Below are 54688 nucleotides of genomic sequence, written 5' to 3'. Positions count from 1 at the left end.
CCAGTCCGGCGAGTCCCTGGCCGCCATCGTCGGCCTGGTCGACCGGACCACGGATCAGGTCCGGGCCATCGCCACGGCGGCCGAACAGCAGTCCTGCACCACCGAGGAGATCAACCGCAGCATCGCCGCCATCAACCACCTGGCCACGGAATCGGCCGAGGTCCAGCAGTATTCGGCCGGGGTCGTCGCCGGGCTCGCCGGCCAGACCCAGCGCCTGCGCAGCCTCGTCGACGGCATGCAGGCCGCAACCGTCGACGGCCTGCCGCCACCCCCGGCCCCGGGCAGCCCCCGGCAGCTTCCCGCCCGCCTGGCGACATGACGGCCCGGCCGCGTCGCCACGCCCCTTGCCGGCGGCCGCACCGGCAAGGGGCGTGCGGCCCGCGGGAAGGCGGCCCCGGTACCCGGGGGGGCGAGCTGCCGGTCGGGGACACGATCGGTGCAGACGGCTCCGGCGTCTGCGGCGTCTGCGGCGTCTCCGGCACCGGGGGGGGCCGGGCGCCGTCACTGGGCTGCGCCAGGGCCGGACTTGCAAAACATGCACATTGGTGATGCGCAATATGCGATGGACAACAAACAGGAGATGCATGATGGATTATTCAAATACTTGAGTAGGAAGGAGAACGAGAGGCATGACCAAGCACATCAGTATGATAGGTTTCGTGGGCGGCATCGTCATAGCACTCTTGGTCGGCGTATTGCCCTTCAGCGGCATTTCACCGGCCGGGCAGCGCTGCCTGGCTGTCAGTTTGCTGGCTGTCATTTGGTGGGCGACCAAAGTCATGCATCCCGGGTATACTTCGGTCATCCTTTTGACCCTGTATGTCCTGCTGGGGGTCGCTCCGGCCAATGTCGTGTTCGGCCTGTGGACGACGCCGATCATCTATATGATCATCGGCGCCTACCTGATTGCGGCGGCCGTCAACGAATCGGGGCTTGGCAAGCGCATCGCCTATTCCTACATCCTGCGCTACGTCAACACCTACCGCAGCATCATCGTCGGCATGTATGTCCTTGGGCTGCTGCTGAGTTTCATCATCCCGCATCCCTGGCCGCGCAGCTTCCTGATCATGTCCGTTGTGGCCATCATCGTCAAAAGCGCCAAGATTCCCCTGAAGGACGCCGTCAACATCGGCCTGGCCGTGTTCGCCGGTTCCGTGCCGACCTCCATGGTGCTGCTGACGGGCGATGCCACGGTCAACCCGGTGGCCGTGGAAATGTCCGGCCAGGCCGTCAGTTGGCTCGGCTGGCTGTGGATGATGGGCCTGCCCGGCCTCGCCGCCACGCTCCTGACGCTTGGCCTGCAACTGCTGCTCTACAAGCCCTCCGCCGAAGTGCATGTGAACAAGGAGGAAATCCGCAAGCTCCTGCGCGACCTCGGCCCCCTGTCCGGCGCGGAGTGGCGCTGCATCCTCTGGATCGGCCTGGCCATCGTGCTGTGGGCCACGGACAGCCTGCACAAGATCCATTGCGGCTGGATCGCCCTGGTCGTGGCCATGGGCCTGGCCCTGCCCAAGGTGGGCGGGGTGCTCAAGCCCAGTTCCTGGCGGGAAGTCCCCATCGAAACGGCCTTTTTTCTGACCGCTGCCCTGGCCATCGGCCGGGTCGGCGCCGTTTCCGGCATGAACGCCTGGGTGGCCAGCGTCCTGTTGCCGTCCAACGCCCCGTCCAACGCCTTCCTGTTCGCCCTGTTCGTCACCCTCATCGCCCTGGCCATCCACATGTGCCTGGGCAGCGTCATGGCCGTCATGGGCATCGCCATCCCCACGCTGATCCAGTTCGGGGAATCGGCCGGCATGACCCCTCTTGTGCCCTCGCTGCTCGTCTACATCGCCATCTTCATCCACTACATCCTGCCCTTTCACCACATGAACATCCTGGTTGGCCTCGGGGAAAAGCAAGGAATGTACACGGACAAGGACGTCATCCGCTTCGGCATACCCTTGACGGCTATCGTTTTCATCCTGCCACTGGCCGTGGTCGTGCCCTGGTGGAAGATCATCGGCCTGCTGTAGGAACGCTTTTCAAACAAATCCGGCCGATACGGGCCGTTGACATACATAACTCTCCAGGAGGAATCACGATGTCCGATACTTCCGTCAAGGCAACCGTTACCGACCTGCGTTCCGCCCTGAACCTGCTTGAAGGCGTCGAGGGGCAGCTGCTGACCACCAACGTCGCGGTGGACCCCATCGCCGAACTGTCCGGTGTCTACCGCTACATCGGCGCCGGCGGCACGGTCATGCGCCCCACCAAGACCGGTCCGGCCATGCTTTTCACCAACATCAAAGGCTACGACGACGCCCGCGTGGTCATCGGCATGCTGGCCAGCCGCCAGCGCGTGGCCATGCTGCTCGGCACCACGCCGGAGAAGATCGGTTCCCACATGTGCCAGGCCCTCAACAATCCCGTGGCCCCGGTCATGGTGGAGCGCGGGGAGGCCGCCTGCCAGGAGGTGGTCCACTACGCCACGGACCCGGGCTTCGATCTGCGCACCCTCATCCCCGCCCCCACCAACACGCCCGAGGACGCCGGCCCCTACATCACCATGGGCCTGTGCTACGGCGCGGACCCGGAAACCGGCATCGAGGACGTGACCATCCACCGCCTGTGCGTCCAGGGCGCGGACGAGATCTCCATGTACTTCGTGCCGGGCCGCCACCTCGACGCCTTCCGCATGAAGGCGGAAAAGGCCGGCAAGCCCCAGCCCATCTCCATCAGCATCGGCCTCGACCCGGCCGTGTACATCGCCTCGTGCTTCGAGGCGCCGTCCACGCCGCTGGGCTTCAACGAACTGGGCATCGCCGGGGCCCTGCGCGAGCAGCCCGTGGAACTGGTCCGCTGCCTGACCGTCAACGCCAAGGCCGTCGCCAACGCGGAAATCGTCATCGAGGGCGAGCTGTTGCCCGAGGTCCGGGTGGCCGAGGACCAGTTCTCCAAGACCGGCAAGGCCATGCCCGAGTTTCCCGGCTACAACGGACCGGCCAAGCCGGCCCTGCCCGTGATCAAGGTCAAGGCCGTCACCCACCGCTTCCATCCCATCATGCAGACCTGCATCGGCCCAAGCGAGGAGCATGTCAGCATGGCCGGCATCCCCACCGAGGCCAGCATCATCGGCATGGTCGGCCGGGCCTTGCCGGGGCTGCTCCAGAACGTCTACGCCCACCCCTCGGGCGGCGGCAAATACGTGGCCGTGCTGCAGGTCAAAAAGTCCGCCCCCCCGGACGAGGGGCGCCAGCGCCAGGCCGCCTTGCTCGCCTTCTCGGCCTTTTCGGAACTCAAGCACGTCATCCTCGTGGACGAGGACGTGGACCCCTTCGACACCAACGACGTGCTGTGGGCCATGACCACGCGCTTCCAGGCCGACGTGGACGTGGTGCCCATCCCGGGCGTGCGTTGCCACCCCCTGGACCCGTCCCAGTCCCCGGAGATGAGCCCGTCCATCCGCGACAACGGCATCGCCTGCAAGGCCATCTTCGATTGCACCGTGCCGTTCGCCCTCAAGGGCAAATTCAAGCGCGCCCCGTTCAAGGAGGTGGATTACACGCGCTTTTTGCAGGGTTAGCCCGGCGTTTCCTGGGGAAGGGGGCCGTGTCGTTGCTCAAAAGCCCTTGATTCCAAACGGTTGCCCCTGGGGAAAGAGGCGCCTTGCGGCAAGGGCCTGATACGAACCCCGTTTTGCCGGATCCCACGGCGCCTGATTGAAAGGCGCGGCAGCCCTGAACACCGTCCCCGAAATCCGCGCAGGCGGGTTTCGGGGACGCGACAGGGCTTTGCCGCACCGTTGACGCGACAGGGCTTTGCCGCACCGTTGCGGCGACAGTCGGCCGGCCATGCACCGTGGCGGCCTGCCCAGGACCCGGCCTTGCCACCGGGTCTTTCCTGTTGCCGTATCCTGGGCCGGAGAGAGCGGTCAGAAAGGAAAAATCGGCAATCCTGAAGCGGAATAGGGTATAAGTTTCTTGAAAATGAGGGGATGATCTGATAGAAAGGAAAGAACTGTTGGGGAAATATACGCATGTAGTGGATTTTATCTTTCGTTTTTGAAAAGTAAGCAAGAGTCGCTACTCGGCGCGGAGGCTGAAATATGATCGACCTTGTCGCTCTTGCGCAGATCAATCTGAACCTCCTGCTTTCCCTCAAGGCGCTGCTCGACGAGTGCAATGTCAGCAAGGCGGCGGAGCGCCTGAACCTCACCCAATCGACCATGAGCCGCAACCTCACCCAGCTGCGGGATTACTTCCAGGACCCGCTGCTCGTGCGGTCCGGCAAGCACAACATCCTGTCGGCCAAGGCCCACGAACTGCTGCCCAAGCTCGACGAGTTCCTCGCGGCCATCCAGTGCATGCTCGACTCCAACTTCGTGCCGTCCAGGCAGCCGAAGGAATTCATCATCGCGGCACCGGACTATGTTTCCCTGCACATTCTCAACGACTCGCTGATGTTTATCAACACGCAATTCAGCAAGATCAACTTCACCATCGTCAACTGGGACCGTTTCGCCAAGAAAATGCTGATTGCCGGCGAAATCCACCTCGCCATCAGCATTGACGACACCTTTCCCTCCAACATGTTTCGCCGGGTGGTCGACGAGGATTACCTGGTGTGCGTGGCCGGGCCCAAGCATCCGCGCTACGGCCAAGACGCCTTGCGCCTGGAGGATTTCGTCGCCCACCCGCATGTCAGCGTGGTCACGGGCGGGGGCTGGGAGAAGGTCGTGGACCGGCCCCTGCACGGCCTGGGGCTGCGCCGCAACGTCAAGTTGCGGGTGCCCTCCTATCGCCTGGCCTTCAGCGTGGTCGAAAGCACCGACTTCCTGGCGGTCGTGCCCATGCACGTGGCCCGCAACAGCGCCGATGCCCGCAACCTCAAATCCTTTCCGCTGCCCTTCGCGGCCCAGACGGTCAAGATGTCCCTGTGGTGGCACGAGAGCCATCACAACGACGGCGCCCACAAATGGCTGCGCGAGGTCCTGTTTCCGAAGCTGCTCAGCCACCCCCACCACCACGGCCTGTCGGCCGAACGCCACCTGGCCACGCCCCCGCCGGCCGCGCCCGCGCCGGAGCAGCGCTTCCAACCGGAGCCGGATGGGCCTTGCCACGGCACCTGGCTGGCGGAGGTTGCTGCCGAGGGACCCGTCCCTTGATCCGAGCGAGAGAGGGTGCCGGAAACAAATGGCCAGGGGAAAAAGCCTCCGGCGGCCAACGGGCTCCCGCCCTATGCAATCCCATAAGGATGGCAGCTTGTTGTCCTTGCGGCCAACGGCCCTCCCTCGGGTGATGCGGATTTTAGCAAAACCCTTCCTTAGGTGCCCGAAGGCCCCAGGGTGGCGGCCTGGGCCGTGCGCTGCCCGGGAAAAGGGCCTTTGGGGGGCCGAAAAGACTTCCTCCTCGGCCCCCGGCACGCGGCGGGCCATGAGGCCCGGCACCAGGTGGGGCACCAGGCGAAGCGACGGAGCGCGCCATGGCGACGCGCTCCGTCCGGCGGCGGGAGGTCCGTGACGGACCCGGGTTACGCGGCTACTTGCGAAGGGGCGGGATGGGGCAAGGGGTCAGCAGCTTGTCCAGGTCCACGCCGACCATCTGGAAGAAGGGCTCGCGCGTGGCCGGATCGAGCAATCTGGCCGGCTCGGTGCTGCGCCAACCGAAGTTGCAACGGTCGCACGTGTATATCTCCCAGGCGCCGCTTCCGTCGGGCGCCTTGGCCACCACGGTCGCTTCCCCTTCCAGGCAGCGGATGCATTTCATGTCGTCTCTCCTTTTTTCCGCCTAGCGGGCGGCGGCCTTCTGGTGCAGCTCGGACAGGATCTTCATGAAGGGGGCGGCCTCGGGGATGAGTTCCACCATCTTCACGTCGCGCATCTTGGGTTCGGGGGCGACCGGCGTGGTGCAGTCGATGATGACCTTGCAGCCCATTCCGGGAGGTTCCGAACCCGGGTCGAGGGGCATGCCCGGCGTGGCCGGAATGACGATGACGTCCTGGGGGCCGCGGATGCGGGTGGACATGGCCCACATGACCTGGACCAGGTCGAAGGGGTCGACGTCGGCGTCCACCAGGATGATGTTCTTGACGTAGGAGATGCCGTGGGGCGTGGAAGCGGCGCGGAAGGCCACCGATTTGGCGTAGCCGCCGAACCGGCTCTCCAGGGAGATGATGGCGGTGAGGCCGTGCTGGTACAGGGCGTTGACGGCCTTGACCTCGGGCATGGTCTCGCGCAGTTGCTTGTAGATGGGGATGCAGGTGTTGAGCCCAAGCAGGGTGTCGATCTCGGTCCAGGGGCGGCCGAGGTAGAGGTTCTCGAAGATCGGGTCGCGGCGGTGGGTGACGCGCTTGATCTTGATGATGACCTGCTTGCGGGCGCCGGAATAGCTGCCCGGGAACTCGCCGAAGGGGCCCTCGCACACGCGCACGCGCGGGATGATCTCGCCTTCGAGAACGTATTCGGCCCCGGCCGGCACGTCGAGCAGGCCGTTGGTGGTCTTGGTCAGCTCCATGGGGATGCCGTTGATGGCCGCGGTGTACTTGTATTCCGACAGGTCGTAGGCGATGGGCGTGCTGGCCATGAACGACAGCATGGGGTCCACGCCGAGGCAGATGGCCACGGGCAGGGCTTCGCCGCGGGCTTCGGCCTTGCGCATCTGGATGGCGATGTCGTGGAAGGGCAGGCCCTGCATGGCGATGGTGTCGGCGTTCTGGACCTGCAGGCGGTAGATGCCCACGTTTTGCTTGTCGAAGTTGTCGGGGTCGTCGGGGTCCTTGGAGACCACCGAGGCCTTGGACAGGTAGAAGCCGCCGTCGTTTTCGTTGACCTTGTAGAGGGGCAGGAGCTCAAGCAGGTTGAACTCGTCGAGGATGACCTCCTGGCAGGGGGCGCCCTCGACCCATTTGACCTCGCCGGGGTAGCTGTCCCAGCGGCTGGCCAGTTCGTGGAACTGGTCCTTGAGGCTGGTGGTCTTGGGCATGCCGAGCAGGCGGCAGTGTGAGGGTCGCGGTGTCGCGCAGGCGGCGCGACGCGTGGCACAGGCGGTGGGGCCGCCTGGGGCCGCGGCCTGCCCGACGGCTGGTGGGCGGCAAGGGACGAAAAAAGCAAGGCTGGGCTATCGCTAGCCCAGCCTTGTTCTTGATTTTCAGGATCCGCGCCCAAGCGACGGCCCTGGTCTGTGCCGGTGGTGGAGGCGATGGGACTTGAACCCACTACCTATGCGTTGCGAAGATTACGGCATTTTGCATAATATTCTGAATTTATTTCAAAACTACTGCTTTTAGCACCACAAGAAACGTGTATTTTACCGGGTTCTCAGGGGGTCCTGTGGTGCGGATTTGTGGTGCAGAACACATACCTCCCGTCCCTCCCAATCCGTAACCGTCCGGCCGCCATCAACTGGTAAACGCTCCTGGGTTTAGTTCCCTCGGGCACGTCCAACTGCAGCCGGACCAGGGCCAGGTAATGCCGCTCGATGACGCGGCGGATGCGCCACCGATCTTCCTCCCTCACGAACTGGCCGAACCGGAGCCGGATGCGACCATCGGCGTCCAGATAGGCCATGGCGTCCTTGGAGCGTAGCCAAGCCAAAGGGTCAAAGAGGGAGGGCATGCGGCCAGGATAGCCGAAGCCCAGAAAATGAAAAGGCCCGGCTGTCCGGGCCTTCGGAGCGCTCACGGCCTACGCCGGCCGCCCGTAAAACCTAACTTCGGCCACGGCGATCGTGTTGCTGCCGTTGCCTTCCATGTTGACCCGGAAATACCGATACGGGACAGTCGCCAAGATCACGGCCGGCGTGGCAGAGCCGGCCCCCGTGATGATTGTCACGGCGCTGGCAAGGGCTACCCACGTCGTACCGTCCAGGCTTGCCTCGACGTTAAACGTCGTGCCTCCACCAGCGCCAAGGATATTTGTGTCCATTGGCCCGTTCACAACGCAAAAATCCAGGTAGTAGGCCTGCAGGTAAACGGCCCCGACTGTATTGTTGTAACCGCTGGACGAGATCGTCTTAGCTGCGCTGGCGGATTGTGTCTGCGCCGTGGTTCCGTCGAACGCCGCCGCCAGGCCGCCGTTGTTGGTCAGGTCGCCAAGGACCGTGCCGCCGGCCAGCAAGGCCGGCGCGGCCGTTGATGGCGCGCGCCGGATATCCGCCCGTTGCGTCCTCACTGGTCAACCCCCTGAAGCACGTCGCCGCCGATGGTTACAGACCCTCCGCTTGCCACCCACACGTAGATGCCGAGCGGCGTTGCGGCCCCGATGAGTATGCCGCGATGCAGCGGGACAGCGCCATTTGCCACGGTATTAGCCGGAAGGTTGGCTTTGGTGATGATATCGGATGCAGACTTTCCTCCCCATCCAACATAGACAGTCGTCGTCTCCCCAAGATTAACAACGTCGAGGTAAATGTCCTCCTTGACACCGACAGTCGCCGATACGACGTGAACGTTTGGTGAACTCGGTGCAGCCGTCGCGGTTACGGAGATGCGCCGGCCGTTGGTGGACAGGGACAGCGGGACTTTGGTAACGACCTGGGACATTGTATCTCTCCTGGTTTAACCGTAAAATTCAAATGTCCAAGCACTCAACGGAGTGACCCATTGCACAGCGTAGTCGGCGCTAGACGTTTTTGCCAGATATTGACCGGCCGAGCCGCCTGTAGGGACAACCTCGCGAGGGGCATTGTCCGGGTCCTGCCCAAGCTGCACCAGCGTCATCGTGTTGAGCAGAGCCGCACCGTAGGTTGTGACCGTCGTTATGCCGCCGGAATAGACGGACGACACCACGTAGATGTCGTTGTAGACCGTGCCTCCCTGCGTGACACGCAGTTGCCGACGCGGTTTGTAGACGGCTGTTTGGTCGCCAGGGATAGAAAACGACGTCGCGCTGATAAAAAGCAGCCCTGCTGATGTCGATGGGTATGTGGCCATGCAATTACACCTCGTGGAGACAGATATTGAGCTGCACGGCCTGCACGTCGGCCACGGTTCCGGCCGCCTTGACCTGGGCCACGAACGCCTGGCGCTGCCCGGCCACATGGGCCGTGACGCGCAGCCAGTCGTCGTTGTTTTTGACCACCGCCGCCGCGAATCCCCCCAGCTCCTCGCCCGTGACGGCCGTGATGGTGCGAATGGTCGGGACCGGGTCCACCCAGCCGGTCGTGTCCGCCGGCACGTCGGCCAGCGTCGGATCGGCCAGCAGCGCCCGTGCCTCGGCCAGTTGCGCCGGCCAGGTGTCGCGCTCGTAGACGCCGAACCGGGCGGCCAGCGGGGCCAGGATCGCATCGCAGGCCGCCGCCGCCTCGGCCACGCGCGCCGTTACGGCGTCCGCCAGCGACACCGACCAGGCTTGGCCAGGCTCCACCTCGGTGCTGTCCGGTACGGTCAGGACAAGGCAACCGGCATAATCGGGAACGTTGGATATATATTGGGCGTCGCCGTGCGTTGCTTTCACCAATCCATTCGAGGCAATGACTATTTTCATGGTATGACCTATGTGTTTGTGTTGCAAGCGTTACCGTTGCCGACCGTATTGAGCGCGGGCGAATAGCTCGTGGTCACCTCGCGAAAAATCGGACTCGACGCAAAACTCGTTCCGCCTCTATTTTGCGACATCCCAGTGTTGCATTTTGAAAAGACGCAGGTCGGATTGCAGTTTGCAACAGCGTTGTAACATACGACTCCGTACTCAGTGTTGTAAAAATACACGGAGGTCAGATCGAATACGCTTCCAGCCCCGAGAAATGCCCCACGACCCCAGCCTTCGAGAATAATGGCGCTGCCTATTGTCGCGGACCGTGACTTTGGAGCGTATAGGCCGCGATAGGCTGATGTACCAACAATCCGAAATCCACGAAGCCCATAAAGCGTCTGCGCGGACTCAAAAGTAAACCCGTGGCTGCCCGTGAAATTGAGCACGCAACGGTTGCACGGCTTGATGACCAGGCTGCCGCCGCCGACCGTCGCCGAAGCGACCGCGTCGCCGGAACAGCCCACCGTCGTGTAGCCTCCGGAATACGTGACGGACGTGGCTTTATACCCGCCATTGGTGTTTGCCGTGGAGCTCCCCGTCACGCCGAAGACATCGCCGACTAGCAGCGAAGCAGTATAATCCCCCGCCATGGTGATGGTCTTGGACGTGGTGTCGATGGCCGAAATTAATGCCGTCGTTTCCGATGAAACGTTGCCGATGATTTGTATTTTGTTTAGGTTATTATGCCCAAGAAGCACAGAACCGCAGATGTTGTATGTCCCATCGGCGCACTGGATAGAGACCAGCACGCCGTCCGCAATTAACTTCTTTCTGATCGAATATAGAGCCTGTGCTATTGAAGCGTATGGAGATTCGGACGACCCGTCGCCGGTCGTGTCGCTGCCGGTCGTAGCGACATAGATGGTGGTATTTGCAACCACCACAGAACATATATCCCCTGCAATGATGTTGTTGGTCAGCGTTGTGAATTTGGCGTACCCGGAATAAACGACGCCCTCGTATTCATACCTCCAAAAAGTGTCTCCGGCTGTTGACCTGATAGGCAACGTGACGTTGCTGAATGTATTGTCAAGGAGCCTGTTCCCGGACGTATCGTCCGCATCCTCAAAGATTCCGCGTGGAATATTGCTAAAATGGTTTGACATTACGACAGTACCAGATGACGGAGTGTCCGTACTGCCTACAACTAAATGCGACAACATTACCCCGGTATGCACTTCTCCAGGTTCGTAATCCTGCATCCCGATCCAGTTGCCGGTTATTAGGTGGTTCCCGCCGCCCTCGACAAAAACAGCATAAGGAGCAGACCCCTCTGTACCGGTAAGCGGCGACCTTCCCCAATCCTGAATTCTGTTTCCAGACACAAGCGTCGCCTGCGATGCTTGCAACCCAATCGCATAGTCCTGAAGGTAGGCAAATGTATTTCCAACAACAGAACATCGCTGGCCAGGAATCGGGTCAGTTTCACCAGTATTATAGAGAGCAACGCCTCGACCACATTTATAAAATGTGTTTCCAATGACAAGCATCCGTTGAAACTGACGCTTTGCAGAGACTCCTGTTGCGCAATATGCGAAATGGCAGCCCGTAACGACCAGCTCCCCTCCATCACCATCCGATGCCGAGGCAGAATCTCCCGTGGCGTAGATTCCAAGGTCGGGATGGCCAGCAAAAAAACAGTCCCGAACTGTAACGCGGCGGCAATCGACGATATTAAGGCCGGTGTCTCCGTGTGCGATAGTCCAGTTCGAGGGACCAATAAACCGCGTCTCTCTGATGAGACAGTCGTGTAATTTCTGAATTATAAACCCTGTCCCTGACAGGGCCGACGCAATAAATACTGTATTGGACGTGTCGAATATCCCGCCTTGCCAAAGCGTACTATATATATCGTGCGTGTTTGCCAGAAGATGGATTATTCCAGTTGACAGGCTGGAGGAGCCTATAAATTTAGCCATTCTGTCGCAGCGAACATCAATGTGGCCAACCACATTGATCTGCAATGCGCTTGAGAGGTAATAGTCCCCAGCCGGGGCTACTCCTTTGGCACCAGTCAGCATACAGTAGGTCAGCCATGCGGCCACTGCGGATCGATCGTCTGTAACGCCGTCCCCCGCAGCGCCGAAATCAAGAAGGGACGCGTATTCCTCCGCGCGACCAGACAGCGACCTTGCGATAGCTCCATCCCAATCCGGTGCGAATTGGGTAACGTAGGAGGCCGTAGCAGCCGCTGCGGCGGCCTCTGTCGCTTTAGTCGTGGCCGTCGTTGCCGATGTAGATGCCTGCGAGGCTTTCGTCGTAGCCGTCGTGGCCGAGGTAGAGGCCTGCGACGTCAAGGTGGCCACTTGTGACGCCGCAGCAGCGGCAGCCGTCGCCGCGCTTTGCGCAGCCTCCAAATAGGTCAAAAAGTCTGCGACATAGACGGTCAGCGTCTCCTGGACTGTCACAGATCGCAGTTTATTTGTCAGCGATCCGGACCACAGCGTCACCTGAACCGTTGTCGTCCCTGACCCAACGGTGCTACTGACGACCGTGCCGTACTTGATGCCATCCGCGCCGCAGTCGCAGGCAACATGCCGGTTGGCCGCGAAGTCGTAGGTGGCGACATCGACCGAAAAATGCGTGGCATCGATGTAGGTGATGGACCCCGCCGTGTTGGCCCAGGACGGTCCCCAGGCTTCTTGTTGCGAGGCGGCGGCTAGGGCGAGGGCGGCGTCGGATGCGGATAAGAGGCCGACAGTCACCATGTCGGCGCACATATTGATCCAGTTGACCGCGACGCCGTTTCCGTCCATGCCTCCGGGGTTGCTGGTGGCGTCGTAAGGCTGACCATTGTAGCCGCAGACACCAGAGCCTGTCCCGTTATATCCCAAGCCTAAACGCAACCTGGCAGTCGTTGCAAGAGTAACGGCCATTATACGGTCTCCTCAATCTTGAACGCCATGGACGTGAGTCCGAACGTCCACCATTCGAGCGGGCTCAGTTCGGACAAGCGGCCTACGAAAGAACGTTGCTGCATGAGTTGTGCGTCGGAAGGGTCAAAGACGTACAAGACGTCTTTGGTGATGCCCGCGAGTTGCGTCAAAAGAAGCGCCTTATTTACACCCTCTACGGGCTTCATGTATTTTAGCTGAAAAACAGCGATCCTATTTTTCGTTCGTTCTTCTGACCACTTGGTCCCATCAAGAGCAGTATCGACAACGGAAGGATCAACCCAGGATAGGGATGCCCCGTAGATCATGTTATGCTTGGGGCTCCAGTCCTCGGCCATATAAAGGCGTCCAGCCTCCAGGTAGCCTTTCCCGTTTTCGCTGTCTGAAAGGTAAATACTGGCATACCGAATGCTTGTTGCGTTGGCGGAAAATCCATTGGAATTGAGCATGAACAGGTAGATTTTCCTGACCTGTCCTATCTGCTCGTCAGAAATTTGGCCGTACAGAAAATTGTCATCTGCCCATCGAAGTTGAACCGTATCGAACCAGCGGGGCCAAACAGCCTGCCAGCCGAAGTCCTGCCGGGCCGTCGTGCGAGTGGAGTCGGTCCAGAGGACAACGCGCGCCTGCGCACGTCGCGTCAGGTTGTGGGCGCACAGGGCCAGGGCCGACAAATAACGGTGCCGGCCAAAATCGACATGGATGACGGCGCTGCACTGGTCGCCATCCGGGAGCCCGACGGTGGGCGAAAAAAGGGCGGTCCCCGCAGTGCGGGCGACCTGGCCAAGAAACCGCGTCTGCAGGTTCGTGACAGGGAGCGCTTCGGTCCAGCCCTCGCCGGTCAGCGTGGCTGTGTCCGCGTGGTTGGGGTAGCAAACCAAGCAATGGGCCATTACCCCAACACCTCCAGCGTTGCCGTGCCGATCTCATGGGTCTCGGTGATGCCGACCAAAACAAAGTTTTTGCCGACGTCGAGGCCAAACCGCGCGCACTGGATGACGACAACATCGCCGATCACGAGGGAGGCGGCCAACGACGCCGAGACCTTGAACGAAAAGCGGTCAAGGCGGTCCTTGTAGTAGGCGAGCAGTCGCTTCGCCTCGGCAAGCGCGTCGGTCTGGTTGGTGATGTAGCTGGTGGCCTGGATTTCGCAGGCCAGCGGGTGATTCGCCAAGGTGGTCAGGTCCTCGGCCCGGACCTCTCGGAACTCCTTCCCGAGCCAGTCCACCCGCGTCGGGTTCTCGGTCCAGAGGGCCGTGGCCACGGCGCTTTTCTGCTGCACCGTCCAGTTCCGAACAGCCTGCAGCGCCACACAGTAAATCCATGGCGAGGTCCACGGCGAACGTGATGAACTGCCGGCGCATGTTGGCCAGCATGTTCTTCCAGGCGTCCTCGCCCTTGCCGGTCACGGCGCCGTCAATGAGGTCCACGAGGCCGGCTTTCGTGGTGTCCATCCAGCCCTGGCCGAGTTGCTTCAGGTCGTTGTAGTAGTCCTGCCACTCCTGGAGCTCCCGGCTGTGCGCGCCCTGGTACAGGCCAAGTTCGATGTTGACCTGGCCGCGCAGAAAATCAGTGAAGCTGCCGGCGTAGGCCTGCCGGGTTTGGAGCTCGTCTCGTGCGATGTCCTCGGCTTTCTGCGCCGCGTAGACGCGAAGGGCCACCTCGTCCGCGCCGGCCTTGCGGAAGTCCTCGACCTCGCGCGAGAGCATGGCCCGGCGGGCGTCAAAGGCGCTGCCGTCGATGGTGGTGAGGCCCTTGTAGGATTCCTGCCACGCCTCCCGGGCCTTGAGGGTGTAGGCCTGATCGACAAGGTCTTGGCTGATGCCCATGGCCTTGGCCTGGTCGCTGGCGTCCTTGTACTGCCCTTTGAGCTTGAGCATGGCCCCCTGGTAGGAGGCCTCGGGGGAGCCGGACAGACGGCCGAGGTCGGACATGAGGTCACCGACCGTGGAGAGGGTGTTACGGAAGTCCTCAAGCTCGCGCTTCGCTTCACGGATGGTCGCGTCCGTCAAGGAGTCCATGGACTGACGCAGCGCGCCGACCTCGGCGCGACCATCGGAGGTGCTGATGTTTATGCGGTAGCCGGCCTCGGGCATGATTCATCCTGGGTTTCCGGGATGCTGCCCGGCCCGCTGGACATGCGCCGCCCCCGCGATGGGAATTTTTCGGGGGCGGGGTCGGCCGGGGTGGGAGGTGGCCCGCGCATGGGCCATAAAGCGGGCGAGAAAAGAGAGAGGAGATGGTTGCCGTTTCGTCGTGTCTGCTGGTATCGGTTCTCTAAAACAGGGGGTCCGTTATGAGGCGCGTTTTATTTCTGACTTTGGCGGTGGTGTTGTGGGCTATCCCGTCCTCGGGGTTTTGCGGCGACCCCGTTGCCATGAACGTGCTTGGCGCGATCAATTACAGCATAAATAGCATAAACAATGCGAGAATTATTGACCAGAATCAGCAGGCCATAAACAACCAGAGGGAATATCTTCAACAGCAAGCAGAGGCTTTGAGACAGCAAAATGAGTTGGCTAGACAAGTACTTGAACTTAGAAGACAAGAAATTGAATTACAGAGGCAGACTCAAAACCCTAAAAGCAACGAACTGATTCAGGCAGAAGCCGCCGTTAGATATATTGACAATACATGCGATCCAGGAGGCGTCACCGTCCTTGAGAATAGTCTTAAGAATCTTCAGCCAGAATCTACTCCCAATGGCGGCATAGCTTATTCTGTTAACGAGACATGGCTGGTCGACAATAGAGACAATAAAGCTTTGACGTTATCAATGATGAGAGTTTATGAAAAATGTACATCTAAAAAACCTAGATTGATCTGGGTTAAATTTGGGCGCGAAACTGTGGCATATGCCGACCCTACTAAAGGCATAGCTACTATATTAAAATAATTACAGCGGAGGTGTTTATTATGAAACGTACCTTTGTTTGCTTGGCATTGTCTATCTGTGTTTTGTCCTACTCCACAAGCGCCCACGCTCTCTGGGTCACCGTATCCAACGGCAACAGCTATTTCGGCAGCACGCCAACCGCCTCGACGCTTTCGGCCCTGGCCGCCACGACGCCGAGCTTGCCGAGCGCCAGCGCGGATGCCACGGCAAGTTCGCATGATCTTTCGTCGTTCTGGGACATGTTCATGGCAATGTTCTGATTCGGCTAGGGAGGGGGGGATTGCTTATGTCCCCGGCCTTGGAGGGCAGGGTTTGGAGATAAATGGAGGCAAGAATGGACCAAGCAAAAATCTTCGAGTTGACCAATCGCGTCCGTCAAGTCCAAGGACAACAACTAAACGAGGCGATGACAAAGACGTCCCTTGTCATGCCGTTCATCCAAGCCTTGGGCTATGACGTGTTCGATCCGAACGAAGTTATCGCTGAGTTCACGGCAGACGTCGGCACGAAGAAGGGCGAGAAAGTCGATTTTGCCATCATGCGCGACGGACTCCCGGCAATCATGATAGAATGTAAGCCAATGGGCATGCCTTTGGACGGCGGGAAGTGCAATCAGCTTCACCGATACTTCCCCACGCACACTTCGACGCGGATAGGCATCCTGACGGATGGAATCACCTACCTATTCTTTTCCGACCTGGAACAGCAAAATATCATGGACTCTAGGCCGTTCATGAAGGTCGATTTCGGAAATTTCAATGACAGGCTCCTCCCTGAAATCCAGAAGTTGTCGAAGGACATGTGGGACCTTGAGGCGGCGCTGTCCTCGGCAAGCAGTCTGAAGTATGTGAGCGAGGCAAAGAAGCTGTTTGCCCAGGAATCGGCAAGCCCCTCGGAAGACTTCGTCAAGTATTTTGCTTCTCGCATCTATGATGGCCATGTTACGGCCAAGGTGCGCGAGCAATTTGCTTCGATTGTGAAGCGAGCCATCCAGGAACACATAAACGACCTCATCAATTCACGCCTTGAATCGGCCAAGGTGGATGAAACGACTACCAAGGCAGATCCTGCCCCGGAAGAAACCCAAGGCCCTGTCGAAAAGGGAATTGAGACAACAGACGAAGAGCTGCTTTCGTTTTTGGTGATCCAGACGATACTGAGGCAGACAATTGCCCCTTCACGGATTTCCTTTCGTGATGCAAAGACATATTGCGCTATCTTGGTTGACGATAACAACCGGAAGACGTTTTGCCGCCTTTATTATAACGGTAAGAAGAAATTCTTGACCATTCTTGGCCCGGACAAGAAAGAAGAAAAGTTCCCAATTGAAACTGAAGACGATATTTTTAGTCTGGCAGAAAAGTTTGTGGAGGCCGTAGCTCAATACGTTGCGGCACAATAGGCAAGAATCTCACGAGACAGCAGAGGCCCCGAGAATTCGGGGCCTCTCTTTTTTCTTGACACGCATAAAAATTGGCGCGGGCCTGGTTGACATGATGACGTTTTGTGCATACGTTACCGCCATGGAATTTGAGTGGGACGAAGCCAAACGGCAGGCGAACATAGCCAAGCATGGCATTGACTTTTATGATGCCAAGGCCGCGCTTGAAGGCGATCCGATGATGCTCGAAGACGACCGCATGGATTATGGAGAGCGCCGTTGTATTGCCGCTGGAGAAGTAAAAGGACACATGCTGATCGTCGTTTTTACGATCCGCGATGGTGTTTTCCGCATCATATCCGCCAGAAAGGCCAACTCCCGCGAACGGAGGAAGTATGCCGACTAAGTACAAGGAAAATGGCAAGGCCATCGTGCGCTATACGGAAGAAGAGCTTCGCGAGATGGAGTCGCAGACCGATTGGAAGCGCGTTGACGCCATGACCGACGAGGAACTGACCGCCAACGCACTGTCTGATCCTGACAACCCGCCGCTGCCGGACGACTTTTTCGAGAAGGCCAAGCGCGTGCGCCTGGAAGACCTACTGCCCGAGGCGAAGGAGCGAGTTTGCATCCGTCTGGATCGGGACGTGCTGGCGTGGTTTCGCGGCCAGAAAAAGAAGGGCTACCAGACGGCCATCAATGCCGTGCTCCGGGCGTTTGTGGAGAGCCAGGAAGGCGGGAAGAGGGCGTAACGGGGGGAGGCGCCCCAGAGGCAGTGCCGGCGTAGGGCAGGGACAAGAGGATAGGGCCGCTCGGGAGGGCGGCCTTTTTTGTGTTGAGGCTGAAACTTTTTTGCGCGGGTAGAAATTTTTTATTGCAAAAAGTTTCTACCCGCGCTAGTTTTTTCTTGCGGGCGGGGAAACGGCCCGTCCCGCAAACCCTGACCGGGGCGAGAATACGCCCCGAAAGGAGAACGAAAGTGAGCCGTCAGACCATTACCGTCACCGATGTCTCGGGCAACAATCCCGTCACCGTCCCTGTCCGTCCTCATATCGACCGGGAAGGGGCCTGTTTAGACCTCATTATAGTGACTGCTGTGCATGTCGGCTGTCCCGTCACGGTGCGTCTGTCCCTGCGGACTGACGGGACAATACATTTCTGGAAGACTGATTTTGATGGGCCAGACAATACTTATGCCCATATTGATCCGCAACAGTACAATCAATACTCTGGCAAGCCCCATGCTCCAACCGAGGCGCAACGCCTCACGGTTGCCCGGTGGTGGGCCGGCGTGGAAAAGCCGCTCGGCTTGCACGGAGGAGTGGGAGGGACTCTGATGCAATGGGCGTTTGACGGTATGAGCGTGATAGAGATGGAGGATAGATATCTCGACGGATTGCGGGTCGCACTGGCGTAATTCCGACGGATTTTGGCCGGGGTGCGATGCCACGGCCCTTACGACTCCAACTCGCCCCGTCAGCCGGGGCGGAAACCGGGGCGCGATGACGCCCCGAGGAGCGAAACCATGAATAGCCGTAAATTTCGAAACGCGATGGCCGTGTACCAAGGCTTTGCCGGACACGAAACTGTGCGGGCCGTGTTGGCGCAAATACCGGGAGAACTGGCCAGCCGCCTGACCGGCGAGGAACTGGGCATGGTGATGACGGCCGTAACCAGAGCACATCACGCCGGCCGCGCCTCGACAGGTGCGGAGGTCTACGACGCCTCCCCCGTGGATGGCGCGGCGTGGATCGACGCCCTCGGCGGGTCGGTCAACTGGCGGAAGGATGGAGGATGCCTGTCCTGCCGGGCCAGCTAAAAAGAGGAGGGGCAGGCCTTACGGCCTTGCCCCTCTTTGACGCTTTGACAGCAGTTGTTTCAACCCACGCTTGCGGCGACGGAAAATAGATAATCCGAAGACGATGCATGCGCAAGGGAAAATATGCGAGAACGATTTGATGTTTCCGCCGCCCAGGAGGCCAACCGCCTCGGCGTCAACCGGACGACCATGGTCGAGGCGATCCAGGCGGGCCGCTGCGGCGGAGAAAATCGCGACGGGTATTGGTACACGTCCACGGCGGCGGCCGCAAAATGGTACAAGGAACATTACCGTCATTCCGGCGAGCTCTACAGCCAAAGCGCGGGCAAGTCATGGTCAACGGATTTGCCGCGCATGCGGGAGATGTTCTCGGCCGGGAAATCCGTTGAGGACGTGGCCGCTGCGCTCAAGCGGAGCCCCAACGCGGTCAAGGTGAAAGCCTCAAAAGAGGGGATACGGCCAAGGAGCGCCGCAAAAATGGCGCACGCCCTGGAGCATCCGTCTCCACCGGCGGCCCCTCCTGCTACCTCATCGCCCGATCTTGTCGCTCAGGCCCGCGTTGCCATCGCCGAGGATGACCGCCAAAAGCCGCCGGATTGGTATAAGCAACGCCGCCAGGACGACCGCGAGGGCCGGCTGCGCATCCACGTGGCCCCGGAGGTCAAGCGACGATTGGCCGCCGGCCTAGCGCGCATCAACGCGGCGCGGCCGGAAGGCGAGCGTGTGACCATGGCGCAGTTTTTGAGCTGGGCCGGGCTGGCGGCGATCGAGGACGAGGCGGTTTTAGAGAGGGGTAGGGCGCTGGCGTCCAAGCTCTAAAAAATCAGGGGGCCGACTCCCGCCGGCCCCCCGTTCAATCTTCCTCTCCCCACGGGTTCCCGCCCCCGCCCCCCTCTGGCTTCTCCCTGTTCCGTTCCCACCGCTCCCGGATCAGCGGGTAGAGCTCAACCTCGAGCCGCAGCACCCGCTCCAACGTCTCCACGGGCTTGCACGCCGCATCCTGCCGGCGTGAAGACCTGGACTTTGACCACGCCGACGCGCCGGCTGATGCCGCCGGGGCCGATCTCACGCGAGAACTTCTTGCCGGGCAGGATCGAGCAGCGGACCCATTTGTCCGGGAGCGTCTTTGGCGTCGCCAAGTTGTCGTAGAAGGCCGGCGTGGCGACCCAGTTGGCCTTGAAATGAGTCTGCACGGCATGAACGATGGCGTCGGGGGTCATGACCGCCACCTCCAGCAGGAGACGGCGATATAAACGATCAAGGCAAATTCGAGTCCGAGATCAATGCAGTCCGCCACGGGAGGGAGAACGCCAAAAATGTCCCAAAGCAGGACTTTGAGGGTGACTCCAAACCCCCATCCGGCCGCAAGCAAGACCACTACAAGGGGAGCGATGTAGGAAAAGACCTTCATGAGGCATACCCCCGTTCCCGGGCGGCCCTGGAGAACAAATCCGCGAACGCGGCCATGGAGTTGGCGATGAACCCGGTCGGGGCCTGCTGCGAATGTCCGTCCTCGAGCGGCATAAGGTACGAAATGTTGTTGTAAATGCAGATGACGTCCGAGTCCGGCAGGGCGACCACGATCTGCTGTGCCTTGGACATGAGATCCACGCCCGTGTAGTCGCCGGGAGGCTCCTGCCAATCCGACCAGTGCGTGTCGATGGTCCAGGAGGCGGCAGCGCGGACGGTGTCCTTCGGGGTGCCCTCGATGAGCATGCACAGGAGGTCGAAGGCGGCCTTGAGGACGATGCGGCGGGCAAGCCTGACAAGGCGGCCGCGTATTGCGGCCAGAGCAAGCGGGAGTGGGAAACCCTCCTTGCGATGTTCGACGTGCCTTTGTCCGGACCCCTCGCCAATGTCTATGCCAAGTCCACACTGGACGACCTTATGGCCTGCCCGCAGAAGTACCTGCGGGCCAAGAAACAGCCTGCCAAGAACCGCGAGAAGGCCGATAAAAGGCCCGTCAAAGAGCGCGTAAAGGCCATCCTGGAAAGCCGAGCCGCCTGATTTGACCGTTGCCCCTTCGGCCCTCCCTGCCGTATGCATCGGCGCATGGCATACCAGCGCGGCGGAAAGGGGAAATGGATCGTCTCCTACCGCGTTCCCGGAAAGACACAGCCCGAGAAGGAATACTTCGACTCGAAAAACGAGGCCGAAGCGCGCGAACTCATCGTCAAGTCGATCAAAAAGATCAACCCCACCGCACTCGCCCCTGAGCCAGTTTCAGGACTGACGTTTCGAAAACTCGTCGATCAATACCAGACGCGCCGTGCCTTGGCGGCAACGACGCTGGCGGCCGACATTTATACGCTGGAGGCCTACGTCTTTCCCGTCATCGGGGATAAGGTGGTTGAAAAAATCACCGAGGAAGACCTGGGAAAGATCGTGGAGCAGGCCAGGAAGAACGGCTCTCCCGGGTCCGCCGTCAGGATATGGGAGCGCGTGCGCGCCATCCTGCGGTGGGGCAAGAAATACAAGCTCATCAGCAAGAATCCCGGGGCAGATTTTTTCATCGAAAAGGAGAAACAGGTATCGAAGGCTATGCCCCCTTCCCGCGAAGAGGTCGAGGCCATCCTCGACGTCAGCCCGCCGCACCTTGTCCGAGCCATCCAACTTTCCTTTTACCTTGGGGTGCGACCTGGCCAGTCGGAGCTCTTCGCCCTCCGATGGGACGATTTCAACTTGGACGACGGGTGGGTCAGGGTCAAGTCGGCCGACAAGGGCGGCCTCCCCTGGCGGGACGTTCCCCTGGCCATGGACATTTTGCCTTCGCTCCGCAAGTGGCAGGAGGACGACGAGGCGGCCGGGATCGCGTGGCCAATCCACTGGCGCGGCAAGCCGGTCGCCAGCGTCAAGGGCGCCTGGGAAAATGCGAAGGCGGCGGCCGGCATCAGGCGCCGGCTTCGACTTTACGACATTCGGCATCATTTCGCGACAGCCCTCCTCGAGCAGGGGGTTGACCCGGGGATTGTGGCCGGAATGATGGGACACACGACGGTGCGAATGGTCCAGGAGGTCTATCAGCGGGTCAGGAGGGCCGGGAAGCGGAGTGCCATCGACAAATTGCCGACTTTGAAGAAGCGTAGCCTCATCAAAAACAGCGCAAGGCTGCATGTCCTTATCGTGGAGAAGTATCTTGGCCGCGCCCTTGAGCCAGACGAGGACGTCTACCATCTGGATGGTGACAAGAAGAACTTCAAGATTTGGAACCTGGAACTGATCCGAAAGGAAGACCGGAAGCGCCTCGACCTTCTCCGTTCGTCGTTCAACGGCGCGTCCAGAAGGAAATATCAGGACGATAACACGGCATGGTGCTATAAATGCCAGTCTTTCAAGCCAAAAAGTGATTTCCCGAAGAGCTCCAGGAACTGGACCGGGGTGGGCCGGGAATGCAAGGCCTGCAAGCGGGAAGCGAGGTCGTCGAAGCCTCGGAAATAGGGCCTTGTGGTGCAAATTTGTGGTGCAAAGAAAATGGGCCTTGCGGCGTGTTGCCACAAGGCCCTGATTTTCTTGGTGGAGGCGATGGGACTTGAACCCACTACCTATGCGTTGCGAACGCATCGCTCTCCCAGATGAGCTACGCCCCCAGCGGGAAAAAGGTCTATAGGCGCAATCGGACGCCCGGTCAAGGACGATGGAACCGATTCCGGGAAAAAGCCGGCTTGCCAGCAAACAGGGGCGCCCATCGGCCACGCCGCCAGGGGTAGGCCCGTTTCCGGGAAAAAGCCGGATTGCCATCGAAACACGGTTGACCGGGCCCGGCGTGTCTGCCACAGTCTGTATGGAAATCCCCCCGAAACCATTATGCCTTTTTTGACGCTCGGCCAAAGGAGCCCGTGTCCATGAAAATTCACCGCGCCCTGCGGATGGAACGCTGCATCGGCTGCCATTCCTGTTCCTTGGCCTGCGCCAGGCTGGTCTACAAAAGCTTTTCCTGGAATACCGCAGGTATCCGAATTCGTTCCACCGGCGGCGTGTCCAGCGGCTACCAGGCCGTCCTGTGCCTGGCCTGCGACCCCGCCCCGTGCGCCGCTGCCTGCCCCACCGGGGCCATGGCCCAGCGCAAGGCCGGCGGCGGGGTGACGCTCAAAAAATCCCTGTGCGTGCGCTGCGGCCAGTGCGCCGCCGCCTGCCCCGTCGAAGCCATCAACCTGGACGCGGCCGGAAGTCCCGCCGTGTGCCTGCACTGCGGCCAGTGCATCCCCTTTTGCCCCCACGACTGCCTGGAACTGGTGGAGGCCGCCGACCCGGCCGCGCCCTGCCTGGAGAGCTGCCATGTCGCCGGAAAATAACGACAACAACCTCTTTCGCGTCCTGGTGTACGACCTGACGGCCGCCCGGGCCGACATCCGGCTGGTCCCCGGCCGCCTGGACGTCATCGGCGGCTCGGGCCTGGCCGCGCTGCTTTACGAGAAGTACGGCCTGCCCGAGGCCCACCCCTTCGACCCGGGCCAGCCGCTCATTTTCGCCATCGGCCCGGCCACGGGCTATTTCCCGCTGATGAGCAAGACCGTGTGCGGCTTCAAATCCCCCTACAACGCCAACTACGCCGAGTCCCACGCCGGCGGCCGCTCGGCGCTGTCGTTGCGTTTCGCCGGCTACGACGCCTTGGTCCTGACGGGCAAGGCGGCCCGGCTGTCCACGCTGGTGGTCGGCTCCCGGCGCATCGAGCTCCTCGACGTCCACTACCTGCGCGGGGCCGACGTCTTCACCACGGGCAAGCTGTTGCGCAAGATCGCCGCCGGGTCCTCGGGCCACCGCAGCATCCTGCGCATCGGACCGGCCGGGGAAAACGGCAGCGGCTACGCCTGCATCAACGTCGACACCTACCGCCACTTCGGCCGCCTGGGCGCCGGGGCGGTCCTTGGCGCCAAGAACTGCAAGGCCGTGGTGCTCATGGGCGACGGCGACCTGGCCCTGCCCGAGGACAAGGGCTACGCCAAACTGTTCAAGGACATCCACGAAAAGGTCACGTCGTCCGGGATGATGGAGAAATACCACGACCTCGGCACGCCGGCCAACGTGCTGCCCCTAAACGCCCTCAAGTCGCTGCCCTGGCGCAACCTGACGGCCACCAGCGACCCCGAGGCCGACAAGGTCTCCGGCGAGGCCTTTGCCGAAAAGCTGCTCATGCACAACGCCGCCTGCGCCGGCTGCCCGGTGGGCTGTATCCACGTGGGCATGGTGCGCGAGATGTTCAGCGCTTCCCACCGCTTCGCCATCCACCAGGTGGCCTACGACCACGAGCCCAATTTCGCCGCCGGCCCCATGCTCGGCGTGACCGACCCGTCCGAGGTCCTGGCCATCAACGACATGGCCGACCGGCAGGGCCTGGACATCATCTCTGCCGGCGTGGCCCTGGCCTGGGCCGTGGAGGCCACGCAAAAGGGGCTTGTTTCCGAAAAGGAAACCGAGGTGAAGCTCGCTTTCGGCGACGCAACCGCCTTCAAACGGGCCATGTGGCTGCTTGGCCACCAAGCCAACGACTTCTACGCCGCCCTGGGCCAGGGGGCCATGGCCGCCGCCAAGGTCTACGGCGGCGAGGATTTCGCCTGCGTGCTCGGCCAGGAGATGGCCGGCTACGCCACGGGCGAAACCTATTTCGCCTCCCAGACCGTGGCCTTCCGCCATTCCCACCTGGATACCGGGGCCTATTCCTACGACCAGAAGCACAAGGAGCAGGACGTCGCGGCCGTGGTCAAGTTCCTGGTCGACGACGAACGCGAACGCGTCCTGTTGACCTCGCTTGTCGCCTGCCTGTTCGCCCGGGAGGTCTACAAGCCCGAGGTCGTGGCCGCCGCCCTGACCTGCCTGGGCCACGGGGAACTGGCCCAGAACATCGATGTGGCCGCCGAAAACGCCCGCCGGGCCCGTTGGCGCCAAAAGATGTGCACGGGCTACGATCCGGCGGCCACGCGTATCCCCAAGCGCTTTGCCGAAGTCACGACCTGGAAGGGTCCCGTGGACGCGGTGTACATGGAGGCGCTGCGGGCCGCATACGCCGACGCCGTCACGCTGCTTGGCCAACCCGTGCCAACGGCGTGACAGTACGGCCGCGAGGGGTGGCGATACGGTTGCCGGGCGTGCATTTCGCGGCTTGCCGTGCTAGTTGTGGTTTCCATCCCGCAAAGGGCCCGCCCGGGCCGTTGCCATTCGCAAAGGAGGTCGCAGCATGGCCGAAAAGACGTCCGACGCCCCCCGGAAAACGCTGGCGGAAATCCTCAAGGACGCCGGCGCCACCCCGGCCGGCCTGACCGCCGCCGAGGCGGCCAAGCGGCTGGCGGCAAACGGCCCCAACGCCCTGCCGGAAAAAAAGGTCAATCCGCTCCTTAAGCTCCTCGGCTATTTCTGGGGGCCCATCCCCTGGATGATCGAGGCGGCGGCGGTGCTGTCGGCCGTGGTCGGCCACTGGGCCGATCTGACCATCATCCTCGTGTTGCTCGTCTTCAACGCGGCCATCGGCTTTTTCGAGGAGCACAAGGCGGAAAACGCCCTGGCGGCGCTCAAAAACCAGCTGGCGCTGCGGGCCCGGGCCCTGCGCGACGGGGCCTGGGGCGAAATCGACGCGGCCGGCCTCGTTGTCGGCGATGTCATCCGCCTGCGTCTGGGCGACGTCATCCCGGCCGATGCCGTCTGCCTGGAGGGCGACTACCTGAGCGTCGACCAGGCGGCGCTGACCGGCGAATCCCTGCCCGTGGCCAAAAAGGTCGGCGACACGGTCTATTCCGGGGCCGTGGCCAAGCAGGGCGAGATGGTGGCCGTGGTCACGGCCACGGGCGTCAATACGTTTTTCGGCAAGACCGCCCGCCTGGTGTCCACAGCCGGCGCGGCCTCCCATTTCCAGAAAGCCGTCATGACCATCGGCAACTACCTGATCTACCTGACGCTGGCCATGGTGGCCGTGCTCATCCTGGTCGGCCTCGACCGGGGCGAGAAGCTCCTGGAGCTGGCCCAGTTCGCACTGATTTTGACCGTGGCCGCCATCCCCGTGGCCATGCCGGCGGTTTTGTCCGTGACCATGGCCGTGGGCGCCCTGGCCCTGTCGCGCTTGAAAGCCATCGTCTCGCGCCTGGAGGCCATCGAGGAGATGGCCGGCATGGACATCCTGTGCTCGGACAAGACCGGCACGCTCACCCAGAACAAGCTGACGCTTGGGGAGCCCATCGTCTTCGCCGCCGCCGACGGGGCGGAGTTGATCCGCCTGGGCGCCCTGGCCTCCAAGGCCGAGGATCGCGACGCCATCGACCTGGCCATCCTGGCCAGCCTGCCGGATCAAAAAGCTCTGGAGCCGTACAAGCAGACGTCGTTTACTCCCTTCGACCCGGTGGGCAAGCGCACCGAGGCGGCCATAACCGACGCCTCGGGCGCCTCGTTCCTTGTGACCAAGGGCGCGCCCCAGGTCGTCATGGGGCTGTGCGCGCTTCCCCCCGAGGACGCGGCCAGGGCCGACGCCGCCGTGGAGGGGCTGGCGGCCAAGGGCTCGCGCACCCTCGGCGTGGCCCGCAAGGACGGGCAGGGGAGCTGGGCCTTTTGCGGCATCCTGCCCCTGTCCGACCCGCCCCGGGAGGACTCGGCCGCGACCATCGCCAAGGCCGGCGAGCACGGCATCGCCGTCAAGATGGTCACCGGCGACAACACGGCCATTGCCCGGGAGATCTCCCGCGAACTGGGCCTTGGCGATGCCATCGTCCCGGCCGGGACTTTTTTCGCCGAGGGTGCCGACGTGTCGCGCCTGGGCGCCGACGTGGAGCAGCGCATCGAGGACGCCGACGGCTTCGCCCAGGTCTTTCCCGAGCACAAGTACGGCATCGTCAAGGCCCTCCAGAACCGGGGGCACCTGGTCGGCATGACCGGCGACGGCGTCAACGACGCCCCGGCGCTCAAACAGGCCGATGTCGGCATCGCCGTGTCCGGGGCCACCGACGCCGCCCGGGCCGCCGCCGACCTCGTCCTGACCGCGCCCGGGCTTTCCGTCATCGTCGAGGCGGTGGAATACGCCCGTCGCATCTTCGAGCGCATGAATTCCTACGCCATCTACCGCATCACCGAGACCATCCGCATCATGCTCTTCGTGGTCCTGGCCATCCTGGTCTACAACTTCTATCCCATCACGGCCGTCATGATCATTTTGCTCGCGCTTTTAAACGACGTGCCCATCATGACCATCGCCTACGACAACACCTACCTCGACCCCAATCCCGTGCGCTGGGACATGCGGCGGGTGCTCACGCTCTCCACCGTCCTTGGCGTCATCGGCGTCATCGAGACCTTCGGCCTGCTCATTCTGGCCAAGACCTACTTGAAGCTCGACCTGGCGCAAATCCAGTCCTTCATCTTCCTCAAGCTGGCCGTGGCCGGGCACCTGACCCTGTTCGTGGCCCGCACGCGCAAGCCCTTCTGGGCCGCGCCCCATCCCGCCCCGGCCATGATCTGGTCGGCGCTGGCCACCAAGGCCCTGGCCACGGCCTGCGTGGGCCTGGGCTGGTTCGTGGCCGCCGTTCCCTGGGAGTATGTGGGGCTCATCTGGGGCTACTGCCTCGTCTGGCTTTTCCTTGAGGATTGGGCAAAACTGGTGGTATATCGCCACTTGGCCTTGGACGCCCCGACGCACCGGCGGTTTTTCGGCCGCGTCAACCGGCCCTTGCACCCGGCCGGCGCTTCGCGGCCGGCCACTCCCTGACCGTAACCGAACAGTGAAGGAGAACGCGACATGCCGCTTTTCACGGAACTGCCCGCCCACGCCGCCCTGGCCGCGCATTACGAGACGGCCAAGGACCTGCGCCTGCGCGACCTGTTCGCCGCCGACCCCGGCCGTTTCGGCGCCTTCTCCCTGCGCCTGGGGGACATCCTGTTCGATTATTCAAAAAACCGGGTGACGGCCGAGACCATGGGCCTGCTGTTCGCCCTGGCCCGGGAGGCCGGGGTCGCGGCCCGGCGCGACGCCATGTTCGCCGGAGAGAAAATCAATCGCACCGAGGACCGGGCCGTGCTCCACGTGGCGCTACGCAACCGGTCCAACCGGCCCATTGTCGTCGACGGCGCCGATGTCATGCCCGAGGTCAACCGGGTGCTGGCCCAGATGCGCGATTTTTGCGCCCTCGTCCATTCCGGCGCCTGGACGGGCTATACCGGCAAGCGGATCACCGACGTGGTCAATATCGGCATCGGCGGCTCGGACCTCGGGCCGCAGATGGCCAGCCTGGCCCTGGCCCACTACGCCGTGCCCGGCATCACGCCCCATTTCGTCTCCAACGTGGACGGCACGCACCTGGCCGAGACCGTGAGGCGCGTCTCGCCGGAGACCACGCTTTTCATCATCGCCTCGAAAACCTTCACCACCCTCGAAACCATGGCCAACGCCCACGCGGCCCGGGACTGGTTCCTGGCGACGGCCAGGGACGAGGCGGCCGTGGCCAGGCATTTCGTGGCGCTTTCCACCAACGCCGCGGCCGTCGCCGCCTTCGGCATCGACACGGACAACATGTTCGCCTTCTGGGACTGGGTGGGCGGGCGCTATTCCCTGTGGTCGGCCATCGGCCTGTCCATCGCCCTGGCCGTGGGCTTCGACCACTTCGAGGACATGCTCGAGGGCGCCTTTGTCGCGGACGAGCATTTCCGCACGGCGCCGCTGGAAAAAAACATCCCCGTGGTCATGGGCCTGCTCGGCATCTGGTACAACAACTACTTCGGCGCCCAGACCCAGGCCATCCTGCCCTATGACCAGTACCTGACGCGTTTCGCCGCCTATTTCCAGCAGGGCGACATGGAAAGCAACGGCAAGTCGGTGACGAACGATGGCCGTTTCGTGGACTATTCCACCGGCCCCATCCTCTGGGGCGAACCCGGCACCAACGGCCAGCACGCCTTCTACCAGCTCATCCACCAGGGAAGAAAGCTCATCCCCTGCGACTTCCTGGCCGCCGCCACGACCCACAATCCCCTGGGCCGGCACCAGGACATGCTCCTGTCCAACTTCTTCGCCCAGACCGAGGCCCTCATGCGGGGCAGGACCGTGGAGGAGGCCCGCGAGGAGCTCTCCGACAAGGGCTATGCGCCCGAGCGCCTGGAACTGCTGTCCCGGGCCAAGTCCTTCCCCGGCAACCGGCCCACCAACTCGTTTCTGTACAAGTCCCTCGACCCGAAAACCCTGGGCACGCTCATCGCGCTCTACGAGCACAAGATCTTCACCCAGGGCACGATCTGGGACATCAATTCCTACGACCAGATGGGGGTGGAGCTCGGCAAGGTTCTGGCCGGCACCATCCTCCAGGAACTGGAAGACGCAAAGCCCGTGGCCGGGCACGACTGCTCGACCAACGGGCTTGTTAATTATTATAAGGCATTGCGGGGCTAGGCGCGACCTTCCCCGCGTCCGCGCCGGGTTCGGGCATACCCGGCGCGGACGGCGGCCGCTACTTGGCCAGCCGCAGCAGCCTGTCGGCCACGATGGCCAGGGCCATGTCGCGCTTGAGTTCCAGGGAAACGGTCAGTTCACCGCCCTCGTCCATGGGCTCGCTGGCCCGGGCCGCCGCCAGTTCCGCTTCGAAGGCCTCCCGCAATTGGCGAAACGACGCCTCCACCTCGGGATAGCGGTTGTCCGCCCGCCAGGGCAGACGCAGGGTCTGGCCCGTGCCGCGCATGGCGTGGCTGGGCGTGGCCAGGCTGTAACAGCCGGCCGGCGCGGCCCCGGCCCGCTCGTGCTCCCCGGGATGACAATGCGCCTGCCAGGCGGCCGGCGGCTCGGGAATCGTCGATTCCACACGCACGTAGGGCAGGGCCAGGCCCTTTTCATGCCCCTCCAGGATGACCGAATAGGAAAGCTGCGGCCGCAGGTTGCCGCGTTGTTTCTCGATGTGCCAGGTGATGCGCATGGCCTTCTCCTTACAGGGGGGGCAGTTCCAGGACCTCGCCGAAGGGCGGGCGGGTTCGGGGCGAGGCCGGCGCGGCCCACAGGACCGGGTAGGCCGGCTCGTCGGGAAAACGGTCGCATTGCATGTCCGTGAGATAGATCAGGCAGGCCGGGCGCAGGCCCTCGGCCTCGACGCGCCAAAACACCGGCCGGTAGTCCGTGCCGCCGCCGCCCGTGGGGAAAAGCCTGAGCGGGGGGTCGTTTCGGGTGAGGATGACGGGCTGCGACGCGGCGGCGTCGCAGAAATAGACGACCAGCCGGGCGTCGCAGACATCGAGGATGGCCGACAGTTCGGCGCAAAAGGCCGCAAGCAGCGCCCTTCCCACCGAGCCCGAGGTGTCGATGGCCAGCACCACGTCGCCGAGCGTCTGGCTGCGCGGCGAGGGCAGGTAGAGCCCGGCATGGATGTGGCGGCGGTTGGGCGGCGACCAGGTGTAGTCGCCAACCGCCCGCGACAGGATGAAACGGCGCAGCAGCGTGGCCCAGGGGAGTTTCGGCCGGGCCAGCTCGCCAAGTTGCCGGGCCAGGTTCCCCGGCAGGTTGCCCATGTCGGCCGCCGAACGCAGGGACTGGCTCACGTCCTGGCGCACCTTGGCCGCCAGATCGCGGCCCTTGGCCTGGCTCGGGTCGCCGGAAAGGTCGGGATGGTCGCGCACCTCGCCGGCCAGCCCGCCGGGGGCGCCGTCGCGGGCCTTGTCCGGGGCGTCCTTGTCCCCGCGGGCCGACTGGCGGGTCATTTTCGCCGCTTTCGCATCCAGGGCGGCCGTGGCGGCCGAGGCCTCGGGCGTCTTGCCGGCAAAGGGGGCGTTGCCCTCGCCGCCGCCCAGGGCCTCGGGCGAGGCCGCCTCCCGGCGCTTGGCCGGTTTGCCGCCGCCGCCGCCGGGGCGCTCCTCGCGGTCGGCGGCAAGGGCCGCATAGATGCATTCCGCCGTCTGTCCCGTCCTGGCAGCGTCAAAGGGATAGCCCCGGGGCAGGGTGAAGCCGGCCTCCACGAGCAGGCCGTTTATGGCCAGGTCGCAGGCCTTGTTCCAGAGCGCCTTGTCGCGGCCGCGCCGGCGCAGGTGGTGCTCGAAGGAAACGTGCAGGATCACGTGGGCGAGCATGGCCGCGATGTCTTCCTCGTCGCGGTCGGCCAGGGCATTGGGGTTGTAGCCGAGGGTCAGGCCGTCGGTCCACAGGTCGCGGCAGCCCGTGTCCTCGCGCAGGGAAAGCCGCAGGGCCATGGCCCCGAAAAAGGGATGGGCCAGCACCAGCTCCATCCTGGCCCGGCCGAGCGTTCGGGCGACGGGATCGGGGCCGTTCACGCGAAAACCTCGGCGTTGGCCCGCGCCCAGGCGGCGAAGGCGTCGGTGGCCACGATCCCCTGGTCGTGGCGGGCGGCCTCGCGCATGAGCAGCACCCCGAATTCCGCCGGCAGCCGCGCGGCGTAGCGCGAGATGGCCGGCATGGTTTCGGCGCTGGCCAGGCGTCCCAACGCCTCGCAGATGGCCTGCGTCACGGCCGGATCGGCCGGCGCCGGCGCGGCGTCGGGGTCGGCCAGCACGGCGGCGGTGTCGGGAAGCTCGCGCCACAGGCGCAAAAACGCGGCGAATTCCACGGCCGCGCCCTCGCCCACGGCCCCGGCGAGCAGTTCGCGCTCCACCCGGCCCTCTGGCCGGGCCGAAAGCACGTTGGAGACGAATTCCCAGGTGCGCGGCGAGGGGAAGGCCCGATCGGCCCGGGCCGGGTCGAAATCGTGGAGCAGGGCCGGGCGCAGCCGCAAAAAGGCGACGACTTCCGGCCGGATGCCGGAAACCTCGGCCCAGGCGGCCCAGTCCTCGAGGCCGGGCTCGAAGTCCAGGTGCACGAAGCGGTTGGCCAGGGCCGAGGGCATGCGGTGGGTGACGGCCCGGTCCTGGTCGCGGTTGCCGGCGGCCAGCACGCGCCAGCCCTCGGGCAGGCGGTATTCGCCAAGGGCCCGGTCGAGGATGAGCTGGTAGCAGGCGGCCTGCACCAGCGGCGGGGCGGCGTTTAATTCGTCGAGGAAGAGCACCCCCCGGCCGCCGGTCGGCAAAAAGGCCGGGGCGCGCCAGTGGGTGCGGCCATCCTGGCCGATGTGCGGCAGGCCGCGCAGGTCCACGGGATCGAGCAGCACGGCCCGGATATCGATCAGGGGCAGGTCCAGGGCGGCGGCGGTCTGGGCCACCACTTGGCTTTTGCCCACGCCCGGCGGCCCCCAGAGGAAGACGGGCTGGCGGGCGGCAAGCAGGGTTTCCAGGGCGCGGGCGACATGGGATGGAATCACAAAAAAGCCTCCGAAGGGGTTTTGCCCGGACCGTCCGCCAGGCGGAGCAGGGACGCGCCGCCGGCCCGGCGCGGACTTCCGGACCGTGCGGTGCGCGGGCGAAGCCCCTGTGGCGAGCGATCCGGGACGAAGCCTTGGTATTGATAATGAGAATGAATGTCAATAAAAGGGGTTTATGACGGGCACACGTGGCGATCGTCAAGATGGGCTGGAGTGGCGTGCAGTGCATGGGCCATCCAAAATACCGGGTCAAGCCATTTGCGGGGGAAAAGCCATGACGACAGCTAGGCCGTGTAGACATTTGATCTGTCCCATGCTATTCCTCTCTACAGGAGGGATACAATGGAGCTACGACACACCATTACTGATGAGCAATGGGACAAGATAAAGGACGCTCTTCCCGGAAAAGCCGGTGATAGAGGAAGAACGGCGGAAGACAATCGGCTTTTCCTTAACGCGGTGATGTGGATGGCCAAGACCGGAGCACCATGGCGCGACTTGCCTACTTGTTATGGCAAGTGGTCAACAGTACACAAACGATTTATTCGATGGTCAAAAAATGGCGTCTGGCAAATGATCTTCAACACCTTAGCAGCTGATGCGGATACGGAATGGCTTATGATTGACAGCACCATTGTTCGGGCACATCAACATGCCGCTGGCGCAAAGGGGGCAGCAGTTTCAGGAATTCGGTAGATCAAAAGGTGGGTTCTCCACGAAAGTCCATGCTACAACTGATTCATTAGGTTGTCCAACAAAATTTATCCTTACAGGTGGCAATGAATCGGATTATAATCAAGCTTTGCCTTTAATAGAAGATCAACAAGCTGATTTTGTGCTTGCAGACAAGGGATATGACTCGCAGGCTATCGTTGATGCCATCAGATCGAAAGGGGCCGAGCCTGTTATCCCGCCCCGTTCTCTTCGGAAGATGCCTCGCGATTATGACCGCCATATCTACAAGGAAAGAAATGCGATCGAACGCATGTTCAATAAGATCAAACAGTTTAGGAGAATTGCCACACGATATGACAAGCTGGCCATCGCATACTTGTCGTTTCTCCATGTGGCGGCGATAGCTGTCTGGCTACGGTAAATGTCTACACAACCTAGAAAACTGATTGACGTGGGATGTATTATTTTCGAGAAACGTCAGAAGAGATTCGAAAGGACTATAAGAAAATGGAGTGGCTGGAAGGGGTTTTCGAATTCGGCCGAGTGTATGGGTTGGCGAGTGTCTGACATGATGGACGCGTTGCCAGGAGGTATGTATGCACGTATTATACAATGTATTTCGATTGTCGTTGTTGTTTTGTGGTATGATGTTCCCAGTATATGCTTGGGGAAACGAGCTTTTTAATTCTCTTCAAAAGTATATAGATAAGGGGGCATGCCCATTTGAGTGCTGCACATACAGGCAATGGAAAGTGACGCGCCAGACTGTACTCTACGATAATCCTGATAGTTCAAAGCCAATAGGTCTGCTAAAGGCTGGAGAGTCAGTGAGGGGAATTACTGGAGAAGTCTGGTCGATTCCTGTTGAAATGACGGCTTTGCATGACATACCGCAGAGTAATGTGAAAAGTGGCGATGTGTTTTATGTCTTGAACTATGCCGGTGAGGGGAACTGGAAGGTCTGGCATAAGGGAAGATTTTCATCTGTGCATCAAGAAGATGTCAAGTTAAGGAAGCCGAAGTGCGAATGGTGGGTAAAGATTGTAGATTCCAACGGGAATATGGGCTGGGCCTTGTCTGATGGTAATTTTTCTGGTCAAGATGCCTGCGGGTAGTATTGGAGTATGTGTCCGCAATTCGTTGGAGGTAAAGTGCGATAATTGAATGGTCAGAAGCAGGCCGATTGCTGGGGTATTGTGATGAAATATATTTGCCTGTGGTGCGGATTGAGTTTGTCGATGCTTTTTCTTGGCAATACTGCATGTGCTCAGCAGGCCGATTTTAAAAACTATACATATGTACTGTCTGAGGAGGCGAAAGATCATCTTGGCGTAGGTCATGACATAAAAGTTCAGGTCACGTCCGTCAACGTGGTGTAAATTCTGGTGTGCTTGAGGTGGCCCTCGGTCAGGCTGCTCTTGGTGGAATTTGGGCTGGCTGCGCCTCGTTTGGTTGGGTGTTGAGTTCGGCCATGGCCTCGACCTGCATGTAGCGGCTTTGCAGCTGCCACTCGTCGTTTTGCTCCAGTAAGATGGCCCCGATGAGCCGGATGATGGACTGTTCGTTGGGGAAGATGCCGACTACGTCCGCCCGCCGCTTCACTTCTTTATTGAGCCTTTCCAGCGGATTGGTGCTGTGCAGCTTGACCCGATGCTGCGCCGGGAAGGTCATGTAGGCCAGCACGTCGTGCTCGGTTTCGTCCATGAAGCTGGCGAGCCGTGGCCATTTTCCACGAAGCTGATCGGCGACATGCCGCCAGGTCTGGCTGGCGTTGGCCGCATCCGGCTGTAAAAAGGCCTGGCGCAGGGCGGCCGAGACCATGGCGTGCTGGGACTTGGGAACCCGGGCCAAGGCGTTTCGCATCCAGTGGACCCGGCAGCGTTGCCACGTGGCCCCGAACGTCTTGGCCATGGCGGCCTTGAGGCCTTCATGGGCGTCGGAGACGACAAGCCTCACGCCGCCAAGTCCCCGACGAAGAAGGCTTTTGAGGAAAAAAGACCAGAACGGCTCGGCCTCGCTGGGGCCGATGTGCAGTCCCACGATTTCTCTGCGGCCTTCGGTGTTCGCCGCCACGGCGATTATGGCGGCGACGCTGACCACCCGGCCGCCTTCGCGCTGCTTGAGGTAGGTTGCGTCCAGCCACAAATAGGGCCATTCGCCGGTCAGCGGCCGAGAAAGAAAGGCATGGACCCGTTCATCAATGTCCTTGCACAGCTTGGACACCTGGGACTTGGAGATGCCGGAAAGGCCCATGGCCTGGACCAGATCATCCACGCGCCGCGTGGAGATGCCGCCGATCCAGGCTTCCTGGATGACGGCCACCAAGGCGCGTTCGCTGGTCTTGCGTGGCTCCAGGAAGGGCGGAAAGTAGCTGCCCTGGCGCAGCTTGGGGATGCGCAGTTGCAAGGAGCCGATGCGGGTATCAAGGCTGCGGTCACGGTAGCCGTTGCGGTAGCTGACTCGCTCGGGGCTTCGCTCGTGGCGGCTGGCCCCGATGAGGCCGTCCACATCGGCTTCCATGAGAAGCTGCAGGACGGCTTCCGCCAGGGAGCGGAGAAAATCGCCGCCGTCGGCCTTTTGCATCAGCTCGATTAATGCCATGCTGTCCTCGGCCATCGTGGTCTCCTTTGGTTGCAGGTGCGGCGTCGTAACTTCACCTTACAGCCAATTGACCCGATGGCCACCTCGCCCATTCCGTCCGGGCCGGAGGCTCTCCCCCGGCCTGGACGACTTCAGAATTTACACCACCTCCGTGGACGCTACCAAAGTTCAAAATGGTATGTTTTCAAATGCCAATGGCAATTTCAGTATCGATAGAGTGGTTTATGGCGATGGTATTGCTGTGGTTGTCGTTGAGTATGGAATTCACGGGATAAATCATCCTCTTCGTGATGTTTATGTTTTTAAGCTGGTAGGTGGCGCGCAACTGTTGAAGCTGTTGGCTTTGAAGGATATGGCCAATGATTGTGGCCGCTGGTTCGATCCGGAAACTGTCCTGGATGTCGTGGTTGATAATGTTTCCGTGGCAGGCAGTCAGGTAATAGTCCCAATTTATACGGACGGCCCTCGATGCTGTCCGGAAAATATAGCTTTCCTCGTGTATGATACCAACGTCGCCCCCTTGCGATTGGTGGATAAGCCCCACAAGGAACGCTTCATTCCTGTTGATAAAAGAGATAACAAAGATAGTAACGCTTCTTCTCTATTCAGCATCGCTTCTGGTCAGGATCAGGCGCCACCGCCGTCCCTTGCTGGAAAGTGGAAGTGGTTTACTGGTGATATACATACATTTAGGGCTGACGGTTCCATTGATACCTCCTCGCGGTTTCTTCCAAACTCATCCTGGAGTTGCGAAGATGCCCAGGCGCGAAGATATGTTATCATATGGATGGGGGGAAAGTTTGTTGACCATGTGACCATCTCGCCGGATGGCTTGAGTTTGTCGGGAAAAAATCAGTATGGGCATCACGTAACCGGGCGCAGGCTTTGATCGTTTCGTATCGCGCACCACGGATGCGGATGGCGGCGGCACACGCATGCAGGGGCATGGCGCCGTTTGCGGGGGCCACCACCTCGGAGGTGCCCGGGCTGGGGTAGCCACCAGGCTCCAGGGCCGATCCGGTGGCTTGCCAGGCTTTTGTCGGCCGGGCGGCCGGTGTCAGGCTTGCCCGGGATCGGGGGCCAGGCAGGCTTCGCCGCACACGGCCAGATAATCGTCCACGGCCTCCTCGAAGGCCCGTTGCAGGGCCTCGGGCGTGGCGGCGTGAAAGGTCACGATGTCGTGGATGCCGGCGATGCGGCCATGGAGGCCGCCGTCCTCGGGCCGGCACTCCAGGCAATAGCCCTTGTAGGTGGCGTAGCAGGCGTCGGTGGCCATATTTCCCCCAAGGCTCAGGCGGCCGCGCCGGCCCGGAACAGGAATTCCCGGACATCGGCGGCGCAGGGTTTTCCCAGCACGTTTTCCGGGTGGGGCCGGTGGAAAAAGCCCTTCACCCCGCCAAGCAGGAACCGGACCCGCGAACCGGTGGTTTTCTGGTGGTGGTGGATTTCCCGCCCCCCGAGCGCCCGGATGAGCGCCGTCACCTCGTCCCAGGCGATGTCCGCCCGGGGCGGGCTGGCGAAAAGGGCCTGCCAGGTGCGCAGCCTGGCGCTGTTGAGTTTGACCGGCGGCTTCGGCGGGACTGGTGCGGCGGCAGTCGGGGCCATGGCAAGGGGAACCTTGGTCGGTTGGGGGTCAGGACGCGGGCGCGTCAGGGTCCGTCACGGGCCGCCGCAGGCCGGTGACCACGGCCACGGCCTTGATGCCTTTTTTTTCGCCCGTAAAGCCCAGGCCCTCCTCGGTGGTGGCCTTGACGTTGACCTGGGACCGGTCGAGGCCCAGAAGCGCCGCCACGTTGAGGCGGATGGCCTGGGCATGGGGGTGGATGCGCGGGATTTGCGCGATGATGGTCAGGTCCACGTGGCTGATGGTCAGCCCCTTGGATCGGGCCAGGATGAGCGCCTCGCTGACGAAGACACCCGAGGCCATGTTGTCGAAATCCGGATTGGAGTCCGGATAGAGCGTACCGATGTCGCCGGCGGCCACGCAGCCCAGGATGGCGTCGGTGAGCGCATGGAGCAGCACGTCGCCGTCGGAGTGGGCCAGCACCTCGGGGGCGCCGAGGATGGGGTAGCCGCCGAGCTTCATGGGCCGGGCCGGCTGTTTGCCGGGCTTAAGCGGGTCGGCGTAGCGGTGGACGTCGTAGCCGTAGCCGACGACGGGATGGGCGGGGGCGGCGCGTTCGGCGAGCAAGGCCAGGTCCTCGGGGTTGGTGATTTTGCGGTTTTCCGGCGAGCCGGCCACGATGGCCACGGGCAGCCCCAGGTGTTCGACCAGGCTCGCGTCGTCGGTGACGTCGCAGCCCTCGCCGGCCGCGGCGAAGGCCCGGCGCAACAGGCCGAGGTCGAACCCCTGGGGGGTCTGCACGGCAGCCAGGCTCTTGCGGTCGAGGGTGCGCACGACCAGGCCGTCGCGGGCCTCCTTGACGGTGTCGGTCACGGGCAGGGCCGGGATGACGGCGCCGGCCCCGGCGGCCAGGGCGTCCAGCACCCGGGCGATGAGCCCCGCGTCCACGAAGGGCCGGGCGGCGTCGTGGACGAGCACGGTGCGGCAGCCCGCCGGCAGGGCGGCCAGTCCATTGGCCACGGAATCCTGGCGCCGCACGCCCCCGGCCGTGACGGCCACGGCCACGCCCGGATCCTTTTTGGCCAGAAGCGCCGTGAGCTCGGCGCGGGCCTCGTCCAGGTCGTCAGGCGGAAAAACGACCACGATGCCGGCCATCTCCGGGCATTGGGCGAAGGTGGCGAGCGATCGCCAGTACAGCGGCTTGCCGGCCAGGCGCAGGAACTGTTTCTTGACGCCGCCCGAGGCCTGGGCCAGGCGGGTGCCCGACCCGGCGGCGAGCAGCACGGTCCACACCGACACGGGATTCCTTTGGTTGGCGGTGGAAAAAAAGGGGAGCCGGCCGATAAGCCGGGTTCTGTTCCCCGGAGGATCCGGGGCGGCTGTCATTCCTCTAGGGCCGTGGTTACCCACGGCCTCAAGCAACCTACCCGAGGGCACGGCCGGGCCAGCCTTGACGCCCTCCTATTTGGTTTTGCTCCGAACGGGGCTTGCCGAGCTTACCGCGTCACCGCGGCAACTGGTGGGCTCTTACCCCACCGTTTCACCCTTACCCGCGCGGGTCGCGCGGGCGGTTTGCTTTCTGTGGCGCTCTCCCGGGATCGCTCCCGCTGGGGGTTACCCAGCGTCCCGCCCTGTGGAGCCCGGACTTTCCTCCCCGGGCCAAACGGCCCGCGACGACAGCCTGTCCGACTCCCCGATTCCTCATAAAACGCCTTGGCGCGTTCGTCAAAGGGGCAGGCCGCGTGTGCTTGTGCCCTGGCCGGGCCGGTGCTAGTGAGAAGGCTGGACAACCGCGGGGATCGTGAGTGAGGAGGAGCGGATGCGTCTGATCATACTGCTGTCCGTGCTGCTGGGAGCGGTTGGGGTCGGGCCGGCCCTGGCCACGGACTGGAGGTTTCTGGCCGCCCATGACGACCAGTCCGTGACGCTTTTCTACGACCGCCAATCGGTGCGGGTGACCGGGGATTTCGTCCAGATCCGCGTGAAGCGGGTCTTTTCCGAACAGGAAGGCCGGGAGTTGGCCGAGGACCATGGCGTGCCCGAACCGGTGGCCTATTCCGTGGAACGGGTGACCCTGGATTGCGCCGGCAAGCGCATCGCCCGCCGGGCGGCGGCCTGGGTCGGCGTCAGCGGCAAGACCCTCGACCGCGACGCCCCGGCCTCGGGCCTGCCCTGGCGGCCCATGCGGCCGGGCGGGCTTGGCCGGGCTCTGTGCGAGGAACTCGATTAATAGCCGCAACGGCGGGAAGGCGTATGATGGTGCGAGGCGTCATGGCGGCGGCCTGGGCCGTGGTGTTGCTGACGGCGATTGTGGCCCTGGCCGGCCAGGATCGGGACGCGCCCTATGCGGCGCTTTTGGCGGCCCATGTCCATGACGGCGTCGTGGACTACGCCGGGCTCAAGGGCCGGGAAAAGGAGCTCGACGCCTACCTGGAGGCCCTGACTCGCGTGGACCCGGCAAGCCTCAACCGCGAGGAGCGCTTCGCCTATTACATCAACGTCTACAACGCCTGGACCCTCAAGCTCATCCTCGAACACTATCCCGGCATCGGCTCCATCAAGGAGGCGGGGAGCCTTTTGCGCTCCCCCTGGAAACGCACCTTCGTGCGGCTCAAAAGCGGCACGGTCAGCCTCGACGACGTGGAGCACGGCCTCCTGCGGCCCCAGTTTCGCGACCCCCGGGTCCATTTCGCCGTCAACTGCGCCTCCGTGAGCTGCCCGCCCCTGGCCAGCGCGCCCTACGAGGGGGCCGGCCTGGACGCCGCCCTGGACGCGGCGGCGCGCCGGTTCATCAACAATCCGGCCAATACGTTTGTAAAAGACGGCACGCTCCACGTCAGCCGCATCTTCGACTGGTACGGCGACGACTTCGGCGGCCGGCAAGGCGTGTGGGCCTTCGTTCGCCGCTATGCCGACCCGGAGTTGGCCGGGAAGATGGACGCGGCCAAGGAACAGGACCTGGCCTACCTGCCTTACGACTGGTCGCTCAACGGGCGCTGATCATGCCTGAACCCGGCCGCCTTGCGCCCCCGCCTTCCGTGCTGCAAGGGCTTCGCCTCCCGGGGGGCTTGGCGTGTTGGCCAGGCTGATGGTGCCCAGGGCGCCGGCCTGGCTCCGAGGGCTTCACCCCCTGTGGGCGCTTATGGCCTGCCTGCTCGCCCTGGCCACCTGCGGTCCGCTGACGGTCGGGCGCGCCGGCTACGCCGCCTGCTTCCTGGCCGCCTTTGGCGCCCTGGCCTGGTTGGCCAGGAGTTTTCCGGCCTGGTCGCGGGCCAGGGCCGTGGCCGTCCTTTTGGGCCTGGGGCTCGGCCTGCGGCTGGTCTTCCTGTGGGCCTGGCCGGCGGACAGCGACGTCAACCGCTACGTCGTCGAAGGCGCGCTGCAACTGGCCGGCGGCAACCCCTATGCCCTGGCGCCGGGCGACGCGCGCCTTTTGGCCCTGCTGCCCGAGACCCTGCGGCAGGTCCTGGCCGGGGTCAACCACAAGGAACTGGCCGCCGCCTACCCGCCCCTGGCCGAGCTCTACTGCCGGCTGGTGGCCGCTCTTTCGCCCACGCCCCTGGCCTTCAAGGCTGCCGCCGGCCTGCTCGACCTGCTTGGCTGCGCCGTCCTGGCCGGTTGGCTGTGGCGCCGGGCCGCGCGGGTGTCCCTCTTGGCCCTGGCGGCCCTCAACCCCCTGTCCCTGGCCATGGGCGCCGGCGAAGGGCACCTGGACGCGGCCATGCTGCCGCTTTTCGCCCTGGCCCTGGCGGCCTTCGGGGCACGGCGGGACGGCTGGGGCTTTTTGTGCCTGGGCGCGGCCGGGTTGGTCAAATATCCGGCCCTGGTACTGGCCGCCTTTTTTCTGCGGGGCGACAATGCCCGCAAGGCCTGGCCGGTCCTGGTGCCGTTCGTGGCTTTCGGGTTTTTCGGCCAGGGGGAGGGGAGCTTTTTCGCCTCGCTTTTCGCCTTCGCCGGCCACAATGCCCACGGCGGGCCGGTGACGGCGCTGTTGTGGCCGGTTTGCGGCCGGTTTGCGCCGCTTTGCTCCCTGGCCCTGGGCGGCGCGGCCTTGGCCGTCCTCTGGCTGGCCATCCAGGACAGTCGGCGCGGGCCCATGGCGGCCTTTGTCACGGTGCTGGCCTGTCTGCCGACCGTCTATCCCTGGTATTTCCTGCCCCTTGTGTCGTTGTGGCTGGCCCGGCCGACCTGGGCCGCCGGGTGGCTGCTTGCGGCCCAGGGCCTGTGCACCGCACCGGCCTGGCTGCGGCCCGTGGGCCTTGGCGGCGAAGCGGCGGCCATGGCAACCGTGTGGCTGCCTTTTCTCGGGCTGACTGTGTGGGGCTGGTTTCGGCCGGGGCTGTTGGTCCCTGTCCGGGGGATACCGCCTGTTGCCGGCCTGTCGGTGGTGGTGCCGACGCGCGACGAGGCCGCCCGGCTGGGAACCTGCCTGGCCGCCCTCGAACCGGCCCGCCGGGCCGGCCAGGTGGGCGAGGTGATCGTGGCTGACGGGGGCTCGCAGGACGCCACGGCCCTGGTGGCCCTGGCCCACGGGGCCCGGTTGCTTGCGGCCGGCGGCGGCCGGGGCGGGCAGATCGCTGCCGGTGTGGCCGCCTGCCGGGGCGAGGCCGTGCTCGTGCTCCACGCCGACTGCGTCTGCCGGGCCGAGGTGCCGGGCCGGGTGCTGGCGGCCCTCGATGCCGGGCCGGAGTTGGCCGGCGGGGCGGTGGGCATGCGTTTCGCCGCCGGCGGGGCGGGGCTGCGCCTTGTCGCCGGCCTCAACGCCCTGCGCGCCCGGGCAACGGGCATCAGTTTCGGCGACCAGGGCCAGTTTTTCCGCCGCCAGGCCCTGGAAGCCGTTGGCGGGATGCCGGAAATGGCCCTTATGGAAGACGTGGAACTGGCCTTGCGGCTGCGGCAGGCCGGCGAGACGGCGCTTTGCGGCGGCGGGCTGACCGTTTCACCGCGCCGCTGGGAGGGCCGGGGCTTTGCGGCCCAGGTCGGCGGCGTGTTGCGGCTCTTTTGCGCCTACCTGGCCGGCCGCCGCCTGGGCCTGGCCGATGCCACCGGCCGGCGCTACTTCCTGCGGTATTACGGGCGCGCCCCTCACCAGACCGAGACGTAACCCGTCGGGGCCAGATCCCAGGTGCGGCCGTAGACATGGACGGTTTTGGTCGGCGCGCCCTTGGCGTCGATCAGGCTGCCGCCGGCATGGAGCCAGCCGAGGATGCCGCCGGCCAGGTTGGCCACGGGCAGCCCGGCCCTGGCCTCCTTCTGGGCCCACAGGCCGCTGCGGTAGCCGACCGTGCAGTAGGCCACGGCTTTTTTCCCGGCGAAACGGCCCGGGTCGGCCAGGTATTCCTTGGCCGTGACCGCGCCGGGCAGGGTGGAAACGGCCCGTTCGGCCGGTTCGCGCACATCGATGGGCAGCAGTTCGCCCCGGGCCGCCAGGGCCACGGCTGCCTCGGCCGTGATTTCCGGGGTCTGGGGGAAGCTCTTTTTGTAGTCGGCATAGAGCGCGTCGACCTGGGCCTTGCGGCCGGCGTCGTCGGCCGGCGGCCGGGAACAGGCGGCCAGGGCGGCCAACACGGCCAGGGCCAGCAGCGGCCAGGAGGCAAGTTGCCGTCGATTCACGGTCCTCTCCTTGTCGTGTCCGTGCGCCGCGGGGTTTGAGCCGCGTCCGTGTCGCCGTCCCGTCGCCCGCGACGGCAGGACTCGGGCAGTCAGGTGCCGCCGGCGCGGCCTTTTTGCCCGGTCAGGCAAAAAAGAAAAACGCCCAGGGCGATGGCCACCATGAGGACGAGGTATTCCATGAGCCCAGCCTAGCACGGGCCGGGGCGCGCGTCGATGCCCGGCCCCGGATGACAGCCGCGGCGAAAGGTTTTATGAACCGGCCACGGCACAAGCCGACGCAACCAACCATCGGAGGACCCATGCGCAAGTGGAGTTGGCTGATCGCCCCCGTCCTGGCCGCGACCGTGGCCGGCCCGGTCCGGGCTGACGACGACCTGGACCGCGTGCAGAAAGTGCTGCGGGAACATCCCGAGATCATTGTCGAGGCCATAAGGCAGCAGGGGCCGGCCGTGCTGGAGGTCATCGAGGTCACGGCCCGCAACCGCCAAAAGGAGATGGAGCGCGCCCGGTTCGCCGCCGAGCTGGCCAAGCCCCTCAAGCCGGCCCTGGACGCCGGGCGGGCGGCCCTGGGACCCCAGGACGCGGCCGTGACCATCGTCGAATACTCCGATTTCCTGTGCCATTTCTGCGCCCAGGCGGCCGATACCGTCAAAAAACTCATCCAGAACCACCCCAAGGACGTGCGCCTGGTCTACAAGCACTTCGCCACGGGCAAAAACGACGTCCGGGCGGCCCTGTACTTCGAGGCCATCAACCTCCAGGACCCCAAAAAGGCCTGGAGCTTCATGGACAAGGCCTTTGCCGCCCAAAAGGACGTGTCGGAAAAGGGTGACGAAGCCCTTGTCGCCTTGGCCAAGGACCTCGGCGTGGACATGGACCGGCTGGCCAAGGACCTGGAACGCAAGGACCTTGCCGACCGTATCGCCGCCGACGTCAAGGAAGCCAGGGATTTCGGCTTCAACGGCACGCCGATCTTCTTGATCAACGGCGCGCCGGTGCGCGGGGCCGTGCCCTACGAGGTGCTGGAGGAATTCGTGACCGTGGCCAAGGACCCCAAGGCGGCCGCGGCCAAGGCCAAAAAACCCTGACATCGCGGCCCGGTTACACCGGGGCTTGTCATCGGGCCGGACCAGGCCTATTTGGAGAAAGGCCGGTGCGCCACCGGTCGGGGTCGTGTCATGCCAAGCGTGAGACAAATACTGGTCCACAACGTCATCAAAACCCTGCCGGTGGGGCTGGTGGTCTTCGATCCCAAAGGGATCGTCCTCGTGGCCAGCCCCTCGGCCGGGATGTTGCTCGGCCTGCCCCCGGACAGCCTGGAGGGCAAGGACTGGCACCAACTGGCCCGGCCCGAACCCGCCAACGAACAGTTCAACCGCAACCTGGCCGAGGCCGTGGAGCACGGCCGGGCCTTCCGCCACTGCCTCACCGATTACCTGCGCCCGGACGGCGAGCCGAGGCGCTTTTCCATGACCGCCTCCTGCCCGGAAAACGGCGGCAAGCGCGTGGGCGTGACCCTGCTCATCGACGACGTCACGGCGCTGTATCGCAGCCGGGAACGGGAAACCATCGTCTTGCGGGAAAAAAATCGCCTGCAATGCGACATGATCGAAAGCCTCAACAACCTGGCCCTGTCCGTGGCCCATCAGATCCGCAACCCGGCGGCGGCCATCGGCGGCTTTGCCCTCAAGCTCTTGCGCGAGCACAAGGAACGCCTCCTGTCCACCGAACATCCCGACATCATCTACCAGGAGGCCCGGCGGCTGGAGGAGTTGGTGGCGGCTGTGGTGCGCCTGGCCTCGTTGCCCCAGCCGCGCCTGACGGCCGTCAAGCTGCGCGAGCTGGTCGAGGAGGTGGTTTCCCGGGCCGCACAGGAGGCCGAGGACCTGCACAAGCGCCTGGAATGCGTGTGTTCCCTGGAGGATGTCGAGATCGTGGCCGACGCGGCCCTGCTGGGCCAGGCCCTCCAGGAAGTGCTATCCAACGCCCTGGAATTTTCCGGCCGCGACGTGGCCCGGGTGGCCGTGACGCTGTCGCGGCGCGACCACGGCGTGATCCTGAGCATCATCGACGACGGGCCGGGGCTTCGGCCCGACCTGCTGCCCTTCGTCTTCGACCCGTTTTTCACCACCAAGGCGCGCGGGGCGGGCATCGGCCTGACCATCGCCCGCAAGGCCGTGCTGGAGCACAACGGCGACATCGTGCTGCAACCGGCCGACGGCGGCGGCACGGCCGTGGTCATGCGCCTTTTCGACACGCCCGAGGACGGCCTGGGCCGCGAGGCCTTCTACGGCCCCCTGGGCCTCGACGTGCGCGAGCTCAAGGCCAAGGCCCGGGAACTGGGCCTGGACGTGTCGGGGCTGACCACCATCGACGCCGTGCGGGCCATCCAGCAGGGCGAGGGCTTCGCGCCCTGTTTCGCCTGGGGCGTGCACGACCGTTGCGGCCAGGCCCTGTGCGCCTTCCGCCGTGAATGCGTCAAGACCACGCGCATCGGCGACGTGGGCAGCTTCACCTACGGGGGCGGCGCATGAGGCCGTGCCCGGGCGCCCAGCGCATCGCCCTGCCGGGGCTGGCGGCGCTTTTGTTGCTGTTGTGGGCCACCCCCGGGCTTGGCCGGACCATCTACGGCTACGAGGACAGCCTGGGCATGCTCCACACGAGTTCGGTCAAGGTCAACGAGCACTACAAGCCGCTTTACGAGGGCAAGGCCGATTTCGCCACGGTGCTGCGGGCCCTGCGGGAACAGGACGCCCTGGGCGGGCCGCCGCCGGCCAGGCCGCGGGTTGCCATGCCCGTGGACATGGGGCCGCTGCCCGAACGCGGCGAGCGCATCCTGGGGTTGGCCGCGCCGTACATGGGTGCGCCCTATCGGCTGGGCGGCGACGACGCGGCCGGCATCGACTGCTCGGGGCTCACCAAAGCCGTTTTTTCCCGCCTGGGCTGCGATTTGCCCCGGCAAAGCCGGTTGCAGGCCTCCCTGGGCGCTCCGGTGGCCCCTGGCGAACTGGAGGCCGGGGATCTGCTCTTTTTCGCCACGGACAAGGCCGTGGGCATAAGCCACGTGGGCATCTACCTCGGCGGCGGGCGCATGCTTCATTCGAGCCCTCGCCGGGGGGGCGTGGGCGTGGAGCGGCTTTCCGGCACGGACTACGAGCGCTGGTTCGTCTCGGCCAGGCGCCTGGCCCGGGCGCAGACGCCCCTGGCGGACAACACGCGGCCGTAAGCCCCGGGTGGCGGCAACGGCGGACACGCACACAAGGACCTGGCATGGCACATCCCGCTCCCCGGATCGATCCCGAAGCCTGCCTGGGCTGCGGCGCCTGCGCCCGGGCCTGCCCCTCGGACGTGCTTTTCTTCGACGGCCGCCGGGCGGTGGTTTCGGGCGCGTCCTGCATCGGCTGCGGCCATTGCCTGGCCGTGTGCCCGGCCGCGGCCGTTACCCTGCCCGGGCCGCCCAATTTCGCCGACGGCTTCGCCACCTTCACCCCGCCGGGAACGGTCGTGGCCCCGGGGGCGTTCTCTCCGGAGGAACTCCTCGATTTGCTGCGTTCGCGCCGTTCCTGCCGTTGCTACAAGGACAAGGCCGTGCCGGCGCCCATGCTCGAGGACCTGGTGCGCGCGGCCGTCACCGCGCCGTCGGGCACCAATTCCCAGGCCTGGACGTTCACCGTGCTGACGTCGCGGGCGGCGGTCCTGAGCCTGGGCGAGGCCGTGGCCGGGTTCTATCGGCGGCTCAATAAACTGGCGGCCAACGCGGTTTTTCGAAAAGTCTATGCGCTTCTCGGTCGGCCGGAGCTTGAGAACTATTACCGGGAGTATTACGCTGCCGTCGCGTCCGCGCTGGCCCGCTGGGACCGCGACCGCACGGACAGGCTTTTTCACGGCGCCACGGCGGCGATATGCATCGGTTCCCGGCCCGGGGCGAGCTGCCCGGCCGAGGACGCCCTGCTGGCCGCCCAGAACATGCTGCTGGCCGCCCATGCCCTGGGGCTGGGCTCGTGCCTGATCGGCTACGCCGTGGAGGCCATGCGCCACGACAAGCGCGTCAAGGCGGCGGCGGGGCTGCCGCCCGAGGAATCCGTCCATGCCGTGGTGGCCCTGGGCTGGCCGGATATCGTTTTTGCGCACCAGACGTCGCGGCGGCGGCCGGTGGTGCGCTACAAGACCGCCTGAGGCGGGGGCGGGATTTTTGGCGGCGCCTGCCTGTTCCTTGTGGGGAGGGACGTCGGTGCCGGGGAGGGAGCGATGCGGGGTTGGCTGGTCGTCGCCTTGGTGGCGGGATTGTGCGTGGCCGCGCCGGCCGTGGGCCGGGGCGCGTCGGGGGCGGACAGTGACGGCAGCGCCGTCCTTGTCCGGGAGACGGCCGGGGGCGCGCCCCAGGCGGGAAAAAGAAAGGACGCCCCGGCGGTAACCAGGGCCGGGTCCGTCGGCGACTTCAGGGTAGCCAGCCGGACCGACGGGGTGGGCGGGTCCCTTGGGGGCAACAAGCTCGTCGGTGTCGACGATGCGCCGTCCGCTGCCGCAAAGCCGGCCGACGAAGGCAAACAGGCTGGCGCCGCCGCGAAACCGGCCGACGAAGGCAAAAAGGCTGCCGCCGCCGCGAAACCGGCCGCCACGGCCAAAAAGGCGGCCGTCGCCCCGAAACCGTTTGCGCCCGCGCCGGCCACGTCGCCCACGCCGGGTGCGGTCAGGCCGTTCGCCTACAAACCCGTGACCGACGGCGGCGGGTTGGAACTGTACCTGGCCAACCTGGCGCGCCCGGGCAGCCAGGCCGGCGGGAGCCTGGATGAACGGATCGCGGAATTCACCGCCAGCAAGAACCGCTACTCCATCGAGGTCCGTCTGTCCCAGCGCCGGCTCTACCTGTACGAGAACCTGCCCGACGGCTCGCGCCACCTGGCCCGCAGCTACACCGTGGCCGTGCCGGGCCGGGACATGGAAGCGCCGCAAGGCTGGGGCGTGGTCACGGGCATCAGCTTCGAGCCCTGGTGGCGGCCCACGGCGGCCATGAAGGAGCGGGCCCGCAAGCAGGGCAAGGAATTGCCGGAAGTGGTCAAGCCCGGGGTCAAGGAAAACCCCATGGGGCCGTTTAAGATCATTTTGTCCCATGGCTTCGGTTTTCGCATCCATGGCAACAACAACCCCGGCTCCATCGGCCGGCCGGTCACCAGCGGCTGCATCCGCATGCGAAACGACGAAGGCAAGGACATGGCCAGGATGATCGACGTCGGCACGGAAGTGGTCTTTCTGCAATAGGACGCCGGTGGTGCGTGCCGCGCCACGGCTGCCCGGGAGGACGCATGAAGGGGATGTACCCCTGTTGCCTGGATACGACCGAAGCGGTCCGCGAGGCCTTCGACCCCGAGACGGCCCGGCGGCGCATGGGCGTGGACCGGACCGATTTCGCCCGGATTTTCGGGCATATCTGGCGGGAGGTCGTGGATCGCCGCTCGCTGCTCGACGCGGCTTGGGGCTGCGGCGACAGCAAGGCCGTGGCCCTGCACGCCCATACCCTCAAGACCTCCGCCGCCACCATCGGGGCCGAGGGGCTGCGCCGGGCGGCCGAGGCCCTGGAACGGGCCGCCGATGACGGCGATGAGGCCGCCATGGCCGAGGCCCTGCGCGATTTCCACGCCGCCCGGGACATCCTGGCCCGGCTGGTGGGCGTCGCGGCCTGATCCCTTTCCTCCAATCCCTGATCAAAGGAGTCGTCATGCGGCTTGTGTTGACCGCATCCGTCCTGGCCGTGCTGTGCCTGTCCGGCTGCGCCACGGACAAGACGTTCGAAAAGGAGATACTGGGCCATCCGGCGCCGGAATCGCCCACGGATACCGGCTGGCCCCGCCAGCCCGCGCCGCCGCCGCCACCCCCGGCCACGGCGCCGCCGGCCTACGCGCCGCCGCCGGCCGCACCGCCAGTTACGCCCGGATCACCGGGTGCGGCCCCGCCGGCCTATGCGCCCCCAGCCGCTGCGCCCAACGCCGCGCCGCCGATGTATGCGCCCCCAGCCGCTGCGCCCACCGCCGTGCCGCCGACGTATGCCCCCCCAGCCGCGGCACCCTCCGCTGCCCCGTCGGCGTATGGGCCGGCTGCCGCACCAGCGGCCGCCCCGCCGGCGGGCCAGGTACCGGGCGGCCCGGCCGCCTCGGACCAGCGGTTCGTGCCCAAGCCCTTCACGCCGGCCCCCCAGGGCGCTCCCGATGTGGACAGGCCGGGTTCCCTGTTCGATCAGCCGACCGGCGGGCAGCCCAAGGCGGGTGCGGCCTCACCGGCCAGGCCCGCGCCCCAGCCGGCCTCGCCGACGCCGCCCGCCGTGGCCAGGCCGGCCGAGGCCACCGCCGCACCCGGCGATCATGCCTTTTTCACCTTCCAGGTGGGCGCTTTCGCCCATGCCGAATCGGCCAAGGAACTGCTCACCAACCTGGAGGCGAGGGGCTTTTCCGCCCGCATCGAGCAGGGCAAGCTCAACAACAAGACCTTTTACAAGGTCTATGCCGCCAAGGAAGGCAGCCGGGCCGAACTCGAGGCCGAACTGCTGGGCTGCGGCGTGACCGAGCCGCGCCTGGCTGAGGAGCGCCCCCTCGGAGCGGCGCCAGCGGCCAAGGCCGGGCCGGCCGCCGCAGGCCAGGCCCCAGCCGGGGCCGCGCCCAAGGTTTCGGCCCCCATCGCGCCGCCCATCGTCGAACCGGCCCCGCCCCTGCCCGACGGCTACGTGCCGCCGCCGAAAAAAACCGGTTCCTGACGCCTTGGCCCGAGCCGGCCGGAGGGAACGTCACGGCGTCACCTCCGCCGGTTCGGCCGGCTTCCCGCCGCCTGCCTTCCCGCCGCCGGTCGCTTGCCTGTCGTTGACAGCCTTCCCGCCATCGGCCCTTTTTCCGATGGAGGCCACTTTCTTGCTGACGGCTGTCCTCTTGCCCTGGGCCGCCTTTCCGCCAGCGGTCGTTTTTGCGCCGTCGGCTGTTTTGTTGCCCCGGGCCGTCTTCCCGCCGCCGGCCAGGCACAGGATGCCGGCCAACACCCCGGCGCAGCCCGCCACCTCGGGCCAGCCGATGCGCTCCCCGCACAACAGCGCCGCGAAACAAAGCGCCGCCACGGGCATCACCCCCGTGGCCACGCCGGCCGTGGCCGCATCCACCCGCACCACGCCGTAAAACCACAGGATGTAGGCCGCGACCGTCACCCCGAGGGCGTAGTAGGCCACGGCGGCCACGGCTTGCGGCGTCATATCCGCCAGGCGCAGGCTCGCCGCCTGCCACAATCCCGGCACGAGAAACAGCACCGTGCCCCAAAGCGAGACCAGCAGGGCCGCGGCCATGGGGGACAACGGCTCGGTCACCGCCCGGCGCAGCAGCAGGAATACGGCCTCGAAGGCCACGGCGCACAGCACCAAGGCATTGCCGGCCAGGGGCGAGGGGCCGGAGGGCGCCGCGTCGACCCCGACATGCAGGCAGGCGATGCCGGCCATGGTGGCCAAGATGCCGGCCAAGGCCAGGCGCCCCGGCCGCTCCCGGAAAAGCGCCCAGCCAAGGAGCGCCACCATGGCCGGCGTGGCCGCCGCCACCACGCCCGCCTCGGCCGCGCCGGTCAGGCGCAACCCGCCCAGCAGGCACACGGTGAACAGGAACGAACCGCACAGGGCCTGGCCGCCAAGGATGGCCAGGGTGCGCCGCGACGGGCGGGGCAACCGGCCTTCAACCAGGACGACCAGGGGGGCCAGGACGAGGCTGGCCAGGAGGAAACGGACCAGCGAGGCGAAATGGATGGGCAGGCTGGCCACTAGGATGCGGCCGACAGCCACCGACGAACCGACCAGGACCATGGCTGCCGCCAGCGAAAACACGGCTTTGCAACGAGGGGACATGGGGCCTCCGGCAAGAGTATTTCGCCGCAGGCTAGGAGATGCCGTCGCTCCTGTTTTGCACGATCTTGCGGTAGGCGGCCGGGGTGAGGCCAAATCGGGCCGCAAAGGCCCGGGTCATGTGGCTCTGGTCGGCGAAACCGCAGGTGGCGGCGATGTCGGCCAACCGCCCCGGGCCGGCCAGGGCCTCCCGGGCGGCCCGCAGGCGCCGCGCGAGCAGGTGGGCATGGGGCGGCAGGCCCGTCTGCCGGGTCACGACCCGGGACAGGTGCCAGGGGGTCAGGCCCGTGGCCGCGGACAATTCGGCCAGGGAGACGTTCTCCACGTAGCGCGCCTCGAGGATGTCCAGCACCAGGCGCACGGCCCGGGGTTCGGGGCCAAGGGGCGCCGGCCGGGGGGCCGTGTCGGCGTGGCGGGCGACCCAGGCGGCCAGCAGCGACAGCAGGTGCGTCTGCCGGGCCAGTTCGCCGGCCCGGCGGGACAGCAGCAGCCGGTGGACGTCGGCCACCCGGGCGGCCAGGCCGGGGTCCTCGATGACCCCTTGGCGGAAAAAAGGCAGCGGCGCGCCTTCGGGCAGCACCATGGCCAGGGCCTCGGCCGGCAGGTAGAGCATGCGGTAGCGCCAGCCTTCGGCCAGGGCCGGCTCGCCGTCGTGGGGCACGTCCGGCTGGGCGAGGTTGACGCTGCCGGCCGGGGCGACCAGCCGGCTGCCCCGGTAGCGGAAGGCCAGCGCCCCGGCCTCGATGACGCCCAGGGCGTAGCCGGCGTGGCTGTGGCGGGCAAAGCGCCGGCGACGGAAGCTGGCCCACAGCGCCAGGGCGTCGCGGCCAAGGAACGGCAGGGTGCGGGCGTCGAGGGTGCGGTCGTCGGAGGCTGGGCGGGTGGGGCGGGGCATGGGGTTGCCGCCGCCGCGCGGGGGCGCGGCGGCGGCGGACGAGGTGGAATGGGTTACTCGGAGACGGCGTTGCGGCGGTACTGGATGTAGGCGTCCTTGACGGCGCTGTAGGGATCCACGGCCGGCTTGGTCAGGCTGTCGTAGGTCTCCAGGGTGTCGGGCAGGTTGTTGAACACGTCGCCGGCCTTGACGACGTAGGATAGGTACCAGGGGTTGTCCTCGCCCTGGATGGCCCAGGGGCCGAAGATCCAGAACAGCGGGTTGGCCACGGCGTCACCGGCCAGGCCCACGGAGTCGCGGGCCGTGGACGGGCCGAGCAGCGGCCAGACGATGTAGAAGCCGTCGCCCACGCCCCAGTAGCCGAGCGTCTGGCCGAAGTCCTCGTTGCCGGGCTGGAGGTTCGGGTCGGCCTTGGCCACGTCCATAAGCCCGCCGATGCCGAGCGTCGAGTTGAGCATGAAGCGGCCGAATTCCCGGGACGCCTTGGTGAAGTTGAGTTGCAGCAAGGCGTTGAGGAAGCGGACGGGGAAGATGAAGTTCTGATAGGCGTTGTGCAGGCCGGTGCGGACCAGTTGGGGCACGACCAGGGCATAGCCCTTGGCGAAGGGGCGCATGAGGCCGCTGTAGAAGATGTGGTTGAAGCCGAACCAGAACTTGTTCCAGTAGTAGAAGGGATCGGCCACGGGCGCCGGGGGCGTTTCGGCGTAATCCGCATCCGCCCCGGCGGCCACGGCGTTGGCCGGCTGGGCCTGGGAGGTGTCGGCGGCCATCTTGCCGAAGTCCTTGTTGGCCTGGCTTTTGGCATGGCAGCCTGGGGTGGCCAGCAAGGTCAGGGCAAGCAGCAGGAGCAGGAAATTCCGTAACGTGGTGGTCGGCATGATGTGTTCCCCGGATTGATCCGTTCGTTCCCGTCGTTTCCTTCCCGGCTCGTGCCGTAGCGGCGGCCAGCCTAGGACTTTTTCGCGGCGACCTTGGCGATCAGCGCGTCCGGCGTCTCGTTGGCCAGGATCTGGCCGAATTGGCTGCGGTAGTTCTGCACGAGGCTGACCCCCTCGATGACCACGTCGTAGACCCGCCAGCCGCCGTGATTGGCCAGCCGGTAGGCGATGGGAATCTCCTTGCCCTTGCCCACGACCTTGGTATCCACCTCGACCCGGTCCGCGCCCAGTTGCTGTTCCTTGAGATACTGCACCTTTTCATCGGTGTAGCTCTCGATTTTGTCAAGATACGTATTTTGCAGCAACTGTCCGAACGCGGCCACGAAGCGCTCCTGCTGCTCGGGGGTGAACTTGCCCCAGTCGGCCCCAAGGGCCCGGCGGGAAAGCTCCTTCATGTCGAACACGGCGTCGATGGCCGTCAGGAGCTTGGCCCGCATGGCCGGCCGCGTCTCCGGGTTCTTGTAAGCCGGGTCGGCCAGAAGGGCGATGATCTTGTCGATGGAGACGCTCAAGGTCTCGGTGGCTTGCCCGGCCAGGGCGCCGGTGGCGGTGAGGACGAGGAGGGCACAAGCGAAGCTTGCCTGGCGCAACAAACGTTTCATACGGGATTCCCAGTACTTCCTGTGATGGTCCGGGCGTAGGCGGGCCTTTGGCCTATTTGACGCCCCCGAAGACATATTTGCCGATAAGGTCGCCGAGGTCTACCGAGGCCTCGGTTTCCGTGATGACGCCCCCCGGGCCCAGGACGTCGTCGGACCCGCCGGGCGAGACCTTGACGAACTTGTCGCCGATAAGCCCGCTGGTTTTGATGGAAGCGATGGCATCGTCGGTCAGGCGCACGCCCTTGTCGATATCCAGGGCCACCAGGGCCATGTTGTCCTTGGTGTCGAGCGTTATGCCCGAAACCCGGCCGATGCGCACTCCGGCCATCTCCACGTAGGCCCCGCTTTTGAGCCCCGTCACGTCCTTGAAGCGGGCCGTCACCGGATAGCGGTCGCCGCCGAGGACGTCGAGCTTGCCGAGCTTGACGGTCAGGTAGGCCACACAGAGTAGGCCCGCCAGAACGAAGATCCCGACCGTGGTTTCCATGGTGTATTTTTTCATGCAAATGGCCTTTTACGGTGAACCCGCCGAAGTTGCAACTCGCCGCCGCCGGCCGGGTCACAGGAGAAACGAGGTCAGGACGTAGTCCGCCACCAGGATGGCGACGCAGGAAATCACCACCGCCGCCGTGGTGGCCAGGCTCACGCCCTTGGCCCCGAAACCGTCCCGCCGGGCATGGGTGAAATAGCCCTCGTAGCAGCTCACCGCCGCCACGAGCAGGGCGAAAATCAGCGATTTGACGAACCCGCCCGTCACGTCGCCCAGTTCCACGGCCGCGTCGATGCGGTCGAAATACACGCCCGGGTTGATGCCCAGAAGCACCACGCCCGTGAGGTAGCCGCCGCCGATGCCCACCACGTCGAAAATGGCCGTGAGCAGCGGAAAACAGATGAGCGAGGCGGCCAGCTTGGGCGCGATGAGGAAGCGCATGGGGTTGATGCCCATGGTCCACAAGGCGTCGATCTGCTCGGAAATCCGCATGATGCCGATCTCGGCCGCCATGGACGAACCGGCCCGGCCGGTGATCATGATGGCCGTCAGCACCGGCCCCAGCTCCCGGATGATGGACAGGGCCACGGCCGCGCCGAGCAGGCCCTCGGAGCCGAACTTGACCAGGGTGTAATAGCCCTGCAACCCCAGCACCATGCCGGTAAAAAGGCCGATCAGTACGATGACGAAGATGGATTTGACGCCGATGAAATAGACCTGCTGCACGATCTTGCCCACCGACGGCCGGGGCACCACGATCCGGTACAGGCCCTGGAACAGGAAAATGCAGAACCCGCCCATTTCGGCCACGATGGACAGCACCGTCCGGCCGACCAGGGCCACGGGGGACAAAAGCAGGGTGAGAGCGTCGTTCATGGTGTGTTGCTGCTTGTCGGCCCTTTCTTTCGAACCGGCCGCGCTCCGCGTTACACCTTCTTCATGGGAAAGGGAAGCGTCCTCGCCCCTTCCCGGGCCTTGACGGGGTGGAAAAAACGGTTTAACCATTTGTTTAAACCAAGAGGTTGGACAAAATGGTTGAAACGGATGCGGCCCCCAGCGCTCGCGAGCGCATCCTCGCGGCGGCGGCCGTGGAATTCGGCCGGGTGGGCTTTTCCGGGGCCACGGTCGAGGCCATCGCCAAGCGGGCCGGGGTCAACAAGGCCGGGCTGTATTACCACGTGGGCAACAAGGAAAAACTCTACGAGGCCGTGCTGCTCCATCTCTTCGGCCAGGTGGCCGGGACGCTGGAACGGGCGGCGGCGACCGCCGGTGGCGAAGGCGGGCCCTTTGCCGCCCTGGCCGGCGCCCTGGCCGAGCTCTTTGCCCGGCTGCCCATGCTGCCGCGCATCATGGCCCTGGAGATGGCCTCGGGCGGGGCCTCCATGCCGGCGGCGGCCATGGTCGAGTTCCGGCGCATTTTCGGCGTCACCCGCGGCATCCTGGAGCGCGGGCGCAAGGACGGGTCGCTTGTGGCCGCCGAGCCGGTGCTGGTCCACATGACCCTGGTCGGGGCCATGGTCGTCTACAGCCTGTCCGAGCCGTTGCGGACCCGGTTCGCTGCCGCGGCCCAGGAGATGGGGCTGCGGCTCGACCTGCCGTTGTCCGCGGCGGCCGATTTCGTGGGCGGGCTGCTCGGCCGGGGCCTGGCCAGCGGGGCGATGGGCGACCAAACCGTGGAGGTGCCCCATGAAGACGCGTAGGCGCGGCCCGGCCGCCCCGGGGCTGGCCTTCCTGGTGTTGCTGGCGCTGCTGGCCGGC

The 54688-nt window shown here is 64.5% G+C and carries 60 protein-coding genes, 1 tRNA gene and 1 other RNA gene (2 of these 62 only partly in view); 33 read left to right on the top strand and 29 right to left on the bottom strand.

Annotated elements, in window-relative coordinates:
- From ACP59X_RS14380 to ACP59X_RS14365, 4 genes are all read left to right on the top strand, one after another.
- On the top strand, positions 1-319 hold the 3' end of the coding sequence (locus ACP59X_RS14380; protein ID WP_428559526.1) for a methyl-accepting chemotaxis protein. 1784 nt of this gene lie to the left of the window's left edge; the window shows 319 of its 2103 coding nt (coding positions 1785-2103); its start codon lies beyond the left edge, outside the window; the stop codon is at positions 317-319.
- A gap of 310 nt (positions 320-629) precedes the next feature.
- A complete protein-coding gene (locus ACP59X_RS14375; protein WP_428559524.1) occupies positions 630-2012 on the top strand; it encodes an SLC13 family permease in 1383 nt (460 codons plus the stop codon).
- A gap of 68 nt (positions 2013-2080) precedes the next feature.
- The gene (locus ACP59X_RS14370) at positions 2081-3562 is read left to right on the top strand and encodes a UbiD family decarboxylase (RefSeq protein ID WP_428559522.1); all 1482 of its coding nucleotides are present in this window, start codon (positions 2081-2083) and stop codon (positions 3560-3562) included.
- A gap of 522 nt (positions 3563-4084) precedes the next feature.
- Complete coding sequence (locus tag ACP59X_RS14365) at positions 4085-5143, top strand: LysR family transcriptional regulator (protein ID WP_428559520.1); 1059 nt, start codon at positions 4085-4087, stop codon at positions 5141-5143.
- Positions 5144-5516: 373 nt separating this feature from the next.
- Here the strand turns inward: ACP59X_RS14365 and ACP59X_RS14360 are convergent, their stop codons facing one another.
- The 11 genes from ACP59X_RS14360 to ACP59X_RS14310 all read right to left on the bottom strand — a co-directional run bounded on the left by ACP59X_RS14360 (position 5517) and on the right by ACP59X_RS14310 (position 14498).
- Entirely contained in the window at positions 5517-5744 is a 228-nt protein-coding gene (locus ACP59X_RS14360) for a non-oxidative hydroxyarylic acid decarboxylases subunit D (RefSeq protein WP_428559518.1), read from the bottom strand.
- A 21-nt stretch (positions 5745-5765) separates the two neighbouring features.
- The gene (locus ACP59X_RS14355) at positions 5766-6959 is read right to left on the bottom strand and encodes a UbiD family decarboxylase (RefSeq protein ID WP_428559516.1); all 1194 of its coding nucleotides are present in this window, start codon (positions 6957-6959) and stop codon (positions 5766-5768) included.
- A gap of 335 nt (positions 6960-7294) precedes the next feature.
- Positions 7295-7543: a hypothetical protein gene (locus tag ACP59X_RS14350; RefSeq protein ID WP_428559514.1), complete on the bottom strand. Its 249-nt coding sequence runs from the start codon at positions 7541-7543 to the stop codon at positions 7295-7297.
- A gap of 117 nt (positions 7544-7660) precedes the next feature.
- The gene (locus ACP59X_RS14345; protein ID WP_428559512.1) at positions 7661-8146 is read right to left on the bottom strand and encodes a hypothetical protein; all 486 of its coding nucleotides are present in this window, start codon (positions 8144-8146) and stop codon (positions 7661-7663) included.
- Positions 8143-8517 (bottom strand): hypothetical protein, encoded by a 375-nt coding sequence (locus ACP59X_RS14340; RefSeq protein ID WP_428559510.1) that lies wholly within the window; start codon positions 8515-8517, stop codon positions 8143-8145. The genes ACP59X_RS14345 and ACP59X_RS14340 overlap by 4 nt, the downstream gene beginning before the upstream one ends.
- Before the next feature lie 15 nt (positions 8518-8532).
- Entirely contained in the window at positions 8533-8907 is a 375-nt protein-coding gene (locus ACP59X_RS14335; RefSeq protein ID WP_428559508.1) for a hypothetical protein, read from the bottom strand.
- A 4-nt stretch (positions 8908-8911) separates the two neighbouring features.
- Positions 8912-9430 carry a hypothetical protein gene (locus ACP59X_RS14330; protein WP_428559505.1) on the bottom strand — a complete coding sequence of 173 codons (519 nt, stop codon included), beginning with the start codon at positions 9428-9430 and terminating at the stop codon, positions 8912-8914.
- 38 nt (positions 9431-9468) lie between these two features.
- Complete coding sequence (locus tag ACP59X_RS14325; RefSeq protein ID WP_428559503.1) at positions 9469-12384, bottom strand: NosD domain-containing protein; 2916 nt, start codon at positions 12382-12384, stop codon at positions 9469-9471.
- A complete protein-coding gene (locus ACP59X_RS14320) occupies positions 12384-13295 on the bottom strand; it encodes a hypothetical protein (protein WP_428559500.1) in 912 nt (303 codons plus the stop codon). The genes ACP59X_RS14325 and ACP59X_RS14320 overlap by 1 nt, the downstream gene beginning before the upstream one ends.
- A complete protein-coding gene (locus tag ACP59X_RS14315; RefSeq protein WP_428559498.1) occupies positions 13295-13435 on the bottom strand; it encodes a hypothetical protein in 141 nt (46 codons plus the stop codon). Before ACP59X_RS14315 ends, ACP59X_RS14320 begins: the two co-directional genes overlap by 1 nt.
- Positions 13436-13463: 28 nt before the next feature.
- Positions 13464-14498: a hypothetical protein gene (locus ACP59X_RS14310; RefSeq protein ID WP_428559496.1), complete on the bottom strand. Its 1035-nt coding sequence runs from the start codon at positions 14496-14498 to the stop codon at positions 13464-13466.
- Between the two features lie 200 nt (positions 14499-14698).
- On the opposite strand from ACP59X_RS14310, the gene ACP59X_RS14305 reads away from it, so the two are divergent.
- The 8 genes from ACP59X_RS14305 to ACP59X_RS14270 all read left to right on the top strand — a co-directional run bounded on the left by ACP59X_RS14305 (position 14699) and on the right by ACP59X_RS14270 (position 19317).
- Positions 14699-15298, top strand: a complete 600-nt coding sequence (locus tag ACP59X_RS14305; protein ID WP_428559494.1) for a hypothetical protein — start codon at positions 14699-14701, stop codon at positions 15296-15298.
- A 20-nt stretch (positions 15299-15318) separates the two neighbouring features.
- Entirely contained in the window at positions 15319-15558 is a 240-nt protein-coding gene (locus ACP59X_RS14300) for a hypothetical protein (RefSeq protein ID WP_428559491.1), read from the top strand.
- A gap of 74 nt (positions 15559-15632) precedes the next feature.
- Positions 15633-16700, top strand: coding sequence for a type I restriction endonuclease (locus ACP59X_RS14295; RefSeq protein ID WP_428559489.1), 1068 nt, complete (start codon positions 15633-15635; stop codon positions 16698-16700).
- A gap of 121 nt (positions 16701-16821) precedes the next feature.
- Complete coding sequence (locus ACP59X_RS14290; RefSeq protein WP_428559487.1) at positions 16822-17085, top strand: BrnT family toxin; 264 nt, start codon at positions 16822-16824, stop codon at positions 17083-17085.
- The gene (locus tag ACP59X_RS14285; RefSeq protein ID WP_428559485.1) at positions 17075-17431 is read left to right on the top strand and encodes a BrnA antitoxin family protein; all 357 of its coding nucleotides are present in this window, start codon (positions 17075-17077) and stop codon (positions 17429-17431) included. The genes ACP59X_RS14290 and ACP59X_RS14285 overlap by 11 nt, the downstream gene beginning before the upstream one ends.
- A 227-nt stretch (positions 17432-17658) precedes the next feature.
- Complete coding sequence (locus ACP59X_RS14280) at positions 17659-18096, top strand: hypothetical protein (protein ID WP_428559483.1); 438 nt, start codon at positions 17659-17661, stop codon at positions 18094-18096.
- Between the two features lie 108 nt (positions 18097-18204).
- A complete protein-coding gene (locus ACP59X_RS14275; RefSeq protein ID WP_428559481.1) occupies positions 18205-18498 on the top strand; it encodes a hypothetical protein in 294 nt (97 codons plus the stop codon).
- A gap of 123 nt (positions 18499-18621) precedes the next feature.
- Positions 18622-19317 (top strand): hypothetical protein, encoded by a 696-nt coding sequence (locus tag ACP59X_RS14270; RefSeq protein WP_428559479.1) that lies wholly within the window; start codon positions 18622-18624, stop codon positions 19315-19317.
- 125 nt (positions 19318-19442) lie between these two features.
- Here ACP59X_RS14270 and ACP59X_RS14265 read toward each other — a convergent pair whose 3' ends face one another.
- Both ACP59X_RS14265 and ACP59X_RS14260 read right to left on the bottom strand, forming a co-directional pair.
- The gene (locus tag ACP59X_RS14265; protein WP_428559477.1) at positions 19443-19718 is read right to left on the bottom strand and encodes a phage tail terminator-like protein; all 276 of its coding nucleotides are present in this window, start codon (positions 19716-19718) and stop codon (positions 19443-19445) included.
- Between the two features lie 187 nt (positions 19719-19905).
- The gene (locus ACP59X_RS14260) at positions 19906-20214 is read right to left on the bottom strand and encodes a hypothetical protein (RefSeq protein ID WP_428559475.1); all 309 of its coding nucleotides are present in this window, start codon (positions 20212-20214) and stop codon (positions 19906-19908) included.
- Positions 20215-20319: 105 nt separating this feature from the next.
- Here ACP59X_RS14260 and ACP59X_RS14255 point away from each other — a divergent pair, with 105 nt between their 5' ends.
- Positions 20320-20505, top strand: coding sequence for a hypothetical protein (locus ACP59X_RS14255; protein ID WP_428559472.1), 186 nt, complete (start codon positions 20320-20322; stop codon positions 20503-20505).
- Between the two features lie 45 nt (positions 20506-20550).
- Positions 20551-21936: a tyrosine-type recombinase/integrase gene (locus ACP59X_RS14250; RefSeq protein ID WP_428559470.1), complete on the top strand. Its 1386-nt coding sequence runs from the start codon at positions 20551-20553 to the stop codon at positions 21934-21936.
- Between the two features lie 73 nt (positions 21937-22009).
- Here the strand turns inward: ACP59X_RS14250 and ACP59X_RS14245 are convergent.
- Positions 22010-22085: transfer RNA gene (locus ACP59X_RS14245), tRNA-Ala, on the bottom strand.
- A 255-nt stretch (positions 22086-22340) separates the two neighbouring features.
- On the opposite strand from ACP59X_RS14245, the gene ACP59X_RS14240 reads away from it, so the two are divergent.
- From ACP59X_RS14240 to pgi, 4 genes are all read left to right on the top strand, one after another.
- On the top strand, positions 22341-22790 hold the full coding sequence (locus ACP59X_RS14240; RefSeq protein WP_428559467.1) for a 4Fe-4S dicluster domain-containing protein: 450 nt from the start codon (positions 22341-22343) through the stop codon (positions 22788-22790).
- Positions 22774-24543, top strand: a complete 1770-nt coding sequence (locus ACP59X_RS14235) for an aldehyde ferredoxin oxidoreductase N-terminal domain-containing protein (protein WP_428559465.1) — start codon at positions 22774-22776, stop codon at positions 24541-24543. The genes ACP59X_RS14240 and ACP59X_RS14235 overlap by 17 nt, the downstream gene beginning before the upstream one ends.
- Positions 24544-24670: 127 nt before the next feature.
- Positions 24671-27178 carry a plasma-membrane proton-efflux P-type ATPase gene (locus ACP59X_RS14230; RefSeq protein ID WP_428559463.1) on the top strand — a complete coding sequence of 836 codons (2508 nt, stop codon included), beginning with the start codon at positions 24671-24673 and terminating at the stop codon, positions 27176-27178.
- Between the two features lie 30 nt (positions 27179-27208).
- Complete coding sequence (gene pgi / locus ACP59X_RS14225) at positions 27209-28852, top strand: glucose-6-phosphate isomerase (RefSeq protein WP_428559461.1); 1644 nt, start codon at positions 27209-27211, stop codon at positions 28850-28852.
- Positions 28853-28910: 58 nt separating this feature from the next.
- Here pgi and ACP59X_RS14220 read toward each other — a convergent pair whose 3' ends face one another.
- From ACP59X_RS14220 to ACP59X_RS14210, 3 genes are read right to left on the bottom strand one after another with little or no spacing between them, the layout of a single operon-like run.
- Positions 28911-29369 (bottom strand): hypothetical protein, encoded by a 459-nt coding sequence (locus ACP59X_RS14220; RefSeq protein WP_428559459.1) that lies wholly within the window; start codon positions 29367-29369, stop codon positions 28911-28913.
- 10 nt (positions 29370-29379) lie between these two features.
- The gene (locus tag ACP59X_RS14215; protein ID WP_428559456.1) at positions 29380-30711 is read right to left on the bottom strand and encodes a vWA domain-containing protein; all 1332 of its coding nucleotides are present in this window, start codon (positions 30709-30711) and stop codon (positions 29380-29382) included.
- The gene (locus tag ACP59X_RS14210) at positions 30708-31691 is read right to left on the bottom strand and encodes an AAA family ATPase (protein WP_428559454.1); all 984 of its coding nucleotides are present in this window, start codon (positions 31689-31691) and stop codon (positions 30708-30710) included. The genes ACP59X_RS14215 and ACP59X_RS14210 overlap by 4 nt, the downstream gene beginning before the upstream one ends.
- A 342-nt stretch (positions 31692-32033) precedes the next feature.
- Between ACP59X_RS14210 and ACP59X_RS14205 the strand changes: the two genes are divergently transcribed.
- Together ACP59X_RS14205 and ACP59X_RS14200 are read left to right on the top strand one after the other, a co-directional pair.
- Positions 32034-32787, top strand: a protein-coding gene (locus ACP59X_RS14205) for an IS5 family transposase (RefSeq protein WP_428558424.1) whose coding sequence is annotated in 2 segments (ribosomal slippage) — positions 32034-32362 and positions 32361-32787 — 756 coding nt in all. Because the reading frame shifts where the segments join, the coding sequence is not laid out codon by codon here.
- 175 nt (positions 32788-32962) lie between these two features.
- The gene (locus ACP59X_RS14200; RefSeq protein ID WP_428559452.1) at positions 32963-33481 is read left to right on the top strand and encodes a hypothetical protein; all 519 of its coding nucleotides are present in this window, start codon (positions 32963-32965) and stop codon (positions 33479-33481) included.
- A 292-nt stretch (positions 33482-33773) separates the two neighbouring features.
- Here ACP59X_RS14200 and ACP59X_RS14195 read toward each other — a convergent pair whose 3' ends face one another.
- Entirely contained in the window at positions 33774-34982 is a 1209-nt protein-coding gene (locus tag ACP59X_RS14195; RefSeq protein ID WP_428558936.1) for an IS256 family transposase, read from the bottom strand.
- Between the two features lie 136 nt (positions 34983-35118).
- Between ACP59X_RS14195 and ACP59X_RS14190 the strand changes: the two genes are divergently transcribed.
- The gene (locus ACP59X_RS14190; protein WP_428559450.1) at positions 35119-35856 is read left to right on the top strand and encodes a hypothetical protein; all 738 of its coding nucleotides are present in this window, start codon (positions 35119-35121) and stop codon (positions 35854-35856) included.
- Positions 35857-36024: 168 nt separating this feature from the next.
- Here ACP59X_RS14190 and ACP59X_RS14185 read toward each other — a convergent pair whose 3' ends face one another.
- The 4 genes from ACP59X_RS14185 to rnpB all read right to left on the bottom strand — a co-directional run bounded on the left by ACP59X_RS14185 (position 36025) and on the right by rnpB (position 38224).
- A complete protein-coding gene (locus ACP59X_RS14185; RefSeq protein WP_428559447.1) occupies positions 36025-36243 on the bottom strand; it encodes a hypothetical protein in 219 nt (72 codons plus the stop codon).
- Between the two features lie 14 nt (positions 36244-36257).
- On the bottom strand, positions 36258-36572 hold the full coding sequence (locus ACP59X_RS14180) for a type II toxin-antitoxin system HicA family toxin (RefSeq protein WP_428559445.1): 315 nt from the start codon (positions 36570-36572) through the stop codon (positions 36258-36260).
- A 28-nt stretch (positions 36573-36600) separates the two neighbouring features.
- Complete coding sequence (ispD, locus tag ACP59X_RS14175; RefSeq protein WP_428559442.1) at positions 36601-37830, bottom strand: 2-C-methyl-D-erythritol 4-phosphate cytidylyltransferase; 1230 nt, start codon at positions 37828-37830, stop codon at positions 36601-36603.
- Positions 37831-37858: 28 nt separating this feature from the next.
- Positions 37859-38224: RNase P RNA component class A (rnpB, locus tag ACP59X_RS14170), an RNA gene on the bottom strand.
- A gap of 126 nt (positions 38225-38350) precedes the next feature.
- Here rnpB and ACP59X_RS14165 point away from each other — a divergent pair.
- The 3 genes from ACP59X_RS14165 to ACP59X_RS14155 all read left to right on the top strand — a co-directional run bounded on the left by ACP59X_RS14165 (position 38351) and on the right by ACP59X_RS14155 (position 41635).
- On the top strand, positions 38351-38761 hold the full coding sequence (locus ACP59X_RS14165; RefSeq protein WP_428559440.1) for a surface-adhesin E family protein: 411 nt from the start codon (positions 38351-38353) through the stop codon (positions 38759-38761).
- Between the two features lie 23 nt (positions 38762-38784).
- On the top strand, positions 38785-39531 hold the full coding sequence (locus ACP59X_RS14160) for a DUF547 domain-containing protein (RefSeq protein ID WP_428559437.1): 747 nt from the start codon (positions 38785-38787) through the stop codon (positions 39529-39531).
- 142 nt (positions 39532-39673) lie between these two features.
- Positions 39674-41635: a glycosyltransferase gene (locus ACP59X_RS14155; RefSeq protein WP_428559434.1), complete on the top strand. Its 1962-nt coding sequence runs from the start codon at positions 39674-39676 to the stop codon at positions 41633-41635.
- On the opposite strand, the gene ACP59X_RS14150 is transcribed toward ACP59X_RS14155, so the two are convergent.
- A complete protein-coding gene (locus ACP59X_RS14150) occupies positions 41617-42144 on the bottom strand; it encodes a rhodanese-like domain-containing protein (RefSeq protein WP_428559432.1) in 528 nt (175 codons plus the stop codon). The genes ACP59X_RS14155 and ACP59X_RS14150 overlap by 19 nt on opposite strands.
- A gap of 299 nt (positions 42145-42443) precedes the next feature.
- Between ACP59X_RS14150 and ACP59X_RS14145 the strand changes: the two genes are divergently transcribed.
- The 7 genes from ACP59X_RS14145 to ACP59X_RS14115 all read left to right on the top strand — a co-directional run bounded on the left by ACP59X_RS14145 (position 42444) and on the right by ACP59X_RS14115 (position 48889).
- Positions 42444-43232: a DsbA family protein gene (locus tag ACP59X_RS14145; RefSeq protein WP_428559430.1), complete on the top strand. Its 789-nt coding sequence runs from the start codon at positions 42444-42446 to the stop codon at positions 43230-43232.
- Between the two features lie 90 nt (positions 43233-43322).
- Complete coding sequence (locus ACP59X_RS14140; protein ID WP_428559428.1) at positions 43323-44678, top strand: sensor histidine kinase; 1356 nt, start codon at positions 43323-43325, stop codon at positions 44676-44678.
- Positions 44675-45370 (top strand): C40 family peptidase, encoded by a 696-nt coding sequence (locus tag ACP59X_RS14135; protein ID WP_428559426.1) that lies wholly within the window; start codon positions 44675-44677, stop codon positions 45368-45370. The genes ACP59X_RS14140 and ACP59X_RS14135 overlap by 4 nt, the downstream gene beginning before the upstream one ends.
- A gap of 44 nt (positions 45371-45414) precedes the next feature.
- Positions 45415-46320 (top strand): nitroreductase family protein, encoded by a 906-nt coding sequence (locus tag ACP59X_RS14130; RefSeq protein ID WP_428559424.1) that lies wholly within the window; start codon positions 45415-45417, stop codon positions 46318-46320.
- 72 nt (positions 46321-46392) lie between these two features.
- Positions 46393-47403: a L,D-transpeptidase gene (locus tag ACP59X_RS14125; RefSeq protein WP_428559421.1), complete on the top strand. Its 1011-nt coding sequence runs from the start codon at positions 46393-46395 to the stop codon at positions 47401-47403.
- 44 nt (positions 47404-47447) lie between these two features.
- Entirely contained in the window at positions 47448-47825 is a 378-nt protein-coding gene (locus ACP59X_RS14120; RefSeq protein WP_428559414.1) for an Hpt domain-containing protein, read from the top strand.
- Between the two features lie 35 nt (positions 47826-47860).
- Positions 47861-48889 (top strand): SPOR domain-containing protein, encoded by a 1029-nt coding sequence (locus tag ACP59X_RS14115; RefSeq protein WP_428559411.1) that lies wholly within the window; start codon positions 47861-47863, stop codon positions 48887-48889.
- Positions 48890-48919: 30 nt separating this feature from the next.
- On the opposite strand, the gene ACP59X_RS14110 is transcribed toward ACP59X_RS14115, so the two are convergent.
- The 6 genes from ACP59X_RS14110 to ACP59X_RS14085 form a co-directional block, all read right to left on the bottom strand.
- Positions 48920-50008, bottom strand: a complete 1089-nt coding sequence (locus ACP59X_RS14110; RefSeq protein WP_428559409.1) for a DMT family transporter — start codon at positions 50006-50008, stop codon at positions 48920-48922.
- 31 nt (positions 50009-50039) lie between these two features.
- Positions 50040-50900 (bottom strand): AraC family transcriptional regulator, encoded by an 861-nt coding sequence (locus tag ACP59X_RS14105; RefSeq protein WP_428559407.1) that lies wholly within the window; start codon positions 50898-50900, stop codon positions 50040-50042.
- A 53-nt stretch (positions 50901-50953) separates the two neighbouring features.
- On the bottom strand, positions 50954-51778 hold the full coding sequence (locus ACP59X_RS14100; RefSeq protein ID WP_428559404.1) for an MlaA family lipoprotein: 825 nt from the start codon (positions 51776-51778) through the stop codon (positions 50954-50956).
- Positions 51779-51849: 71 nt separating this feature from the next.
- Positions 51850-52440: a Tgt2/MlaC family protein gene (locus tag ACP59X_RS14095; RefSeq protein ID WP_428559401.1), complete on the bottom strand. Its 591-nt coding sequence runs from the start codon at positions 52438-52440 to the stop codon at positions 51850-51852.
- 52 nt (positions 52441-52492) lie between these two features.
- Positions 52493-52942 carry an outer membrane lipid asymmetry maintenance protein MlaD gene (mlaD, locus tag ACP59X_RS14090; protein ID WP_428559399.1) on the bottom strand — a complete coding sequence of 150 codons (450 nt, stop codon included), beginning with the start codon at positions 52940-52942 and terminating at the stop codon, positions 52493-52495.
- A 57-nt stretch (positions 52943-52999) separates the two neighbouring features.
- Positions 53000-53806: an MlaE family ABC transporter permease gene (locus ACP59X_RS14085; RefSeq protein ID WP_428559396.1), complete on the bottom strand. Its 807-nt coding sequence runs from the start codon at positions 53804-53806 to the stop codon at positions 53000-53002.
- Between the two features lie 155 nt (positions 53807-53961).
- Here ACP59X_RS14085 and ACP59X_RS14080 point away from each other — a divergent pair, with 155 nt between their 5' ends.
- Positions 53962-54630: a TetR/AcrR family transcriptional regulator gene (locus ACP59X_RS14080; RefSeq protein ID WP_428559394.1), complete on the top strand. Its 669-nt coding sequence runs from the start codon at positions 53962-53964 to the stop codon at positions 54628-54630.
- Positions 54617-54688 carry the 5' portion of an HlyD family secretion protein gene (locus ACP59X_RS14075; protein ID WP_428559392.1) on the top strand. 933 nt of this gene lie beyond the right edge of the window, so 72 of the gene's 1005 nt are visible here — the first part of the coding sequence; it begins with the start codon at positions 54617-54619; its stop codon lies beyond the right edge, outside the window. The genes ACP59X_RS14080 and ACP59X_RS14075 overlap by 14 nt, the downstream gene beginning before the upstream one ends.

The sequence above is a fragment of the Solidesulfovibrio sp. DCME genome, from assembly GCF_049995385.1.
GTDB lineage: Bacteria > Desulfobacterota > Desulfovibrionia > Desulfovibrionales > Desulfovibrionaceae > Solidesulfovibrio.
Note: the sequence above shows the minus strand (reverse complement) of the source record. Positions and strands in the feature narration are given on the sequence as shown.

Bases quoted from the DNA above. Each gene is read 5' to 3' on its own strand.
- ACP59X_RS14220 (WP_428559459.1), bottom strand. From the start codon at position 29,369: ATGCGCATCACCTGGCACATCGAGAAACAACGCGGCAACCTGCGGCCG.
- ACP59X_RS14290 (WP_428559487.1), top strand. From the start codon at position 16,822: ATGGAATTTGAGTGGGACGAAGCCAAACGGCAGGCGAACATAGCCAAG.
- ACP59X_RS14255 (WP_428559472.1), top strand. From the start codon at position 20,320: ATGTTCGACGTGCCTTTGTCCGGACCCCTCGCCAATGTCTATGCCAAG.
- ACP59X_RS14145 (WP_428559430.1), top strand. From the start codon at position 42,444: ATGCGCAAGTGGAGTTGGCTGATCGCCCCCGTCCTGGCCGCGACCGTG.
- ACP59X_RS14275 (WP_428559481.1), top strand. From the start codon at position 18,205: ATGAATAGCCGTAAATTTCGAAACGCGATGGCCGTGTACCAAGGCTTT.
- ACP59X_RS14285 (WP_428559485.1), top strand. From the start codon at position 17,075: ATGCCGACTAAGTACAAGGAAAATGGCAAGGCCATCGTGCGCTATACG.
- ACP59X_RS14250 (WP_428559470.1), top strand. From the start codon at position 20,551: ATGGCATACCAGCGCGGCGGAAAGGGGAAATGGATCGTCTCCTACCGC.
- ACP59X_RS14200 (WP_428559452.1), top strand. From the start codon at position 32,963: ATGCACGTATTATACAATGTATTTCGATTGTCGTTGTTGTTTTGTGGT.
- ACP59X_RS14305 (WP_428559494.1), top strand. From the start codon at position 14,699: ATGAGGCGCGTTTTATTTCTGACTTTGGCGGTGGTGTTGTGGGCTATC.
- ACP59X_RS14370 (WP_428559522.1), top strand. From the start codon at position 2,081: ATGTCCGATACTTCCGTCAAGGCAACCGTTACCGACCTGCGTTCCGCC.
- ACP59X_RS14235 (WP_428559465.1), top strand. From the start codon at position 22,774: ATGTCGCCGGAAAATAACGACAACAACCTCTTTCGCGTCCTGGTGTAC.
- ACP59X_RS14300 (WP_428559491.1), top strand. From the start codon at position 15,319: ATGAAACGTACCTTTGTTTGCTTGGCATTGTCTATCTGTGTTTTGTCC.
- ACP59X_RS14135 (WP_428559426.1), top strand. From the start codon at position 44,675: ATGAGGCCGTGCCCGGGCGCCCAGCGCATCGCCCTGCCGGGGCTGGCG.
- ACP59X_RS14355 (WP_428559516.1), bottom strand. From the start codon at position 6,959: ATGCCCAAGACCACCAGCCTCAAGGACCAGTTCCACGAACTGGCCAGC.
- ACP59X_RS14350 (WP_428559514.1), bottom strand. From the start codon at position 7,543: ATGGCCTATCTGGACGCCGATGGTCGCATCCGGCTCCGGTTCGGCCAG.
- mlaD (WP_428559399.1), bottom strand. From the start codon at position 52,942: ATGAAAAAATACACCATGGAAACCACGGTCGGGATCTTCGTTCTGGCG.
- ACP59X_RS14105 (WP_428559407.1), bottom strand. From the start codon at position 50,900: ATGCCCCGCCCCACCCGCCCAGCCTCCGACGACCGCACCCTCGACGCC.
- ACP59X_RS14365 (WP_428559520.1), top strand. From the start codon at position 4,085: ATGATCGACCTTGTCGCTCTTGCGCAGATCAATCTGAACCTCCTGCTT.
- ACP59X_RS14165 (WP_428559440.1), top strand. From the start codon at position 38,351: ATGCGTCTGATCATACTGCTGTCCGTGCTGCTGGGAGCGGTTGGGGTC.
- ACP59X_RS14080 (WP_428559394.1), top strand. From the start codon at position 53,962: ATGGTTGAAACGGATGCGGCCCCCAGCGCTCGCGAGCGCATCCTCGCG.
- ACP59X_RS14265 (WP_428559477.1), bottom strand. From the start codon at position 19,718: ATGACCCCCGACGCCATCGTTCATGCCGTGCAGACTCATTTCAAGGCC.
- ACP59X_RS14310 (WP_428559496.1), bottom strand. From the start codon at position 14,498: ATGCCCGAGGCCGGCTACCGCATAAACATCAGCACCTCCGATGGTCGC.
- ACP59X_RS14110 (WP_428559409.1), bottom strand. From the start codon at position 50,008: ATGTCCCCTCGTTGCAAAGCCGTGTTTTCGCTGGCGGCAGCCATGGTC.
- ACP59X_RS14270 (WP_428559479.1), top strand. From the start codon at position 18,622: ATGCGAGAACGATTTGATGTTTCCGCCGCCCAGGAGGCCAACCGCCTC.
- ACP59X_RS14095 (WP_428559401.1), bottom strand. From the start codon at position 52,440: ATGAAACGTTTGTTGCGCCAGGCAAGCTTCGCTTGTGCCCTCCTCGTC.
- ACP59X_RS14260 (WP_428559475.1), bottom strand. From the start codon at position 20,214: ATGCTCATCGAGGGCACCCCGAAGGACACCGTCCGCGCTGCCGCCTCC.
- ACP59X_RS14340 (WP_428559510.1), bottom strand. From the start codon at position 8,517: ATGTCCCAGGTCGTTACCAAAGTCCCGCTGTCCCTGTCCACCAACGGC.
- ACP59X_RS14130 (WP_428559424.1), top strand. From the start codon at position 45,415: ATGGCACATCCCGCTCCCCGGATCGATCCCGAAGCCTGCCTGGGCTGC.
- ACP59X_RS14155 (WP_428559434.1), top strand. From the start codon at position 39,674: ATGGCCTGCCTGCTCGCCCTGGCCACCTGCGGTCCGCTGACGGTCGGG.
- ACP59X_RS14375 (WP_428559524.1), top strand. From the start codon at position 630: ATGACCAAGCACATCAGTATGATAGGTTTCGTGGGCGGCATCGTCATA.
- ACP59X_RS14100 (WP_428559404.1), bottom strand. From the start codon at position 51,778: ATGCCGACCACCACGTTACGGAATTTCCTGCTCCTGCTGCTTGCCCTG.
- ACP59X_RS14085 (WP_428559396.1), bottom strand. From the start codon at position 53,806: ATGAACGACGCTCTCACCCTGCTTTTGTCCCCCGTGGCCCTGGTCGGC.
- ACP59X_RS14295 (WP_428559489.1), top strand. From the start codon at position 15,633: ATGGACCAAGCAAAAATCTTCGAGTTGACCAATCGCGTCCGTCAAGTC.
- ACP59X_RS14185 (WP_428559447.1), bottom strand. From the start codon at position 36,243: ATGGCCACCGACGCCTGCTACGCCACCTACAAGGGCTATTGCCTGGAG.
- ACP59X_RS14125 (WP_428559421.1), top strand. From the start codon at position 46,393: ATGCGGGGTTGGCTGGTCGTCGCCTTGGTGGCGGGATTGTGCGTGGCC.
- ACP59X_RS14230 (WP_428559463.1), top strand. From the start codon at position 24,671: ATGGCCGAAAAGACGTCCGACGCCCCCCGGAAAACGCTGGCGGAAATC.
- ACP59X_RS14140 (WP_428559428.1), top strand. From the start codon at position 43,323: ATGCCAAGCGTGAGACAAATACTGGTCCACAACGTCATCAAAACCCTG.
- ACP59X_RS14335 (WP_428559508.1), bottom strand. From the start codon at position 8,907: ATGGCCACATACCCATCGACATCAGCAGGGCTGCTTTTTATCAGCGCG.
- ACP59X_RS14120 (WP_428559414.1), top strand. From the start codon at position 47,448: ATGAAGGGGATGTACCCCTGTTGCCTGGATACGACCGAAGCGGTCCGC.
- ACP59X_RS14360 (WP_428559518.1), bottom strand. From the start codon at position 5,744: ATGAAATGCATCCGCTGCCTGGAAGGGGAAGCGACCGTGGTGGCCAAG.
- ACP59X_RS14325 (WP_428559503.1), bottom strand. From the start codon at position 12,384: ATGGCCGTTACTCTTGCAACGACTGCCAGGTTGCGTTTAGGCTTGGGA.
- ACP59X_RS14195 (WP_428558936.1), bottom strand. From the start codon at position 34,982: ATGGCCGAGGACAGCATGGCATTAATCGAGCTGATGCAAAAGGCCGAC.
- ACP59X_RS14240 (WP_428559467.1), top strand. From the start codon at position 22,341: ATGAAAATTCACCGCGCCCTGCGGATGGAACGCTGCATCGGCTGCCAT.
- ACP59X_RS14320 (WP_428559500.1), bottom strand. From the start codon at position 13,295: ATGGCCCATTGCTTGGTTTGCTACCCCAACCACGCGGACACAGCCACG.
- pgi (WP_428559461.1), top strand. From the start codon at position 27,209: ATGCCGCTTTTCACGGAACTGCCCGCCCACGCCGCCCTGGCCGCGCAT.
- ACP59X_RS14160 (WP_428559437.1), top strand. From the start codon at position 38,785: ATGATGGTGCGAGGCGTCATGGCGGCGGCCTGGGCCGTGGTGTTGCTG.
- ACP59X_RS14115 (WP_428559411.1), top strand. From the start codon at position 47,861: ATGCGGCTTGTGTTGACCGCATCCGTCCTGGCCGTGCTGTGCCTGTCC.
- ACP59X_RS14180 (WP_428559445.1), bottom strand. From the start codon at position 36,572: ATGGCCCCGACTGCCGCCGCACCAGTCCCGCCGAAGCCGCCGGTCAAA.